The sequence below is a fragment of the Bacteroides mediterraneensis genome, from assembly GCF_900128455.1.
GTDB classification, from domain to species: Bacteria; Bacteroidota; Bacteroidia; order Bacteroidales; family Bacteroidaceae; genus Phocaeicola; species Phocaeicola mediterraneensis.
Map to the genome: position 1 here is coordinate 2,354,021 of NZ_LT635783.1, position 57,671 is coordinate 2,411,691.

At 49.9% G+C, this 57,671-nt stretch carries 49 protein-coding genes (1 of these 49 cut by a window edge); 30 read left to right on the top strand and 19 right to left on the bottom strand.

Annotated elements, in window-relative coordinates; translation table 11 throughout:
* Positions 1 to 963 carry the 3' portion of an AMP-binding protein gene (locus BQ7480_RS09840; RefSeq protein WP_072542698.1) on the top strand. The gene continues 690 nt to the left of window position 1, outside the view, so only the last 963 of its 1,653 coding nucleotides appear in the window; its start codon lies off the left edge, out of view; the stop codon is at positions 961 to 963.
* A gap of 149 nt (positions 964 to 1,112) precedes the next feature.
* Entirely contained in the window at positions 1,113 to 1,259 is a 147-nt protein-coding gene (locus BQ7480_RS17875; RefSeq protein ID WP_154670762.1) for a hypothetical protein, read from the top strand.
* Here BQ7480_RS17875 and BQ7480_RS09845 read toward each other — a convergent pair.
* The gene (locus BQ7480_RS09845; RefSeq protein WP_235816668.1) at positions 1,250 to 2,113 is read right to left on the bottom strand and encodes a helix-turn-helix domain-containing protein; all 864 of its coding nucleotides are present in this window, start codon (positions 2,111 to 2,113) and stop codon (positions 1,250 to 1,252) included. The two genes, BQ7480_RS17875 and BQ7480_RS09845, sit on opposite strands and share 10 nt — an antisense overlap.
* 85 nt (positions 2,114 to 2,198) lie before the next feature.
* On the opposite strand from BQ7480_RS09845, the gene BQ7480_RS09850 reads away from it, so the two are divergent.
* From BQ7480_RS09850 to BQ7480_RS09860, 3 genes are all read left to right on the top strand, one after another.
* The gene (locus BQ7480_RS09850; RefSeq protein WP_022353318.1) at positions 2,199 to 3,152 is read left to right on the top strand and encodes a DMT family transporter; all 954 of its coding nucleotides are present in this window, start codon (positions 2,199 to 2,201) and stop codon (positions 3,150 to 3,152) included.
* A 68-nt stretch (positions 3,153 to 3,220) separates the two neighbouring features.
* Positions 3,221 to 4,054 (top strand): prolipoprotein diacylglyceryl transferase, encoded by an 834-nt coding sequence (gene lgt, locus BQ7480_RS09855; RefSeq protein ID WP_072542700.1) that lies wholly within the window; start codon positions 3,221 to 3,223, stop codon positions 4,052 to 4,054.
* The gene (locus tag BQ7480_RS09860) at positions 4,041 to 4,448 is read left to right on the top strand and encodes a 2-amino-4-hydroxy-6-hydroxymethyldihydropteridine diphosphokinase (protein WP_072542701.1); all 408 of its coding nucleotides are present in this window, start codon (positions 4,041 to 4,043) and stop codon (positions 4,446 to 4,448) included. Before lgt ends, BQ7480_RS09860 begins: the two co-directional genes overlap by 14 nt.
* On the opposite strand, the gene BQ7480_RS09865 is transcribed toward BQ7480_RS09860, so the two are convergent.
* Complete coding sequence (locus BQ7480_RS09865) at positions 4,415 to 5,203, bottom strand: exodeoxyribonuclease X C-terminal domain-containing protein (protein ID WP_072542702.1); 789 nt, start codon at positions 5,201 to 5,203, stop codon at positions 4,415 to 4,417. The two genes, BQ7480_RS09860 and BQ7480_RS09865, sit on opposite strands and share 34 nt — an antisense overlap.
* Positions 5,204 to 5,339: 136 nt before the next feature.
* Positions 5,340 to 6,779 (bottom strand): tagaturonate reductase, encoded by a 1,440-nt coding sequence (locus tag BQ7480_RS09870; protein ID WP_072542703.1) that lies wholly within the window; start codon positions 6,777 to 6,779, stop codon positions 5,340 to 5,342.
* A gap of 268 nt (positions 6,780 to 7,047) precedes the next feature.
* Between BQ7480_RS09870 and uxaC the strand changes: the two genes are divergently transcribed.
* On the top strand, positions 7,048 to 8,451 hold the full coding sequence (uxaC, locus tag BQ7480_RS09880) for a glucuronate isomerase (protein WP_072542705.1): 1,404 nt from the start codon (positions 7,048 to 7,050) through the stop codon (positions 8,449 to 8,451).
* A gap of 123 nt (positions 8,452 to 8,574) precedes the next feature.
* Positions 8,575 to 9,381: an MBL fold metallo-hydrolase gene (locus tag BQ7480_RS09885; RefSeq protein ID WP_072542706.1), complete on the top strand. Its 807-nt coding sequence runs from the start codon at positions 8,575 to 8,577 to the stop codon at positions 9,379 to 9,381.
* 99 nt (positions 9,382 to 9,480) lie between these two features.
* Here the strand turns inward: BQ7480_RS09885 and BQ7480_RS09890 are convergent, their stop codons facing one another.
* From BQ7480_RS09890 to BQ7480_RS09900, 3 genes are all read right to left on the bottom strand, one after another.
* The gene (locus BQ7480_RS09890) at positions 9,481 to 9,936 is read right to left on the bottom strand and encodes a DUF4293 domain-containing protein (protein WP_072542707.1); all 456 of its coding nucleotides are present in this window, start codon (positions 9,934 to 9,936) and stop codon (positions 9,481 to 9,483) included.
* Between the two features lie 127 nt (positions 9,937 to 10,063).
* Positions 10,064 to 10,399 carry a DNA-directed RNA polymerase subunit omega gene (locus BQ7480_RS09895; RefSeq protein ID WP_022353325.1) on the bottom strand — a complete coding sequence of 112 codons (336 nt, stop codon included), beginning with the start codon at positions 10,397 to 10,399 and terminating at the stop codon, positions 10,064 to 10,066.
* Positions 10,400 to 10,428: 29 nt separating this feature from the next.
* A complete protein-coding gene (locus tag BQ7480_RS09900; RefSeq protein WP_072542708.1) occupies positions 10,429 to 11,268 on the bottom strand; it encodes an outer membrane protein assembly factor BamD in 840 nt (279 codons plus the stop codon).
* A gap of 150 nt (positions 11,269 to 11,418) precedes the next feature.
* Between BQ7480_RS09900 and uvrB the strand changes: the two genes are divergently transcribed.
* Together uvrB and BQ7480_RS09910 are read left to right on the top strand one after the other, a co-directional pair.
* The gene (gene uvrB / locus BQ7480_RS09905; RefSeq protein ID WP_072542709.1) at positions 11,419 to 13,458 is read left to right on the top strand and encodes an excinuclease ABC subunit UvrB; all 2,040 of its coding nucleotides are present in this window, start codon (positions 11,419 to 11,421) and stop codon (positions 13,456 to 13,458) included.
* An 82-nt stretch (positions 13,459 to 13,540) separates the two neighbouring features.
* The gene (locus tag BQ7480_RS09910) at positions 13,541 to 14,896 is read left to right on the top strand and encodes an alanine/glycine:cation symporter family protein (RefSeq protein WP_072542710.1); all 1,356 of its coding nucleotides are present in this window, start codon (positions 13,541 to 13,543) and stop codon (positions 14,894 to 14,896) included.
* A 308-nt stretch (positions 14,897 to 15,204) separates the two neighbouring features.
* On the opposite strand, the gene BQ7480_RS09915 is transcribed toward BQ7480_RS09910, so the two are convergent.
* The 11 genes from BQ7480_RS09915 to BQ7480_RS09965 all read right to left on the bottom strand — a co-directional run bounded on the left by BQ7480_RS09915 (position 15,205) and on the right by BQ7480_RS09965 (position 29,423).
* Positions 15,205 to 15,573, bottom strand: coding sequence for a hypothetical protein (locus BQ7480_RS09915; RefSeq protein WP_072542711.1), 369 nt, complete (start codon positions 15,571 to 15,573; stop codon positions 15,205 to 15,207).
* A 429-nt stretch (positions 15,574 to 16,002) separates the two neighbouring features.
* Entirely contained in the window at positions 16,003 to 17,271 is a 1,269-nt protein-coding gene (gene nqrF / locus BQ7480_RS09920; protein WP_072542712.1) for an NADH:ubiquinone reductase (Na(+)-transporting) subunit F, read from the bottom strand.
* Between the two features lie 18 nt (positions 17,272 to 17,289).
* Positions 17,290 to 17,913: an NADH:ubiquinone reductase (Na(+)-transporting) subunit E gene (gene nqrE / locus BQ7480_RS09925; protein ID WP_072542713.1), complete on the bottom strand. Its 624-nt coding sequence runs from the start codon at positions 17,911 to 17,913 to the stop codon at positions 17,290 to 17,292.
* A 36-nt stretch (positions 17,914 to 17,949) separates the two neighbouring features.
* A complete protein-coding gene (locus BQ7480_RS09930) occupies positions 17,950 to 18,588 on the bottom strand; it encodes an NADH:ubiquinone reductase (Na(+)-transporting) subunit D (RefSeq protein ID WP_022354364.1) in 639 nt (212 codons plus the stop codon).
* A 14-nt stretch (positions 18,589 to 18,602) separates the two neighbouring features.
* Positions 18,603 to 19,283 carry a Na(+)-translocating NADH-quinone reductase subunit C gene (locus tag BQ7480_RS09935; RefSeq protein ID WP_072542714.1) on the bottom strand — a complete coding sequence of 227 codons (681 nt, stop codon included), beginning with the start codon at positions 19,281 to 19,283 and terminating at the stop codon, positions 18,603 to 18,605.
* A gap of 14 nt (positions 19,284 to 19,297) precedes the next feature.
* Entirely contained in the window at positions 19,298 to 20,473 is a 1,176-nt protein-coding gene (locus BQ7480_RS09940; RefSeq protein ID WP_072542715.1) for an NADH:ubiquinone reductase (Na(+)-transporting) subunit B, read from the bottom strand.
* A gap of 25 nt (positions 20,474 to 20,498) precedes the next feature.
* On the bottom strand, positions 20,499 to 21,851 hold the full coding sequence (locus BQ7480_RS09945; protein ID WP_072542716.1) for a Na(+)-translocating NADH-quinone reductase subunit A: 1,353 nt from the start codon (positions 21,849 to 21,851) through the stop codon (positions 20,499 to 20,501).
* 174 nt (positions 21,852 to 22,025) lie between these two features.
* Complete coding sequence (locus BQ7480_RS09950; protein ID WP_072542717.1) at positions 22,026 to 23,657, bottom strand: RagB/SusD family nutrient uptake outer membrane protein; 1,632 nt, start codon at positions 23,655 to 23,657, stop codon at positions 22,026 to 22,028.
* 10 nt (positions 23,658 to 23,667) lie between these two features.
* Positions 23,668 to 26,415 carry a SusC/RagA family TonB-linked outer membrane protein gene (locus BQ7480_RS09955; protein WP_139255751.1) on the bottom strand — a complete coding sequence of 916 codons (2,748 nt, stop codon included), beginning with the start codon at positions 26,413 to 26,415 and terminating at the stop codon, positions 23,668 to 23,670.
* 139 nt (positions 26,416 to 26,554) lie between these two features.
* Complete coding sequence (locus BQ7480_RS09960) at positions 26,555 to 27,949, bottom strand: C1 family peptidase (RefSeq protein WP_072542718.1); 1,395 nt, start codon at positions 27,947 to 27,949, stop codon at positions 26,555 to 26,557.
* 28 nt (positions 27,950 to 27,977) lie between these two features.
* Positions 27,978 to 29,423: a Na+/H+ antiporter NhaC family protein gene (locus tag BQ7480_RS09965; RefSeq protein ID WP_072542719.1), complete on the bottom strand. Its 1,446-nt coding sequence runs from the start codon at positions 29,421 to 29,423 to the stop codon at positions 27,978 to 27,980.
* 257 nt (positions 29,424 to 29,680) lie between these two features.
* On the opposite strand from BQ7480_RS09965, the gene BQ7480_RS09970 reads away from it, so the two are divergent.
* The 3 genes from BQ7480_RS09970 to BQ7480_RS09980 are packed head-to-tail and all read left to right on the top strand — an operon-like array spanning position 29,681 to position 36,179.
* A complete protein-coding gene (locus tag BQ7480_RS09970) occupies positions 29,681 to 34,255 on the top strand; it encodes a translocation/assembly module TamB domain-containing protein (RefSeq protein WP_072542720.1) in 4,575 nt (1,524 codons plus the stop codon).
* Between the two features lie 2 nt (positions 34,256 to 34,257).
* Positions 34,258 to 35,295 (top strand): agmatine deiminase family protein, encoded by a 1,038-nt coding sequence (locus tag BQ7480_RS09975; RefSeq protein ID WP_072542721.1) that lies wholly within the window; start codon positions 34,258 to 34,260, stop codon positions 35,293 to 35,295.
* A complete protein-coding gene (locus BQ7480_RS09980) occupies positions 35,292 to 36,179 on the top strand; it encodes a carbon-nitrogen hydrolase (protein ID WP_072542722.1) in 888 nt (295 codons plus the stop codon). Before BQ7480_RS09975 ends, BQ7480_RS09980 begins: the two co-directional genes overlap by 4 nt.
* Positions 36,180 to 36,260: 81 nt before the next feature.
* On the opposite strand, the gene BQ7480_RS09985 is transcribed toward BQ7480_RS09980, so the two are convergent.
* On the bottom strand, positions 36,261 to 37,766 hold the full coding sequence (locus tag BQ7480_RS09985) for a TrkH family potassium uptake protein (RefSeq protein ID WP_072542723.1): 1,506 nt from the start codon (positions 37,764 to 37,766) through the stop codon (positions 36,261 to 36,263).
* Positions 37,767 to 38,061: 295 nt separating this feature from the next.
* Between BQ7480_RS09985 and BQ7480_RS09990 the strand changes: the two genes are divergently transcribed.
* The 5 genes from BQ7480_RS09990 (at position 38,062) to mobV (ending at position 43,075) form a co-directional block, all read left to right on the top strand.
* Positions 38,062 to 39,291: a site-specific integrase gene (locus BQ7480_RS09990; RefSeq protein WP_072542724.1), complete on the top strand. Its 1,230-nt coding sequence runs from the start codon at positions 38,062 to 38,064 to the stop codon at positions 39,289 to 39,291.
* Positions 39,288 to 39,659, top strand: a complete 372-nt coding sequence (locus BQ7480_RS09995; RefSeq protein ID WP_072542725.1) for a virulence RhuM family protein — start codon at positions 39,288 to 39,290, stop codon at positions 39,657 to 39,659. The genes BQ7480_RS09990 and BQ7480_RS09995 overlap by 4 nt, the downstream gene beginning before the upstream one ends.
* Before the next feature lie 270 nt (positions 39,660 to 39,929).
* On the top strand, positions 39,930 to 41,123 hold the full coding sequence (locus BQ7480_RS10000) for a primase-helicase family protein (RefSeq protein ID WP_072542726.1): 1,194 nt from the start codon (positions 39,930 to 39,932) through the stop codon (positions 41,121 to 41,123).
* Between the two features lie 12 nt (positions 41,124 to 41,135).
* Positions 41,136 to 41,519, top strand: a complete 384-nt coding sequence (locus tag BQ7480_RS10005) for a hypothetical protein (RefSeq protein ID WP_072542727.1) — start codon at positions 41,136 to 41,138, stop codon at positions 41,517 to 41,519.
* 185 nt (positions 41,520 to 41,704) lie between these two features.
* Positions 41,705 to 43,075, top strand: coding sequence for a MobV family relaxase (gene mobV, locus BQ7480_RS10010; RefSeq protein WP_072542728.1), 1,371 nt, complete (start codon positions 41,705 to 41,707; stop codon positions 43,073 to 43,075).
* 77 nt (positions 43,076 to 43,152) lie between these two features.
* Here mobV and BQ7480_RS10015 read toward each other — a convergent pair whose 3' ends face one another.
* Positions 43,153 to 43,716 carry a Crp/Fnr family transcriptional regulator gene (locus BQ7480_RS10015; RefSeq protein ID WP_021928157.1) on the bottom strand — a complete coding sequence of 188 codons (564 nt, stop codon included), beginning with the start codon at positions 43,714 to 43,716 and terminating at the stop codon, positions 43,153 to 43,155.
* 156 nt (positions 43,717 to 43,872) lie between these two features.
* Between BQ7480_RS10015 and BQ7480_RS10020 the strand changes: the two genes are divergently transcribed.
* The 13 genes from BQ7480_RS10020 to BQ7480_RS10085 all read left to right on the top strand — a co-directional run bounded on the left by BQ7480_RS10020 (position 43,873) and on the right by BQ7480_RS10085 (position 57,635).
* Entirely contained in the window at positions 43,873 to 44,199 is a 327-nt protein-coding gene (locus tag BQ7480_RS10020) for a DMT family transporter (RefSeq protein ID WP_072542729.1), read from the top strand.
* 15 nt (positions 44,200 to 44,214) lie between these two features.
* On the top strand, positions 44,215 to 45,417 hold the full coding sequence (locus BQ7480_RS10025; protein ID WP_072543981.1) for an MFS transporter: 1,203 nt from the start codon (positions 44,215 to 44,217) through the stop codon (positions 45,415 to 45,417).
* A gap of 672 nt (positions 45,418 to 46,089) precedes the next feature.
* Complete coding sequence (locus BQ7480_RS10035) at positions 46,090 to 47,616, top strand: MATE family efflux transporter (RefSeq protein ID WP_072542731.1); 1,527 nt, start codon at positions 46,090 to 46,092, stop codon at positions 47,614 to 47,616.
* Complete coding sequence (locus tag BQ7480_RS10040) at positions 47,613 to 48,617, top strand: glycosyltransferase family 2 protein (RefSeq protein ID WP_072542732.1); 1,005 nt, start codon at positions 47,613 to 47,615, stop codon at positions 48,615 to 48,617. Before BQ7480_RS10035 ends, BQ7480_RS10040 begins: the two co-directional genes overlap by 4 nt.
* A gap of 63 nt (positions 48,618 to 48,680) precedes the next feature.
* On the top strand, positions 48,681 to 49,775 hold the full coding sequence (locus BQ7480_RS10045; RefSeq protein ID WP_072542733.1) for a glycosyltransferase family 4 protein: 1,095 nt from the start codon (positions 48,681 to 48,683) through the stop codon (positions 49,773 to 49,775).
* Positions 49,772 to 50,905, top strand: a complete 1,134-nt coding sequence (locus BQ7480_RS10050) for a glycosyltransferase family 4 protein (RefSeq protein WP_072542734.1) — start codon at positions 49,772 to 49,774, stop codon at positions 50,903 to 50,905. The genes BQ7480_RS10045 and BQ7480_RS10050 overlap by 4 nt, the downstream gene beginning before the upstream one ends.
* Before the next feature lie 12 nt (positions 50,906 to 50,917).
* On the top strand, positions 50,918 to 51,964 hold the full coding sequence (locus BQ7480_RS10055) for an EpsG family protein (RefSeq protein ID WP_072542735.1): 1,047 nt from the start codon (positions 50,918 to 50,920) through the stop codon (positions 51,962 to 51,964).
* A 19-nt stretch (positions 51,965 to 51,983) separates the two neighbouring features.
* Positions 51,984 to 53,018 carry a glycosyltransferase family 4 protein gene (locus tag BQ7480_RS10060; RefSeq protein WP_072542736.1) on the top strand — a complete coding sequence of 345 codons (1,035 nt, stop codon included), beginning with the start codon at positions 51,984 to 51,986 and terminating at the stop codon, positions 53,016 to 53,018.
* Positions 53,019 to 53,026: 8 nt separating this feature from the next.
* A complete protein-coding gene (locus tag BQ7480_RS10065; protein ID WP_072542737.1) occupies positions 53,027 to 53,833 on the top strand; it encodes a glycosyltransferase family 2 protein in 807 nt (268 codons plus the stop codon).
* Positions 53,834 to 53,872: 39 nt separating this feature from the next.
* On the top strand, positions 53,873 to 54,949 hold the full coding sequence (locus BQ7480_RS10070; protein WP_072542738.1) for a GumC domain-containing protein: 1,077 nt from the start codon (positions 53,873 to 53,875) through the stop codon (positions 54,947 to 54,949).
* A gap of 14 nt (positions 54,950 to 54,963) precedes the next feature.
* Entirely contained in the window at positions 54,964 to 56,451 is a 1,488-nt protein-coding gene (locus BQ7480_RS10075) for a capsule assembly Wzi family protein (RefSeq protein ID WP_072542739.1), read from the top strand.
* A 20-nt stretch (positions 56,452 to 56,471) separates the two neighbouring features.
* Entirely contained in the window at positions 56,472 to 56,912 is a 441-nt protein-coding gene (locus BQ7480_RS10080) for a lipocalin-like domain-containing protein (RefSeq protein WP_083581794.1), read from the top strand.
* Positions 56,913 to 57,119: 207 nt separating this feature from the next.
* The gene (locus tag BQ7480_RS10085; protein WP_083581795.1) at positions 57,120 to 57,635 is read left to right on the top strand and encodes a UpxY family transcription antiterminator; all 516 of its coding nucleotides are present in this window, start codon (positions 57,120 to 57,122) and stop codon (positions 57,633 to 57,635) included.
* Positions 57,636 to 57,671 lie beyond the last annotated feature (36 nt).

Sequence of the window (57,671 nt, forward strand, 5' to 3'; positions counted from 1 at the left end):
GGACTGGTGTTCGATTTTCTTTACGGCATCACCGTGGGCGCACACTTGTGGTTCCTCACCCGCATGCCGAGTCCGAAAATCATTGCCGAATCGTTTGCTGTCATCCGTCCGCGGGTCATTGCCTGCGTGCCGCTCATCGTGGAGAAGATTTTCAAGAAGAACATTCTGCCGAAGGTGGACAACCGGCTGGGCAAGCTGCTGCTGAACCTGCCCATCATCAGCGACAAAATCAAGGAACAAATCCGCCAGCAGGCCATGGAAGTGTTCGGCGGGAATTTCATCGAAATTGTGGTGGGAGGTGCCCCGTTCAACGCCGAAGTGGAGGCCTTCCTGCGGAAAATCAATTTCCCCTACACCATTGCCTACGGCATGACGGAATGCGCCCCGCTCATCTGCCACAGCCGCTGGGATGAGATTCTGTACACTTCATGTGGAAAGACAGTGGCTAACATGGAGACGAAAGTGCTCTCCGACAATCCGGAGCGTGTGCCCGGGGAACTGGTGTGCCGCGGCATGAACGTGATGCTGGGCTACTACAAAAATGAGGCTGCCACTGCACAGACCATCGACAAGGACGGCTGGCTGCACACGGGCGACATGGCCATCAAGGATGCCGATGGGAACATCTTCATCAAGGGACGCTGCAAAAACATGCTGCTCACGGCTTCGGGACAGAACATTTATCCGGAAGAAATCGAGGCACGCCTCAACAATATGCCGTATGTGAACGAATCGCTGGTCATCCTGAAAGACAACAAACTGGTGGCCCTGATTTATCCGGACATGGACGACGCACTTTCTCACGGACTGAGCAAACAGCAGCTGGAAGTAGCCCTCGACCAGAACCGCATCGAACTGAACAAGGTGCTGCCGGCGTATGCGCAGATCACGCACGTGAAACTGTACCCGGAAGAGTTTGAAAAAACAGCCAAGAAGAGCATCAAGCGCTTCCTGTACCAGTAAGAAACATCCTGAAAAAGAGGACCTTGCGAATAGCCCAAAAACGCAAGGACGTTTCAAGTAAAATGTACTTGCGTTTTAAGTCAAACGCAAAGGCGTTTTATTCCAAACGCACTTGCGTTTTTTTATGCCTTTTTTTACGCTTCGAGGTCGTGACACGGGAATATGACGTGGTGGTAGGTACGGAACTGATTGACCCCAAAAATCCGGACAGGGGATATCGATACGAAGAAAAGAACGTGAAGGAAACCACCAAAGAGGCCTACGACACGCTTACTTTCGAGATTACTTACAACTGATGCCCGCCGGCTTCGGGTGCATGCGCTTTCCGGTAGTCCATGGGAGTCATCCCGTGGTGCTGCCGGAAAAGCTTGTTCAGGTAGCAGGAGTCGATGTATCCCATCCGGCTGGCAATCTCCTTCACACTCATGCGGGTACCCGTGAGCAACTCCTCCACCCGCTTCAGGCGGTTCTTGGAAACATAAAGCCGGAAATCCTCACCGAAATTCCGCTTGAAGAAACGTCCAATGTAGGTGGGCGACAACTGAAAGCGGGCGGCCAAGGCTTCCAGCCGGAGTTCATCGGGCTGGTCGATATGCTGTTCGATGTAGAGCAGCAGGTTCCGGGCCTTGTCTCCTTCCGGTCCCACTCCCGTTTCCGTGGCATCCAGTCCCCTGGCAGCCAGCAGGATGAGGCTGTTCACATAGTTCGACAAAAGCATCTCGGACAAGGCACGCTTGCCAGAGGCTTCTTCCACCAACAGTTCCATGAGCCGACGGATGGCTTCACGGTCGGCCGCAGCCGGCTGCATCCGGAACCCCGACTGCACCTCGAGCGCGCGCCCCACGTAGTGGCCGATGCTGTCGAACACATAATTCTCCGTAAAGCGGATAAACACATAACGGCTGTGCGTGCGGATGGTGTACACGTGTATCCGGCTGGGCGGAATCAGGAAGAGGTCGCCCGCCTCGTAGGTATGACACTCCCGCTCGCTGCCCACCGTATGGGCACAAAAAGTGCCGCTCCCCTCCAGAATATAGGCCATCTCAAAAAATGAGTGCTGGTGCTCCCCGATTGGAAATTCATCGTGCTCTCTCAAAAGAATCTCCACCTGCTGATACAGATTTTCCTTCCACATAGTCGTATTCTTCATGATTATAGCACAAAAATACAATATTAATCCCTCACTCCTTCCTAACTTTGCAGCGTTTTTTGAAAATAATTAAGACACAGACTATATGGAAAAATTTAGCTGGAAAGGACATGCTTCCATGCTGGGAGCCAACACAATGTGGGGGCTGATGTCGCCCATGTCCAAATTGCTGATGGCCGGGGGGGCCGTCACACCGCTGGTCGTTACGGACTTGCGTATCGGGGGAGCCATGGTATTGTTCTGGATTGCCTCCCTGTTTCAGAAACCGGAGCACGTGAACCACAAGGACTTGATTACGCTGTTTTTCGCTTCCCTGTTTGCCATCGTGTTCAATCAGGGTTCGTTTATTTTCGGCGTGAGCCTGAGCTCGCCGGGCGATGCGTCCATCATCACTACAAGCATGCCGCTCTGGGCCATGGTACTGGCTGCCTTCATCCTGAAAGAACCGATTACCGGAAAGAAGGTGCTGGGTATTGCCTGCGGTGCGGGAGGTGCCTTGCTGCTTATCCTGGGAAGCAGTCAGAACCAGCCGGCTGCTTCTTCTGCCAGCCACACGGCCATCTGGGGAGATTTGCTGGTGTTATTCGCCCAGTTCTGCTATGCCTTCTATATCGTGCGCTTCAAGGACTTCGTAAACAAATATTCGCTCATCACCATCATGAAGTGGATGTTCACCTATTCCTTCATCTGCACACTCCCCTTCTCGGCCCGCGACCTGATGAATGCCGACTGGGCCGGACTGCAGGCCACTGAAATCGGCAGCCTTATCTTCATCGTGGTAGGGGCCACCTTCATCAGTTACATGCTGATTGTGGTGGGCCAGAAGAACCTCCGTCCGACGGTAGCCGGCATGTACAACTACATCCAGCCGCTGGTAGCCTGCATCGTGGCCGTATGCTGGGGCATGGATTCCTTCAACCTGACGAAAATCATTGCCGTGGTACTGATTTTCGGTGGGGTCTATCTGGTTACTTCCAGCCGCAGCCGGAAGGAAATGGAAGCCTATCAGCAAGCGCAATCTGCAGAAGAAAATTCGTAAACGTCTTTTTCATTCGCATATTCCCTCATTTTTCCTTACCTTTGCTCCGATTCTTAAAAAAAGGAAAAATGAGGGAATTACTTTATATACACTGGAATCCGGACCCGGCCTTGTTTCACCTTGGAGGGTTTACGCTCCGATGGTACAGCGTGTGCTGGGTTATCGCCATTCTGAGCGGCACACAAGTGGTCTACCGTCTGTACAAACAGAAAGGGCTTCCGCTGGATACGTTTCAAACCCTGTTCACTTACAGTTTCATCGGAATCTTTGCCGGAGCACGACTGGGGCACTGTCTCTTTTATGACCCACAGTATTTCCTGAGCCATCCGCTGGAAATCATCCTTCCGGTTCACTTCCTGCCGCAAGGGGGATGGGTGTTCACCGGATATGCCGGACTGGCCAGCCACGGTGGTACGCTGGGGCTGATTCTGGCCTTGGTCCTTTTCTGCCGAAAAACGAAAATTCATTTTCTTGATATCCTCGACATGATGGGTATCGCCGCTCCTTTGGGGGCCGGATTCATCCGTCTGGCCAACCTGATGAACTCTGAAATCATCGGTATGCCCACGAATGTGCCTTGGGCCTTCGTCTTCGAACGTGTGGACATGCAGCCCCGCCATCCGGCCCAGCTCTACGAGGCACTGGCGTATTTCGTCTTCTTCCTGATTATGCTGGCCGTCTACCGGACACGGAAAGACCGTGTGCAGAAAGGATTTTATTTCGGTCTGTGCATCACCCTGATTTTCACCTTCCGTTTCTTCGTGGAATTCCTGAAGGAAAGACAAGTGGACTTTGAGAATGCTCTTCCGATAGACATGGGACAGATTCTGAGCCTCCCTTTCATTGCCGTAGGATTGTATTTTGTATTCCGTAAAGCACATACCCGCCATGCCCGAAACTGATGTATCTCATACCTGCCTGCTCTGCATGGGTTCCAACCTGGACGCCCGGCTTCACCTGAAGAATGCGGAAGAGTCGCTGCAACGGCTTTTCCCGGGAATTGAATGGGGGGAAATCGTGGAGACACAACCGGAAAGGATGAGCAACCCGCAACCGTTTCTGAACCGGGCGGCCCGTTTTCATACCTCACTGGCCATGAAGGAGGTACGGAACTTACTGAAAGAAATCGAACAGACCAACGGCCGAACTCCCCAAAGCAAGGAGGAAGGACGCATCCCCCTCGACATCGACTTGCTGACCTACGACCAGCAGGTGCTTAAACCCTTGGACTTGAAAAAAGAATACGTACGCCGGGCCTTCCTTCACGCCAGCTTCACATATCCCAGCCGGGTATAGCGTACCCCGTGTGATTCATAGTGCGACATCACCTTGGCCGACAGCAAATGCAGGAACTGTTGCGGCTCAATCGCCCGGCTGCGACAACTCAGCACATTGGGACTCAGGCTACGGGCACGGGCCTTGACAAGAAACGTGAAACGGTTGCCGTCGCGGTCGGCCGCCAGCACGTTCTGGTCGACAAAAAAATCAGGTTTATAAGTATCTACCTGCAACCGCACGTGAAGCACCGTTACCTGCAAATCTTTCAACGTATCACCCACCTCCCGCACAAACTGGCTGACGGAAGCGATACGCGGCTTGCGCACGGTCAGTTCAAAGTGTACCACGGCAAAACGTTTGGCCAGTTCCACCGTACGTTCATACCGCGGATTGTGAGGCTCAAACTTGTTGGCCAGCCAAAGTATATACGAAGGGTCAATGTAATATATCTCCGCCAAATGTTTTCCCTTGTATTTGCCGAAAGGCATCAAATCGTCCAAAAGGCCGTAATACGGTTCAAACCGTTCATTGTCGGCTGTTTCCAGCCTCACATTACAGTTCTGCAACATCGAGAAGGCACGGGCCGAAGCCGCATCCAACGTCACGCCCAGCGTACGGACAAAGAGATAGGACGGAGGAGAAAGAAATTCGCGCCACAGCGCATAATACGGGCGATACTCGGTCGCCATGCTGATAAGATAGGCTCCATTGTCACGCGTGCGTCCACGATTGAAAAGCTCCAATTCCTTTTGTACTTGTGCGGTGATTTCCATACCTGCCTCCTACTTTGAAGGCAAGATATAAAAAAAGAATCGAAAATGCAAGTTTATACAAACAAAACGGGAGGAAACGGCCCTTTATCTGCCTTTCCTCCCGTCAAGATGAATATGGAATTCTAACAATTAATTGTCAAAGAATGGCCTTCACCGTTTCCAGCATACCTTTCTCCTGAATGCTGTCAAGGTCTTTCTTCACGGCTTCCTTCAGCCCCGGAATCAGGTTCAGGTCTTCGCCCCAGATAGAAGTGGCCCCCAGCACACCTTCCGCAATCTTGGCCGTATCGCCCGTAGCCCACAGCTGTTTCAGCAAATCCATGATTTCCGGTGCGTCGTTGGGGACAATTTCAGCCCCATCGGCACGTACACCTCCTTTATAGTAAGTGATGATGGCAGCCAGTCCCAGTACCAGTCCTTCGGGCAGTTTGCCCTTACGCTGCAAGTACGTTTTCAGTCCGGGCAGGTCACGGGTCTGGTATTTCGGGAAGGAATTCAGCATGATGGAAGTCACCTGATGGTCTACAAACGGGTTATTAAAGCGTTCCAGCACATCGTGTGCAAATTTCTCCAGCTCCTCTTTCGGCAGATTCAAGGTTTCCATCAGTTCGTCGAACATCACCTTATGGATGAACTTGCCGACCACCGGATGCTGGCAGGCATCGCGCACGATATTGATGCCGGAAAGGTATGCCACCGGAGAGAGTACGGTATGTGGACCGTTCAGCAAGGTCACCTTCCGTTCATGGTACGGTGCTTCCGACGGTACGAACAGCACGTTCAGTCCGGCCTTGTCGGCAGGGAATTCGGCGGCAACTTCCTTCGGCGCCTCGATGACCCACAAGTGGAAGATTTCGGCCTGTACCACCATGTTGTCGTCATATTGCAACTTTTCCTTGATGGCGTCGATGTCCTTGCGCGGGAATCCCGGTACGATACGGTCGACCAGCGTGGCATATACACCGCAAGCCTTTTCAAACCAGTTTTTGAAGCCGTCGCCCAGGTTCCAGAGTTCGATGTACTGGTAGATGGTCTCCTTCAGCTTGTGCCCGTTCAGGAAAATCAGTTCACACGGGAAGATAATCAGCCCTTTCGACATATCGCCCTGGAAGGTCTGATAGCGATGATACAAAAGCTGTGTCAGTTTTCCGGGATAGGATGAAGCCGGCGCATCGTCCAGCTTGCAGGAAGGGTCGAAGGCAATGCCCGCTTCCGTCGTATTGGAAATCACGAAACGCATCTCGGGTTGTTCGGCCAGTCTCAGGAAATCCTGGAACTGGTGGTAAGGATTCAGGGCACGGCTGATGACGTCAATCATCGTCAGGCTGTTCACAGCCTCTCCTTTTTCCAGTCCCTGCAGGTTGACATGATACAGGCAATCCTGAGCGTTCAGCTTGTCAATCATTCCCTTTTCGATGGGCTGTACCACTACCACGCTGCTGTTGAAGTCGGCCTTTTCGTTCATGTTGTAAATAATCCAGTCCACAAATGCACGGAGGAAATTCCCTTCACCAAACTGGATGATTCTTTCCGGACGGACCGTCTTACGGGCGGTCTCTTTGTTCAATGCTTTCATACTATATCTTTAATTCACAAAATTGTTTCTTTTTGGCTCATTCACACCCTATAAACATCTATTTTTCAATTAATTAGATTTCCCTCGGCAACATTAAATTTCATAAATGAGTGTTGCAAAGGTAATAAATATTTTGTTATTCCAAAGAAAATTTCTACTTTCGTGTTCGATAACGGAAAGGTAATCGATATTTTATGTTGCCCAACATAAATAAATTGTAACCTGCCGCTTAAATACAACCCTACAAACATTAAAAAACACATTCGTCATGAAGAAATTTATGGATGAAAACTTCCTGTTGCAGACTGAAACCGCGCAGGAACTATATCACAACCATGCGGCCAAGATGCCCATCATCGACTACCACTGTCACCTGAGTCCGAAAATGGTGGCCGACGATTACCAGTTCAAGTCTATCACCGAAATCTGGCTGGGAGGTGACCACTATAAATGGCGTGCCATGCGAAGCAACGGTGTGGCTGAACGTTATTGCACCGGCGATGCCTCCGACTGGGAAAAGTTCGAAAAATGGGCAGAGACCGTTCCCTACACGCTCCGTAACCCATTGTACCACTGGACGCACCTGGAACTGAAAACAGCTTTTGGCATCGACAAGATTCTGAATCCATCTACCGCCCGCGAAATCTTTGACGAATGTAATGCCAAACTGGCTACTCCGGAATATTCCGCCCGCAACCTGATGCGCCGTTACCATGTGGAAACGGTATGTACTACCGACGACCCGGTGGATTCACTGGAATACCACATCGCTACCCGTGAAAGCGGCTTTGAAATCAAGATGCTGCCCACTTGGCGTCCGGACAAGGCCATGGCTGTGGAAGTACCTGCCGATTTCCGTGCCTACGTGGAAAAACTGAGCGAAGTGAGCGGCGTCAGCATCTCCAGCTTCGACGACATGGTAGAGGCCCTGCGCAAGCGTCATGCCTTCTTCGCCGCACAAGGCTGCAAGCTGTCCGACCACGGTATCGAAGAGTTCTACGCGGAAGACTATACGGATGCCGAAATCCGCGCCATCTTTAACAAGGTATATGGCGGTACCCCGCTGACCCACGAAGAAATCCTGAAGTTCAAGTCGGCCATGCTGGTGGTATTCGGTGAGATGGACTGGGAAACCGGCTGGACACAACAGTACCACTACGGAGCCATCCGCAACAACAACACAAAGATGTTCAAGCTGATTGGTCCCGACACAGGTTTCGACTCCATCGGCGAATTCAGCACTGCCAAGTCCATGTCGAAATTCCTCGACCGCCTGAACACGGAAGGCAAACTTACCAAGACCATCCTCTACAACCTGAACCCTTGTGCCAACGAAGTGATTGCCACCATGCTGGGCAACTTCCAGGACGGCACGATACCGGGCAAGATTCAGTTCGGTTCAGGCTGGTGGTTCCTCGACCAGAAAGACGGCATGGAGAAACAGATGAACGCACTTTCCCTGCTGGGGCTGTTGAGCCGCTTTGTGGGCATGCTCACCGACTCCCGTTCATTCCTCTCCTATCCGCGCCATGAATATTTCCGCCGTACACTCTGCAACCTGCTGGGCAAAGACGTGGAGAACGGAGAAATTCCGGTCAGCGAAATGCCGCGCGTGCAGCAGATGGTGGAAGACATCAGCTACTACAACGCCAAGAACTTCTTCCAGTTCTGACCAATCGCAAGCTGAAAAAACATACTATAATCCATTTCAAGGCCGTTCCTTTCGGGACGGCCTTATTTGATTTCTGTCTTTTTTTCCGTATCTTTGCGTTCCTTTAGCAAAAAAGAAAAAGAGATGAAAGTACAGTTCATGAGTCTGGCAAGCGGAAGCAGCGGCAATTGCTACTACCTGGCTACCGACCACACCGCTATATTGATTGATGCCGGCATTGGCATCCGCACCATCAAAAAAGTGTTCAAAGACCGTATGCTAAACCTGGAAGGCATACAAGGCGTACTCGTCACCCACGACCATGCCGACCACATCAAAGCAGTCGGCCACCTGGGAGAACGGCACGGACTTCCGGTCTACACCACCCACGAAATACATGAGGGCATGCGCCACAGCTATTGCATGACCGAACGACTGAGTCCGGAACGCATGCATTTCATCCGGAAAGAAGAAAGCTTCACACTGGGCGATTTCCACATCACCTGCTTCGAGGTGCCCCACGACGGTACCGACAATGTGGGCTACTGCATCACGGCCGGCGACAAGACCTTCTCTTTCCTGACCGACATCGGACACATCACCCCCACGGCGGCACACTACATCCAGCAGAGCAACTACCTGATTATGGAAGCCAATTACGATGACACCATGCTGAAGATGGGACCTTACCCCCAGCACCTGAAGGAACGCATTGCCGGACCCAACGGACACATGAGCAACCACGAAATGGCCGACTACCTGAGCAAGCATTTCCCCAAAGGACTGAAATACCTGTGGCTCTGCCACCTGAGCAAGGACAACAATCATCCGGAACTGGCCTTCAAGACCGTAGAGCTGGCCTTCCGCCAGGAAAATATCTTGGTAGGCAAAGACGTGGAAGTCATCCCGTTGAGACGTACCAGCCCTTCCGAGATGTATGTCTTTGAATAGCAGTTTTCCAAAGATACCGACAGAAAAAACGAGATGCGCCCTCTTTCCCGAAGCAGGAAGAAGGGCGCATCTCGTTTCAGAGATATCGCCACGCCTGTATCAGCGCAGTCTTTCGTAAGCCTTTACCAGCATCTCGTCCTTGCCGATGGCACGGATGGCAAGCCAGTTCAGAATGATGCTCACCAGCGGCAGGCAGACCGTCCACGAAGGCATGAAACTGTAGTCATCGAAAGCCTTGTCCGGATTCACCACAAAATAAGCCAGCACCAGATAATACCCCACCAATACGATGGTATTGAAAATCGTGAGACGAATTTGCAGCATCCGCTTCCGGTACAAGAAAATCGTCACCAGCGCCACTACGGCCACCACCGTCAGCACGGCGAACAACGCCCACGGCGTATAGTTCACATTGCCGTCCGGAAGCATGTAGGAAAGGTTTGTCATTTCACAAATATTCTTGTCTGTATAGAAACTTCCTACGGAAGCAGACATCATCACCACCATCAGGATGGCTACTATCAGCAAATAAACTGTCTGTATTCTCTGTATCATAATTCAATCGTCAAAAAGAGGTTCTCAAAAATAAATGTCATTCTGAGGGCGACGGTTCCTGCCGGATGCGCTCAGAATGACAAGCCCAAATGCGCGTGCGCATTCAATCAATTCGTTCCAATAAGGATTACTGCAATTTTTCTTTTTCCTTTGCAGGGTTTCTATAGTAAACCTTTCCTTCGATGTACTCCTGCGTGGCAATCAATGTCGGTTTCGGGAGTTTTTCGTAATAGCGAGAGATTTCAATCTGCTCTCTGTTTTCAAACACCTCTTCCAGATTATCGTTGTAAGAAGCAAACTCCTGTAATTTCTTGGAGAGGTCATTCTTCATCTCTGCAGCAATCTGATTGGCACGTTTGCCGATGATAGCTACTGTTTCATAGATATTGCCTGTGTCCTCACAGAGTTCCATCAAATTACGAGTAACGGTAGTTGTAGGAGCGTTTGTCTTTTTGTAATCCATAATTCCTTATTTATAATTATAAACGTTTATTATTCATCTTCATCCGTGGAAACATACTTGCTGACATCGGCATAAATAGTCTCCACCTCCTTCATGTATTTGCTTTCCGGAAATTCATTCTTGAACGCATAATATTCGTCCACGGTCTCGCGCATGCGGTCTTCCCGTTTTTCAAGCACACTCTCTTTGGCCATGTGGTACTTTGCACGGAGAATCAGGATAGAAAGGTCTTCCCGCATCTTTGTGTAAGGATATTCCTTCAACACGTTCTGTGCCGTGACGATGGCAGCCAGATAGTTGTTACCCGTGCTGCTGTACACCGCATTTCCGGAATAAGACCCCAGGTCGTAATAAAGTTTCGCAGAAAGATATTCCTTCTCTACCAGCTTATCCTGCAACTCAAAAATCATGTTCTGAGCCAGTTCCTTCCGGTCGCTCATCGGGAAGTATTCCATGAACATCTGCAACTCCTGAATGGCCTTATAGGTGCTGCTCTGGTCCAGACGCGGCTCCGGAGTGTCGAGATACAGCGCCTTCCCACTGAAGAAACGTGCCAGTTCCGTATAAGTACCGCGCGGATAAGTAGTGTAGTAAGTATTGAAATAATGTGAAGCCGTCACATAGTCCCCCTGATTATAATAAGTCATCGCAAGCATATACAAAGACTCTTCTCCGTTGGACGTACCTTTCAGGATAGGAATCAGTTCTTCCAGAATAGTAGCCGCACGCGAATTCTGTCCCTTGGCAAAATAACTCTTTGCCGCTTCGTATTTGTATTCGTAGTCAGTGCTTTTCAGCACCTTATTATACTCTCCGCAGGAAGATAAGATTCCCGCAGAAAGGAGGGCCATTGCAATATATTTCTTCATATTTATCAAGATAGTTGCGCAAAATTACTCTTTTCCAGCGAATAATCCAACTCTCGGACGTTTTTTAATGTAATTTTTCAGGACGGGCAAAGGGATGTATAAAATAATATGTAATTTTACATCCGTTTTCAATTAGCTATTCCTGTTTTCATGAATTTCGAACTGATATCCGACTACCAGCCCACCGGCGACCAGCCGGAAGCCATCGCCCAGCTGACCGAAGGCGTCAAGCAGCATGTGCCTGCACAGACTCTGCTGGGAGTCACCGGGTCTGGAAAGACCTTCACCATTGCGAATGTCATCAAGAACGTCAACAAGCCGACCCTGATTCTGAGTCACAACAAGACGCTGGCCGCACAGCTCTACGGGGAGTTCAAGAACTTCTTCCCGCACAATGCCGTGGAGTATTACGTGTCTTACTACGATTATTACCAGCCGGAGGCATACATCCCTTCGACCGACACCTATATAGAAAAGGATCTGGCCATCAACGAGGAAATCGACAAGCTGAGGCTGGCGGCCACTTCTGCCCTGCTTTCGGGACGGAAGGATGTCATTGTGGTGTCGTCCGTGTCGTGCATCTACGGTATGGGAAACCCGGCGGACTTCTACAACAACGTCATTGAAATCAAGAAGGGGAAACTGTTGGACCGCAACGTGTTCCTGCGCCGGCTGGTGGACAGTCTGTACGTGCGCAACGACATTGAACTGAACCGTGGCAACTTCCGGGTGAAGGGCGACACGGTAGACATCTCACTGGCCTATACCGACAGCGTGCTCCGGGTGATGTTCTGGGACGACGAGATAGACGGCATCGAGGAGATAGACCCCATTTCGGGCCATCGCCTCGGCACGTTCGACGAATACAAGATTTACCCGGCCAACCTCTTCATGACAACCAAGGAGAGTACGCTCCGGGCCATCCACCAGATTGAGGATGACCTGACGAAGCAGGTGGCTTATTTTGAGGAAATCGGGAAACCATACGAAGCCAAGCGTCTGTATGAACGGGTGACGTACGACATGGAAATGCTGCGCGAACTGGGACACTGCTCGGGCATCGAGAACTATTCGCGCTACTTTGACGGACGCGAACCGGGCACCCGTCCTTACTGCCTGCTCGACTTTTTTCCGGAGGATTTTCTGATTGTCATCGACGAAAGCCACGTCAGCGTGCCACAGATACGGGCCATGTATGGCGGCGACCGGGCCCGCAAGACGAACCTGGTGGAATACGGATTCCGTCTGCCGGCAGCCATGGACAACCGTCCGCTTACGTTCGAGGAATTCCAGCAGATGGCCAAGCAGGTGATTTATGTGAGTGCGACCCCGGCAGAGTACGAACTGCAACAGAGTGAGGGCATCGTGGTGGAACAGGTAATCCGTCCCACCGGACTGCTGGACCCGGTCATCGAGGTACGCCCCAGCCTGAACCAGATAGACGACCTGATGGAGGAGATACAGCAGCGCATCGAAAAGGAGGAACGTGTACTGGTCACCACCCTGACCAAGCGCATGGCGGAGGAACTGACGGAATACCTGCTCAACAACGGCATCCGCTGTGCCTATATCCACAGCGACGTGGACACGCTGGAGCGCATCAAAATCATGGACGACCTGCGGCAGGGTATCTACGACGTGCTGGTAGGTGTGAACCTGCTGCGTGAGGGACTCGACCTGCCGGAAGTGTCGCTGGTGGCCATTCTGGATGCCGACAAGGAAGGTTTCCTGCGGTCGCACCGCTCGCTCACCCAGACGGCCGGACGTGCCGCCCGCAACGTGAACGGAAAAGTCATCATGTATGCCGACCATATCACGGACAGCATGCGGCAGACCATCGACGAGACCAACCGCCGGCGAGAAAAACAGCTGGCCTACAACGAGGCCCACGGCATCACGCCGAAACAGATTACGCGCTCGCGCAACAACGCCCTGCTCGATATCGAACGGTCTTCTTCCGCGGCAGAAAGCAAGCCGAAGGCTCCCAAGGCTTATACCGAAACAGAAGCCCAGCTGCATGCGGCAGCCGACCCCGTGGTACAGTATATGACGAAAGACCAGTTGCAGAAAAGCATCGACCGCACCCGCAAGCTTATGCAGGAAGCGGCCAAGAAACTGGACTTCATCGAAGCGGCACAATACCGCGACGAGCTGCTCCGCATGGAGGAACTTTTGAAAGAAAAATCCTGACCCTGCATTCATTTCTGTCACATTTTTATGTGTTTTGATTTATTATTCATACTTTTGCAAACAAAATCAAGACAAACAGAAAATGGAACAGATTACGAAGATTGTACAGGAAATCAGTTCGTTCTTATGGGGATGGCCCATGATTATCCTGCTTTTGGGTACGCATCTTTACCTGACCATCCGGTTGCGTTTCCCACAGTTGCACATTCTCAAAGCCCTGCGGCTTTCCGTCAGCAAGGATCGGGAAGCCGGCGGCGACGTCAGCCAGTTCGGGGCACTGGCCACTTCACTGGCGGCCACCATCGGTACGGGTAATATCATCGGAGTGGCCACTGCCGTGGCACTGGGCGGACCGGGCGCCGTGTTCTGGTGCTGGCTCACAGGTGTTTTCGGGATGTCTACAAAATATGCCGAAGGATTGCTGGCTGTGAAATACCGGGTCAAAAACAAATCGGGCGAAATGATTGGCGGACCGATGTACGCATTGGAACGCGGACTGGGCATGAAATGGCTGGGCATCCTGTTCTGTATCTTCACCGCACTGGCGGCTTTCGGCATCGGCAACACGGTGCAGGCCAATTCCATTTCCTTGCTACTCCATGAATCCTACGGAGTATCGACTCACCTGACAGGGGTAGTAATGAGTGCCCTGACTGCGCTTGTAGTGATTGGCGGCGTAAAAAGTATCGCCAAAGTCTGCATGGGACTCGTTCCGCTCATGGCCCTCCTCTATGTGGCAGGCTGCATTTATATTCTGATAGTGAACCACGCATATCTGGGTGCTTCCGTCCGGCTCATTCTGGAATCGGCTTTCTCGGCCCGCGCGGCAGGAAGCGGTTTCGTGGGCACCACGGTGATGATGGCGGCCCGTTACGGCATTGCACGGGGACTTTTTTCCAATGAATCAGGACTGGGCTCGGCTCCTATCGTGGCTGCTGCCGCCCAGACACGCAACCCGGTGCGCCAGGCACTGGTTTCTTCCACGGGTACCTTTTGGGATACGGTAGTCATCTGTGCCCTGACCGGACTGGTGCTGGTGAGCAGCATCTTGGCCTATCCGGACATCGACTACACAAGCGACGCGGCCCTGACCAAGATGGCCTTCGCGAAAATCCCCTACATCGGTACCCCCATCTTGTCATTCGGCATCGTGACTTTCGCCTTCAGCACCATTCTGGGCTGGACGTACTACTCGCAAAAGGCGATGGAATACTTGGGAGGGCGGAAAATCATGCTGGCCTACCGGCTGGTGTGGATTGTAATGGTGTATGTAGGTTCCGTAGTCAATCTGTCCCTCGTGTGGAACTTTGCGGATGTAGCCAATGCCCTCATGGCCATTCCGAACCTCATCTCCCTGCTTCTGCTCTCGGGTGTTATCGTCAGCGAGACCCGGAAATATCTCTGGAACGACCGCTTGAATGACTATCACGAGGAATGAGATGGACCTCCCAAACAGAGAAATTGTCCATAAAAGAACGCACTTGCGTTTCCCTGAAAACGTACTTACGTTTTACTTCAAACGCACTTGCGTTTTATCTGAAACGTACTTGTGTTTTGATTCAAACGCACTTGCGTTTTTTCTCAGTCTCTATTCCGCCCGCCACTCCTACACTAACCCACAGAAACACAACAGCTTAGAAAACACATATTAGAAAAGCCATTCTTGGGGAAGGATTCGCAAGGAAATAAAAAACCCCGAAGAACTTCCGCTAGTCTTCGGGGTAGGAAAAGGTCAAAAATATTTCTTTATTTTGCTTCGTTCAAGTCGATACCTTTATTGCGCAGTGTCATGGCCATCAGACGTACGTAGTTTGAATACTGCTTTTCGTCCAGCGTCTGTTTCATCAGCTTCAAGTTACCATAGACTGCCTTACGGACTTTTTCCTTGTTTTCAGTCTTTGAAGCGTTGGCGCGAGTCATTTCCTGTTCAAAGTAGTCGCAGATATCAGCCACTTTCTCGTGCTGAGTAGATGACAGGTTCAAATACTTAGTCAGCTTGGTCTTGTTGATTGAACCGTTCCACTTCTGTGCGTTGTTGTTTTCGTTCACACCTTCTGCAAACATAGAAACTGAAAATGCCAATGCGGCTACCAATGTTAATCCTAATCTTTTCATACCTTTAAAATCTTTTACCTAAAAACTGTGTTACCTAAAATAATCTAGTTTAGCTCGAGCTATTTCTTTTTACCGATACAAAGATAAGAACATGTTGAACAACACAAAAACAAACTGGAGAAAAAATCGCTTATCCCCTATCATTTATTGACGTACATCAAGAACAGAGTATCAAAATGAACAATTTCTTCACACTTTTGTAATATATAGCCTTATTTCTCCTCCTATTCATGACTACTTGTATACTGTTTGACAAATTGGATTTCATAAAAGAAAGACAAGCAAATCTTCTTTACTCCAATACCCACTTCCCACAGCCCATTCTATCCGTATGACTACAAACAACCGACAATGGGTACCTTATGGTCATAAAAAAAGCCCCTGCGCTGTGCAGAGGCTTTCTTTATTTCAAGACTTATAATCTCTTGATTATCCACCGAAGTTATCATACATGATAGAAGAGCTTTCAACGCCCAGGCTATCCAGCATGTTAACCACAGCTTTTGACATCGGACCAGGACCACACATGTAGTATTCGATGTCTTCCGGAGCTTCGTGGTCTTTCAAGTAAGTGTTGTACATTACCTGATGAACGAATCCCGGAGTGTACTTCACGCCCGCTGCATCGGCTGCCGGATCCGGACGGTCGAGTGCCAAGTGGAAGTGGAAGTTCGAGAAGTCTTTTTCCAGCTGCAGGAAGTCTTGCAGATAGAACACTTCGTTCAGCGCACGGGCACCGTAGAAATAGTGCAGTTCGCGATCTCTTGTGTTCAACGTACGAGTCATGTGCATAATCTGTGCACGCAGCGGAGCCATACCGGCACCACCACCGACCCAGATCATTTCCTTCTTAGAATCGAAAATCGGATGGAAGTCTCCGTAAGGACCACTCATCAGCACCTTGTCACCCGGTTTCAGGGTAAAGATGTAAGAAGAAGCGATACCCGGCATCACATCCATGAAACCGCTGCGGTCGGGTTTGAACGGCGGAGTAGCGATACGCACTGTCAGCATGAATACGTCGCCTTCAGCCGGATAGTTGGCCATAGAGTAAGCACGGATGGTTTCTTCTTCGTTTTTACACTTCAGGTTAAACAAACCGAACTTTTCCCATGCAGGCAGGTATTCCTTACCGATAAGGTCTTTATCGATATCCTTGTTGTAGTCCATTTCATATTTAGGAATCTTGATCTGTGCGTATGAACCCGGGATGAAGTCCATGTGGGCACCCTTAGGCAACTGCACCTTGAATTCCTTGATGAAAGTAGCCACGTTCTTGTTGGAGATAACGGTACATTCGTATTCCTTTACACCCATTACAGATTCAGGCACCTTGATAGACAGGTCACCTTTCACCTTCACCTGGCAGCCCAGACGCCAGTGGTCTTTCTGCTGCTTGCGGCTGAAGTGGCTCACTTCAGAAGGCAGGATTTCGCCACCTCCTTCAATCACCTGACACTTGCACTGTCCGCAAGAACCCTTACCACCACAAGCCGACGGCAAGAATACGCCGTTAACGGCCAGTGTGTTCAGCAACGTAGAGCCGGATTCCACTTCCATTTCCTTGTCGCCGTTGATAGTCAGTTTCACGTTGCCGGAAGCCACAAGGAAATTCTTTGCTACCAGCAGGATGACTACCAGCACCAGAATAGTCACCAGGAATACTCCAATGCTCGCTAAAATAAAATTCATATCCATTGTCTTATTCCTTTCCTATTAGATGTTCAAACCAGAGAAACACATAAATGCCATTGCCATCAGACCTACAGTGATGAAAGTGATACCCAGTCCTCTCAGCGGAGCAGGTACGTCAGAGTAAGCCATTTTCTCACGGATGGCAGCCAGACCTACGATAGCCAGCATCCAGCCGAGACCTGAACCCAGGGCGTATGAGATAGAATCCCAGATGTCGCCGATGTATTTCGGGTCAGACGGGCTCAGCGTGATACGCTGCTGCATGAACAGAGAAGCACCCATGATGGCACAGTTTACAGCAATCAGCGGCAGGAAGATACCCAGTGACGCATACAGTGAAGGACTGAAGCGTTCTACCACCATTTCCACCAGCTGAACGATAGCCGCGATTACGGCAATGAAGAGGATGAAGCTCAAGAAGCTCAGGTCAATTCCCAGAATGCCGTCGGCAGCCAACACCTTCGTCTGCAACAGGTAGTTGACCGGCAAGGTAACCACCAGCACGAAAGTTACGGCAATACCCAGACCGAGGGCAGTCTTCACGTTCTTCGAAACAGCCAGGTATGAACACATACCCAGGAAGAACGCAAATATCATATTGTCCACAAAGATTGAGCGGACCAATAAACTCAAAAAATGTTCCATAATTCTGGATTTTTAATTTCCGTTTTTGGTTAATAATTATTCTTTGTCTTGCAGTTCTTTGTGTTTAGCACGCTGGTACCAGATCAGGCACGCTACGATAATCAGAGCCATCGGCGGCATCAACATCAAACCGTTGTTTACATAACCGGCACTCTTGATTGCGTCGTAGTTCAGGATATTGAATCCCAACAGGGTACCTGAACCCAGCAATTCACGGAAGAATGCAACGATTACCAGAATCTTGGCATAACCCAGACCGTTACCGATACCGTCCAGGCAAGATTCCCACGGGCCGTTTGACATGGCGAATGCTTCCAGACGTCCCATCAGGATACAGTTGGTAATAATCAAACCTACGTAAACAGACAGCTGTACGCTCACGTCGTAGGCAAAAGCCTTCAACAGTTCACTTACGATAGTTACCAAGGCAGCCACTACCACCAGCTGTACGATGATACGGATACGGTTAGGAACAGTCTTACGCAACAAGGAGATTACCACGTTAGAGAAAGCGGTAATGATGGTTACGGAAAGACCCATCACGATGGCCGGTTCCAATTTGGAAGTAACGGCCAGAGCAGAACAGATACCCAACACCTGTACGGTTACCGGGTTGTTCATGCTGATCGGAGCAGAAAATACTTCTTTGTTCTTAGCTGAAAATAAACTTCCCATTATCGTTCTCCTCCTTATTCTTTAGATGTTAAAAATTTAGTGTAATGTGCCATACATCCTTTCAACATGGCGTCCACACCAGTTGAAGTGATTGTACCGCCGGAGATACCGTCGACCTGGAATTCCGGATTTTCTACCTTTCCGTTCTTTACGACTCCCAAACCTACGTTGTCGCCGTCCATCACATGTTTGTCCTTGAATTCACTCTGGAAATGTTCTCCTGCAATTTCAGCTCCCAGACCCGGAGTTTCAGATGCATGAGAGAAATATGTGCCATACACGGTATTTTTGTCTTCATTCAGAGCCACATATCCCCAGATAGCGCCCCAAAGACCTGCACCATATACCGGAATCACATATTTAGTCTGTCCGTCCACTTCGCACACGAAGATGTGGGCACGACCGTTTTCCTTGAAATCCTTTTCGTATGAAGTCACGAAAGCGCCGTCGTACGGAGTCAGTGTGCCGTCTTCAGCAACCACCATATCCGATTTCACGACTTTAGCAAATTCAGCTTCTGCATCCTGCACCCCTTTGATGCCCAGAGAAGAAAGAATCTGCTTCTTAGTATCCAGCTCTACGTTCTTTCCCTGCAAGTCGCGCAAAGAAGAGTTGACGAAAGCCAACAAGAATGCTACGATAACAACCATTACCGAAGCATAAATGATAGTATAAGAGTTACTATTGGTATTCATTGTATTTTCGGTTTTTATTTGTTAGACATAGCACGTTTTGCACGGCGGGAAATATTGCCCTGAACTACTACATAGTCGATCAGCGGAGCAAAGATGTTCATCAGCAGGATAGCCAGCATCATACCTTCTGGATAACCCGGATTCAGCACACGGATAATGATAGCCATGGCACCAATCAGGAAACCATACAGGAACTTACCGTTTTCCGTACGTGAAGAAGTCACAGGGTCGGTAGCCATAAATACAGCACCGAAGCAGAAACCACCTACGCACAGGTGTTCGTACCAAGGCATGTGAGCCATTGCCGTGTCCGGACCGATGGTATTGAAAATCCAACCCATGAAGGCACCACCTACAAATACAGACAACATCGTCTTCCAGCTTGCTACACCAGACCACAACAAGATAACCGCACCGATAGCGATAGCGATGACACTGGTTTCACCGATAGAGCCCGGAATCAAACCTGTTACCATATCCCAAGAGAAAGGAGGATAAGCCATGGCATCTGTAGCCGTAGAAGCCTGTCCCAGTGCAGTAGCAGCAGTCAGACCATCCACTGTATGGCCCAGTCCAAAAATGCTGTCGCTGGATACCCAAACGGTGTCACCAGACATCTTGGTCGGATAAGCGAAGAACAGGAAAGCACGGGTAATCAACGCAGGGTTGAAGATGTTCATACCTGTACCACCGAATACTTCCTTGGCAAAGATTACAGAGAAGGCAGTTGCCACGGCCAGCATCCACAACGGACAGTCAACCGGCACAATCATCGGAATCAACATACCGGAAACCAGGAAACCTTCCTGAATTTCTTCCTTCTTCCACTGAGCTACGATAAATTCGATACCCAGACCGACTACGTATGAAACAATAATTTTCGGCAATACAGCCAGAAAACCGTAGCCGAACATTTCAATGAAGCTACCTTCCACATTCGTTGCATGGAAATGCTGGTAACCCACATTATACATACCGAACAGCAAGGCCGGTATCAGGGCAATCACCACAAACGACATGATACGTTTGCTATCAATCGCATCGTGGATGTGCGTACCTGTCTTCGAAGTTGTGTTCGGAACAAACAGGAATGTTTCAAACCCGTCGAACACAGAACGAAAAGCATGAAATTTGCCTCCCTCTTCAAAGTTAGGCTTTATCTTATCGAGATAATTTCTTAACGCGTTCATTTATTAATAATAGTTTTAGTTAGCATTAACACATTTCACGGCGGAGCATGTCGAGTCCGTCACGTACGATACGCTGCAATTCCATTTTTGAAGAGCAGACAAATTCACACAAGGCAAAATCTTCCGGAGCCACCTCATAGATACCCAGTGCTTCCATACGGTCGATATCGCCCGCAATGATAGCCTTAATCAGGTATTCAGGCAGGATATCCATCGGAAGAACATGGTCGTATTCGTTCGACATGATCATGTGGCGTTCACCACCCTTCACACGGGCATCCAATACATATTCTTTCTTCTTGCCCATCATCCAGCTGAAATAAGAATGGCTGGTACTGAAATCGTTCAGACGCGGCATAATCCAGCCCAGCATTTCGTGTACGTCGCTTCCTTCCGGAATCACTGTCACCTGGCTGTGGAAAGCTCCCAGATAACCGTTGGCAGTAATCTGCTTTCCGGTCAATACATTACCGCTGATATAGCGCAAAGCTTTACCTGTAGTTACATTATTTTCAAACACACCTGTCAGCAGTGCACCGACTTTCAGTTTCATGTAAGCAGGCTTCAACACCTCAGAACCGGTTACAGCCACCATACGAGTGAAATCCACACGACCCGTATTGAACAGACGGCCGATAAAAATCACAGCCTGCGGATCGATGGTCCAAACCGTTTCACCTTTGTTTACCGGAGCGATATGGTTGATCTGCACGCCTACGTTACCAGCAGGATGAGGTCCGTCGAACACATTGATTTCTACGTTCTTCGCCTGCGTCAAAGCCGGTGATTTCTGTTTTACGCTGATACTCAAGTAAGTCTTGGCAATCTTAGCCAAGGCATCCAATCCAGTCTGGAAATTTGCCTCCTCCCCTGCGAGGGCGAATTCAAACTCAGGAGCCAGCGGGTTAGTGTCGAAGGCAGAAACAAAGATGGCACGGGGTGCTACCGTCGGATCTGCAATCACATCATACGGACGCTGGCGGATAAATGCGAACAAACCGGCATTCAGCAGCGTTTCCTTCACAGCAGCTCCATCGAGTGCAGCTACGCTCTTCTTGCCGAATTCTTCGAAGTCCTGTTCCGTAGCTGCCTGTACGGTGATGCTCATCACCTTACGTCTTGCCCCACGTTCCACGCTTGTTACTACGCCACTTACCGGCGAAACAAATTTCACTTCAGGATGATTCTTGTCTACAAACAAGGGTCCTCCGGCCATGACATATTCCTGTTCTTTCACAACCACCTTTGGAGTCACGCCTGTAAAATCATCGGGACACAGTGAATAGAATCCCGGCTCTTTCACAGCCACCACCTCTGCAGCAGCCTTGCCTTTCAGGTTTATGTCTAAGCCTTTACGCAATTTAATTAAATTTGCCATGTTAGGTTATAAAAAATGGTTTTCTATATTTGCGTGCAAAATTAAATAAAAAAGAGGTGAAAAAAGAATATTTGCCCCTCGAATTAGAGAAATATTTCTTTATATCGAAAGGCAAATATTAAATAGACATGACAAAATGACGATTCTGCCATATAGAGAAAGCAAAAATTTGCTCTAATAACCTTTATGCTGATGCAGCTGAGAATTCATGTCAATGACTCTTTCCGGGATAGGGAATACCGTAGTATACCCGTTTTCCTCTCCAGGAAGTTGAGGACGACAGCTGTACGAACGGGTAAAAACGCCAAAACGAATCATATCCTGACGTCTCCATCCTTCCCAAGCCAGCTCCATCATACGTTCCTTCAACAAATTTTCAAGTGTGGCAGGTCTTTCTTCCATCCTTGCCCTGCTACGTACCCGGTTCAATTCCATGTCCCCGTTTTCCCCATTGCGCACTTTGGCCTCACTCTGCATGAGCAACACATCCGCATAACGGAAAAGAACGATATCATTATCCAGCAGTTTTCCATCTTTAAGAGCCGTAGGGTCTACTTGATATTTCTTCATCCGTGCTCCAGCGGTCTTTTCCCAAGGCTTTCCTGAAACATCCAGGGCCACTTCCCAAGGCTCATACACCAAAGGAGTCACTCCATCATCCAGTACAATCTGACGCCCTTCCAAGTCTTTTACCGGTCCTGCAAAATAACAATCATCAAAACGAGTATCCATTTGTGACGTGTCATAACCGAAAGTTTCCAAAACCTCTTTCGTGGCCGACGCACCATTTTCACCCCCCAATCCATAAGCCTTGGCATGATTGTAATGCCGGGAACGGAACAAATAAATAAACTGATTCGTATACAGCGTCTTGCTCATGGGAATCACGAATATATTCTCCATAGAAGACTCATTGAATACTGCAAAGTTCGCCGCATAGTCTGTCTCCAATTCATATCCAGCCATTGTAATTTTATCGCAATAGTCACACACGGTTTGCCAAGCATTCCGCTGCCGTCCGTCCACTTCGAAGACAAGTGATTTCCCGTCCGGTCTATGGCCATCGGTCCAGTCATCGTCAGCATATATTTCCGCATTCAAAGCCAGTTTCGCCAACAGGAACCAAACCACAGGACGAGTGATTCTCCCATAATAAACGCCCGGCTGATTGCTTCGTTCCTCGCTCAAAAAAGGCTCCGATTCCATAAGCTCTTTCACTATGAATCTAAACACTTTAGACCGTTTTTCCTGAACTATATCTTCAAGTGCAGGAGTACTCTTTTCAGTAGTAGGAATCTCCCCGAAAAGGTCCATGATATAATAATAAAACAAGGCTCTTAACGCCCTCACCTCCGCCACAAAGGGAGTTACATTTTCCTCCGGATGTAACGTTGCAAAAGCCTGAATTTTTTCCAGCGAACTGTTACACAATATCACCGTACGATAAAGATACTCCCAAGTAGCATAAATAGCCTCGTTGTTTACCCCCCAACGATGCAGGTATAACCCTTGCCAGAATCCTCCGTCATACCAGTCTCCTCCGCGAGTAGGCATCATTGCCTCATCCGTGGTAAAAGTATTCAGGTCGTACACCCCTCGTCCAGTACCTTGCAGCCCCTGACTGTCGGCATAACCTCCCACATAATTATACAGGGAAAGCACCCCGTTACGCTGTACGTCTGATAAGGTGGAATAAGCCGCCTCCTCATCCATCCGGTCCTTGGGTTCTTCTTCCAGATACGCACTGCAGGAAGCTCCTATAAGTAGAGAGATGGGTATAAAAATTAATTTATATATTCCTTTCATAATAAATCGATTAGAAGTTAAGACTTAGACTAACAATATAAGTTCTGGAAAGTGGATATGTACGCTTGTCATCCACTCCGAAAGTACCGTCCACAAGCGTGGAATTGATAAGCGGAGTCAGCCCTGAATACCCGGAAATGGTACCCAGATTATTAACCGTGAGAGCCAACCTTGCACCATGCAGGAAACGCTGCTTACGAAGCGGGATATTCCACCCTACGGTCAGATAATCAAAATTCACATAGTCCCCGCTTTCCAGCCAGTAATCTGTGGCCGTCAGGTCCCGTATGTTCCGTGCCGGAGCCTCCGCCAACACATTGTAATCCGGCAGACTGTTCATGTTCATATACGTCAGAGCCGTTCCGTTATAAATCTTGTGCCCGAATGCCCCGTTAATCTGAAGTGACACATCGAAACGCTTGTAACGGAAGCTGATATTTGAGCCCAGTAAAGTCTTGGGAGTAGCCTGCCCAGCCACATACCTGTCTTCTCCATCCTCCAAGTTCACTCCTCCTCCATTCAGGTCGGCTATCTGGTAAACATACCCCCCGTTCCCATCCGAAACGAGTCCCTCGCAATGTGGCAAATAGAACACTCCCAACGGTTGCCCTACAATCTGGTACACGATATTGTTGTATCCACCGTGCAGACCGGCACCATTCAAACCTGCCAATGCCGTATATTGTGCCGCACTGACATATTCTCCTTCATACATACCGCTCAACGACAGGAGCTTGTTGCGCTGGAATGTCACATTCGCATTAATATTCAATTCCATATCCTTGGTACGCAACGGAGTCAGACCAATGGAAAGCTCCATACCGCTGTTCCGCATAGAACCCAGATTGGCGAGCAGTTTGTTATAAGCGAAAGGTGGCACACTCACATCATACTGATATAGCATATCCCTTGTTTTAGAGAGGTAATAGTTCACCGAAAACAAAAGACGATTCCCGTAAAAGCCCATATCCACTCCCGCATTGAAAGTGGATTTGACCTCCCATTTCAGATTCGGATTGACATTCTTCAAACTCTCATACGTTACCAATGGCGAATTACCGACCGGAGCTACTCCATTCGGACGTACCAGCGCCATGGTTGTGTACGAATCAATTCCTCCCTGATTACCGGCTAGTCCATACCCTACTCTTAGTTTCAGATTGTCAATCCACCGGATATGTTTCATAAACTCTTCCTGCGTCACATTCCAAGCAGCAGAAACCGACGGGAAAACGCCCCATTTATGTTTCCGGCCAAACTTGGAAGAAGCATCCGTACGCAGGTTTACCGTCCACACATAACGGTCATCATAAGTGTAATTCACACGCCCAAGGAAAGACGCCAAGTGTGGTTCCTCATAATAAGAACCAGTCCCCTCCCATGGACGTAGTGCTCCCCCCTGCAAGCTATGATAGCCCAGCTCATTCGACGAGAAATTGGTCGTCGTAGTATAAAATCCCTGAAAACGATCCTTTTCCACCTCTCCCAGTGCCAGTACATCCAGAAAATGGGCCCCCAACCGCTTCTGATAGGTCAGCATCAAATTCCCCAATAAAGATTCCGCCTTCCGGCTGCCGCGATATGCCTGTCCATTTCCCCACACCGTAGTAGGCAGAAACTGTGCATTTTCGGTTGTGCTATAAGTATAAGAGCCGAACAGCACCAGTTTCAGGTCTTTCAACAAATGAAAAGTCAGACGGGCATGCGAGCTGAAATACGAGGTTTCTTCCCGGTTATCCACGTCCATCCATGCCAGAGGATTCGTAATCTGGCTGGCAGTAGTAATCTGATCCCATCCTCCGGTAAGCGGATCAGGAAAATCCGGGAAAGTCGGATTAAACGCGGCCGCCGAATAAAATGTTTTCTGCAAGTCGAACAACGTCCGGTCCCTCCTCATCGAGCCAAACAAGCCCAATTCACAGTCTATCAGCCCGTCAAGCATCTTCTGCGACATATTCATATTAGCCGTAAACAGTTTCATTCCTTCATTCTGAATCACTCCCTCTCGATTTTGAAAGCCTAAGGACACTCTATAATTGGAAGCCTCTCCACCTCCGTAAAACGCAATGTTATGATTCTGTTGTAAGCCCGTCTGTTCGATGGCCTTCTGGAAATCCGTATCATATCCCTTGTCGAGAATGCTCCACCCACGCTCTGCTGCCAAACGGCGATATTCCACCCCCGACAACATATCCAGTCTACGATAAGCATGCGAGACGCCAAAACTGCCATTGTAATTGACACGGGTCTTCCCAGCCCGACCCTTTTTAGTCACGATATTGATTACCCCCGAAGCTCCACGGGAACCATACTGAGCCGTCTCTGAAGCATCCTTCAGGATAGTAAAAGACTCTATATCGGCAGGATAAACCGAAGCAAGCATAGTCAGGTCACCCAATACTCCATCCACAATAATCAGCGGATCGTTTCCGCTGGTCAACGAAGTCGTACCTCTCAAACGTACGGATTCCAAGGCTGCCATTCCATTGTTACTCTTCAGGATGGTAAGTCCCGACACACGTCCCTGAATGGCCTCCAACGGATTGGTAATCAATTCCCTGTTCATCTGCTTTTCCGTAATCTGCTCTACGGAACCCGAAATATTCTTTAAACTTCCACGAGCATATCCGATGGTATAAACAGAATCAGGAGGTAACTCGTTCTCATTCTGGTTTTGTGCGTAAAGAGGTACTCCGCCCAGACACCCCCAAAACAGGAGACCACAAAATACGCGAGAAACCGGTCGTATCTCATCCATAGCAAAATCATTTAAGGTTAAACGCAAAAGGCGTGAAGATATTTCCATATCTCCCCGCCTTATCTCTACACTCTTTTCACAAAGAAAAGATTTTTTCTGCGATAAAACAAGTCCTCCGACCAGTTATTTCAACAATCGTCTATTTTTCTTCTGCAAACATCGGATCCCAAGCCGGAAGCTGTATCGGCTTTTGCTTGAAGATATCAAGCACTTTCTTCGGCACATATTTGGATTCCAGCACCAGACGGAACATGTATTCATTAAACCACTCATCAGTCATAATCAGATGCCCCTGATAGCCGGCAGAGGCTCCCCAACTATTTTCCACCATCCATTTTTTCGGTTTTCCGTTTTTGTCCAAATCAACAGCCATTAACGTCATGGCATGAGCCGACATACTGGCAAAGGTCTGGATACGTTGTTTTTTGTCCATGCCGAAAGTCGTACCCATCAGCGAACCGAAATCATAATTATTCACATCCAGCAATCCACGCTTGCTGTCCAACTGAGTCACGTCGCTGGAAAAATACATCCGGGTACTGTCTTTCAGGGAAGCGATGGCCATCTCCTTGATTTCCTCTACCGGCAGGTTCACGTACGTCCAGTTTTTGCCATCGTAGCAATGACGGTCGTACGCAATCTCATAACACTTGTAATACTCACGCGACGGGTCGTTCATCACCATCACATAATTAGTCAGCAGGTTCTTATCCCCATATTTTTCCAGAAAAGTCATCGGTGTGTGATGCTCCGTTTCCACCACATTGCCTTTGCTGTCCTTACGTACATAGTCAAACGAAGTCGGCGGTACACCCAGTGTCAGCACCAGCATCCGGTAGACCGTACCCAGCATTTCTTCTTTCCGTTGTTCAATGACTGCCGTTTTTTCTCCCTTTGCCGACAAATCTCTCAGTTCCAATCCGAACTCCTTCAATTTCAGTCCAATCAATGATGACATGTAGCTGGTATGGTCACTGCTGTACGTTTCCGGCATAGCCTCCTTGGGTACCAAGCCATATTTCGATACGATGTCGGCTACCCCCGTAAAAGTACCCCCATCGCTCAACGGATGTTTGAACAACCATTCCACCGTCTGGTCACTCATCGGCTTCCCAGCCGTTTCAATGACTCCCTGCAGGAACAGATTCGATTTTTCCAACTGGTCCCAGAAAAAACAATACACCTGTGAGAACTCCAATCCCGGCAAATCATATTTGGCAATAGCCTTGGCACGCATCACGTTCAGTCCCGTAAACAGCCAGCAACGGCCTGATGACTGCTGGTCGGTAATTCCCTTTGATTCCACCTTGATGGAAAAATCCGTATTCACCGCTTGCTGGTTTGCCTGGTTCAACGCCAATTCCTTGATGCTGGTACCTCCCATGGCATTGCGCAAAGCCTTGTCGGCAGCCGTATTCTGATAACTACTCTGAATTTTCTTCAGCATGTCGGGAGAAATCCCCCCTTCCTGTGCCTGCAACGTCAGTCCGAAAGCCAACAGGCAGGCAGCCAATGTTACGTGTTTCTGGTTCATTCTTTTATGGTTTTAATGAAAATGATTCTTAGTCTTTTTTCGCCGGACGCACAATCTTGTAGCCGATGCACGCCACAAAAATACTCATCAGCGGGCTCAGATAGTTGAAGAAGCAATATGGCAGATACACCAGTGTAGGCACACTCAATATCGTAGCCTGCGTCATGCCACACGTGTTCCAGGGAATCAGCGGACTAGTTACTGTCACGGCATCCTCCGTCGTACGGCTCAACAAACGCGACTCATACCCGTTCTTCTTATAAATATCCTTGAACATGTTCCCGGTGAGAATAATCGAAATATACTGGTCGGCAGTAGCCAGGTTCAGAAACAGGCCGGATGCCACCGTAGCCGCCACCGTTCCGGCCAGTTTATGCGTCAGATGCACAAACATGCGCGTGATACTTCCCAACATACCGCAAGCCGTCATGGCTCCGCCCAGGCACATGGCACAGATAATCAGCCACACCGTATCCATCATGCCACCCATTCCGCGAGTAGCAATCAGTTCAGTCAGTTCTGGACTGGAAGCCGGCACAGAGGTACTGCTCGACAAGGTCATCAAGACCCCTTTATACAAAGCCTCAGCACCGCTTACCCCTTCACCAGCCACTTCTTTCAAGACATCCGTCTGAAACACCAGCATGCATATCACCGCCAGTGCAGTCGAGGCAAAAAGCGTAATGATGGACGGCACCTTCCGGGCAATCAGTATGCCCGTAGCCACCGGCACCAGCAGTACCCACCACGTAATGTGGAAACGTTCGGCCAGCCCGGAAGTAAACACCGCCATCTGCGAACTGTCCGTCACTTCATGCGAAAATCCGGCTACGGTGAAAATAACCAATGCAATCACAATCGAAGGTACGGTAGTGAACATCATGTAGCGAATGTGTGTAAACAAGGGCGTATCCGTCACCGAAGAAGCCAGAATGGTCGTGTCTGAAAGCGGAGATACTTTATCTCCGAAATAGGCACCCGACACGATGGCCCCGGCAATCCAACCCTCGTCAAATCCCTGTGCCTTCCCGATTCCCATCAAGGCAATGCCAATGGTGGCGATAGTGGTCCACGAGCTGCCCGTCATGACCGACACCACGGCACAAATCGCACAACAGGACACCAGAAAGAATTTCGGATGAATAATCTGCACACCATAATATATCAAGGTAGGCACCACACCTCCCAACATCCAGGCGGCCGAAAGGGAACCGATAATCAATAATATGATTAATGCGGAACTCACTCCTGCAATGTTGTTTATAATGGCACGTTCAATGTCTTTCCAGCTCACCCCATAAAAGCCCATTCCCAGGGCAGCACACAAAGCCGTAGTCAGTAGCAAACAAATCTGGCTGCCCCCGCCCAATGCATCGGCTCCTAAAAGACGGATTGTAAAGAAAAGCAGGACCACCAAGACCAACACCGGCAGCAATGAGACCAGTGGAGAAGGAATTTTCAGTTTCTGTGTCATTTTTGTCAATCTAAATCAAATTCATTCATATTCTATAAAACGCCACAAATTTCCGAATATTTTTCCAAATAACCACATAAATTCTACTTTTATTTGTTCTATCCAAAAGAAAAATGCATAAAAATAGAAAACTAATACTCCAAATACAGGTGATGGAATTCATCCTCTAAACCTTAAAAACTGCTAATACCCTTGTTACAAAGCCTTTTCTTCGCCAGTTATTTTGTACTTTTGTTTATTCATTGCACAGAGTAAGGATGAGTAGAGCCACACGCATAAAACAAGCCATACGTATCACGGTCATTTCCGCATTGACACTTTATTTCGGTCTGATTGCCTTGATCAGCCTCCCGGCTGTCCAACATCGCATCAGTACGTATGCCTCCCGTGAACTTTCCCGGCTCACTCAAGCCGAGGTCCGCATCGGAAATGTAGATTTGGGCCTCCTCAACCGCATAGTCATTCAGAATGTACAGATAAAAGACCGGCAAGGAAAAGACATGCTCGGCATTTCCCGTTTCTCCGTCAAACTGGACATCCCTTCCCTCTTCCGGAAAAAAATCCGCATCAGCAGTATCCAACTCTTCGGATTGGACGCCCGACTGCACCGGACTAATCCCGAAGCCCCGCTCAATTGTCAGTTCCTGATTGACACTTTTGCCTCAAAAGATACCACAAAAAAAGAAAACAACCTCGACCTGCGTATCAACTCTGTGCTGATACGCCGTGGGCAGGTGCACTACGACGTACTGTCGGAGGCCTATACCCCCCGTCAGTTCAATCCTCAACATATCGGAATCAGTGAACTCTCGGCCACAATTTCGCTCAAAGCCCTGCAAAAGGACTCCCTCAATGCGCAAATTCGCCGCATGAGCTTCAACGAGCAAAGTGGTTTCCGCCTGAAAAGATTCACTCTGAAAGCCACTGCCAACCCAGAAGGTATATACCTGCACGAACTGGAACTGAACTTGCCGGCCACCAGTCTCCGAATTGACACTCTTGCTGCCAAGGGAAATATAGACTCTCCCCAGTTCCTTTCCGACGACGAAACCACCTACATGGGCCGCCTGCACGCTTCGGTGACCCCGGTAGACCTCTCGTCCCTTGTGCCTTCCCTGCAACATTTCCAGGATTCCCTGCACATTGACATTGACTTTCATGGAAAAGGGAAACAACTTCAATGTACCAACTTCTACCTGGCCAGCCCGCAAAAAGAGCTGGTAGTACATGCCGAAGGAATGCTCGACCACAGTGCTCCATCCCGCCCTCCCTATTTCTTCGGGAAAATCACCCAAGCCGACATCAGTGAAAAAGCCATCCCTTGGCTGTTCCACAACCTGAAGGGAAATACGGCAACCCTGCCCGACCTTATCCAACGCTTGGGCTTTCTTAAATTTCAAGGCGATGTCTCAGGCTATCCTTCCCGCCTTACGGCTCATGGCACGCTGCAAAGCCGCCCCGGTCTGCTCAATGCCAACATGACCATGCATACCGACACCCTGACCCTGCAAAGGAGTTACTCTGGAAAAGTGTCTACCACCGATTTCGAATTAGGCAAACTGCTGGCTAAAGATGAACTCGGGAAAACATCGTTCGACCTTGAGCTGAACGGACTGCAATACCGTAACCACCAGCCGGAATCGCACGTAAAGGGAGTGATTTCCTCACTGGAATACAACCATTACCAGTACCAGCACATCATGCTGAACGGCGATTTCAAGCCGGGAGGCTTCAACGGACATTTGGCACTCGACGACGACAATGGACAAATCACCATCGACGGAAATTTTGTTACCCACCAGACTGTCCCCGACTTCAACCTGCGGATGAAAGTACGCAATTTCCGTCCCCACAAACTGCATCTTACTAAAAAATATGAGGATACAGACATAGCTCTAAACCTGACCGCCGATTTTTCCGGCCATTCCATCGATGACATCCAAGGAAAAATCAACCTCGACAGTCTCTCGGTACATACGGCAGATGCAAGTCTGGATTATTTTCTGCCTCGTTTGCAAATTAATGCCACCCGAATGACCTCCAATGCCGAAATAAAAGAAATACGCATCGACTCCCCGTTCCTCACAGGAAGCGTGCAAGGGAAATATGCCTATCACACATTATTAAAAAGCATTGAGAAAGTTATCCAAAAACATATCCCCTCCCTGTTCCCATCCGGGAAGAAGGCCAAAGGGAAAAAATCGCAAGCACTGAACAACCGGTTCCGTTTCCAGTTCCGTATGGAAAACAGTGAGTTCTTGTCGAAAGTACTGCACATTCCTTTCGAACTGCAAATGCCGGCCACCTTGTCCGGCTATCTCAATGACAGCCTTTCACAGATGCGTGTCAATGGTTCTCTGCCTCAGTTCATTTACAACGGGAAATATTATGAATCGGGTACTCTCCTGTGTGAGAACCATCCCGACGCACTGCAATGCCAGCTCCGTGTCGGGACTCTGATGAAGAAAGGTGCCATGTTCAACCTGTCGCTTATCACACGGGCACAACATGACCAACTGCACACCACGCTCTATTGGGGCAACAACACTACTCAAACCTATAGTGGAAAAGTGGATGCCGTCACTTCTTTCCGTCAGGACAGTCTCCGCAGGGAACTTCATACCCGGGTAGATATACAGCCCAGCCAGGTTATCCTGAACGATACCACCTGGCACATCCATCCGGCCACCATAGATATTGCAAAAGACAGCATCGAGATACACAACTTCCTCTTCGAGCACCGCGACCAGCACCTGAAAATCAACGGACGACTGGGAAAAACGGAAACAGACTCTTGCTTGGTCGATTTAAAGAACATCAACCTCCTCTACATCATGGATATGATTCAGTTCCATGCCGTACGCTTCGATGGAGGTATCAGCGGAAAAGCCCGTCTGCTGCATGTGCTTAAAGACCCAGTGATGGAAGCCCGCCTGGATGTGAAAGATTTCTCCCTGAACCAAGCCCTACTGGGCCGTGCCGACATTCTGGCCTCTTGGGATAAGGAACTGGGCGGCGTACGCCTGAACGCCGATATCCGGCGCGACAGCACCTGTACCACGGGAGTAACAGGCTATGTATCCCCCAAACTGAAAGGACTCGACCTGCATATCAAGGCCGGGGGCACTCCTCTTGCCTTCCTGCAACCGTTTGTAGAGAATATTTTCACGAATGTCCGGGGAGAGGCCTATGGCGATGTACACTTGTTCGGACCTTTCGCTGAGCTCGACCTGGAAGGAAAAGTCAAGGCACGGATGCAGACTAAAATCAATATTCTGAATACTTCTTTCATTGCATCGGCCGATTCGGTCAATATATCTTCTGGCTTGTTCAATTTCCAGAACGTCCGCCTGCAAGACCTGGAAGGACACACCGGAGTGGTCAACGGGGAACTCCGGCATACCAAACTGAAAAACCTGAGTTACAATTTCCGTTTCCAGACCGACCGTATGCTAGTGTACGACACCGATCGCGAAACACCTGATTTTCCTTTCTACGGACACATCTATGCAACCGGCGATGTCCGGTTACAAGGTGGTGACGGACAGCTGAACGTAGACGGGCAAGTCCGTGCCGACAACCAGACCGAGTTCGTCTATGTATTGGGCACTGCCGCCGAAGCTACCAATTCCAGCTTTGTAACCTTCGTAGACCGTACGCCCCGCCGGCAGCAGACTGCCATCCAGGCAGATGTCTACCATCCGCTGAACCAGCCAGAACAGACCGAAGAAGACGATAGTCCGACGGCTATCCACCTCAACCTGCAGATAGAGCCGGCCGAACGCGCCAACATGAAAATCATCATGGACCCGGCAGCCGGCGACTACATATCCGCTTACGGAACCGGTAACCTGCGCATCAATTTCTTCAACCAGGGTAATTTCCAGATATTCGGCAATTACAACATCACCGAAGGAATCTACAAGATGAGCATGCAGAACGTCATCCGCAAAGACTTTACCCTGCAACCCGGAGGCATCGTTTCCTTCAACGGCGATCCTAGAGCAGCCAACTTGAACGTACAGGCCGTCTATACGGTCAACTCCGCTTCCCTCAACGACCTGATAGCCGACGCTTCTTCTTCCCGGGGAAACGTGCGGGTAAACTGTCTGCTGAATCTGACCGGCAACCTAACCTCTCCGAATCTCAGTTTCGGACTGGAACTACCCACTGTAAGCGAAGAAGACCGGGAACTGGTACGCAGCCTCACCAGTACCGAAGAACAGATGAACACGCAAATCATCTACCTGCTGGGAGTAGGCAAATTCTACACCTACGACTATGCCAATAACACCGGGCAGACCGATGCCACCAGCTCACTGGCCTTCAGCACCTTGTCCGGACAATTGAACAATATGCTCTCGCAAGTCATCGACAACCAGAACTGGAACGTAGGAACCAACCTCACCACAGGCGAAAAGGGGTGGACCGACGTGGAAGCCGAAGCCATCCTCTCCGGCCGTCTGCTGAACAACCGCCTCATCATCAACGGCAACTTCGGTTACCGGGAAAACACCCTGCGCAACACCAACTTCGTGGGCGACTTCGAAGCCATCTGGCTACTCACCAAGAACGGCGAGTTCCGCCTGCGGGGCTACAACCAGACCAACGACCGCTACTTTACCAAGTCGACGCTGACTACCCAAGGCATCGGTATCATGTACAAGAAAGACTTCATGAACTGGAGAGAACTGGTCGACTGGTTCCTCCGCCGCCGGAAGGCGCGCAACAGCAAGCAGAAAAAGGACGACGACGAAAAATACATCCAGAAAGAAGCCGACCTTCCTGCTGCACAAAAGAAAAGAACATCCAACGAAAAACAATTACAATAAATATGGAAAAGACGTACTATCTTCCTGCCGAATGGCACCCACAGAGCTACATACAGCTCACCTGGCCCCATGCAGAGACCGACTGGGCCTATATGCTCGACGAAGTGGAAACCTGCTTTGTCCGCCTGGCAACCGAAATCGCCAAGCGCCAGCCCCTGCTGCTCGTGGCACCGGAGTTTCCGGCGGCCCTGGCTGATTTTCCCTACCGGGACCGTATCACGTTTGTGGAATGCTCCACCAACGACACATGGGCCCGCGACCACGGATTCATTACCCTGCTGGAAAGGCACACCGACCCTCTCCTGCTCGATTTCTGTTTCAACGGCTGGGGTATGAAATTTGCCGCCTGCAAAGACAACCTCATCAACAGCCGTGTGTTCAAAACCGGTGTATTCAATGGCGACTACATCAACTGCCGTAACTTCGTGCTGGAAGGCGGTTCTATTGAAAGCGACGGAGAAGGCACTCTGCTGACCACCTCTCCCTGCCTGCTGGCTCCCAACCGTAACGACACACTCTCAAGAAAGGACATCGAAACCTACCTGACAGACCGCTTCAACCTGCGACAGGTGCTCTGGCTGGACTACGGCTACCTGGCCGGTGACGACACCGACAGCCACGTGGACACCCTGGCTCGTCTCTGCCCCGACCATACCATCACCTACGTGCAGTGTCTGGACAAGGATGACGAGCACTACGGCGCCCTCCGTTCCATGGAAGACCAGCTCAAGACCTTCCGTACCCTCGACGGAGACCCTTATCGTCTGCTTCCGTTGCCGATGCCCGAGGCCATCTACGACGAAAACGGCGAACGCCTTCCGGCTACTTACGCCAACTTCCTGATTATGAACGAGGCGATACTTTATCCTACTTACGACCAGCCGGAACACGATGCCCGTGCCGCTCAGGTACTGGCCGAAGCCTTCCCCGGACGTGAAATCGTAGGCGTGGACTGCCGTGCCCTCATCAAACAGCACGGGTCTCTCCACTGTGTCACCATGCAATATCCTGAATCTGTAAAAAACAACATAGAATCATGAAACGAACCATCCGTGTCGGCCTCGTACAGCAATCCTGTACCCCCGACCTCAAACTGAATCTTGAGAAACTGCACCGCAACATTGCCTCCGTGGCACAAGCCGGTGCACAACTGGTAGTGCTCCAGGAACTTCATAACACCCCCTATTTCTGCCAGACAGAAGATACCAACTTGTTCGACTTGGCAGAACCTATCCCCGGTCCTTCCACCGGCTTTTACAGTGAGATAGCTGCCGCCTACCATATTGTGCTGGTCACCTCCCTGTTCGAACGTCGTGCCGCCGGACTGTATCACAACACCGCCGTGGTGTTCGACGCAGACGGAAGCATTGCCGGAAAGTACCGCAAAATGCACATTCCCGACGACCCTGCTTATTATGAAAAGTTCTACTTCACCCCTGGCGACCTGGGCTTCGAACCCATCGAGACCTCTCTCGGCAAACTGGGCGTGCAAGTATGCTGGGACCAGTGGTATCCCGAAGGAGCCCGCATTATGGCTCTGAAAGGCGCCGAACTCCTGATTTATCCCACGGCCATAGGTTGGGAAAGCAGTGACACCCAGGAAGAGAAGATGCGCCAGCTCGGTGCATGGGTCACCGTACAGCGCGGCCATGCCGTAGCCAACGGACTGCCCGTCATCGCCGTGAACCGTGTAGGTCTGGAACCTGACCCATCCGGACAGACCAACGGCATCCAGTTCTGGGGCAACAGTTTCGTGGCCGGCCCACAAGGTGAGATTATCGCCCAGGCCAGCAACTTGAAAGAAGAAAACATGGTGGTAGAAATCGATATGGACCGTAGCGAGAACGTACGCCGCTGGTGGCCCTTCCTGCGCGACCGTCGCATCGACGAGTTCGAACAGCTTACCCGCCGCTTTATCGATTGATGATCAATCCCTCATATAAAAGAAAAGAGCCATTGCCGTGGAGGCAGTAGCTCTTTTCTTTTTATCTTGATTTTCTCTTTCTTACCGTCTTTCCCAGAAACTTGGAGTCAGCAACAACAGTACCCCGAACAGCTCCAGACGTCCAATCAACATCATGAACGACAACAGCCATTTTGCCATATCCGGCAGTGCGCTCCAAGAAAAAGCCGGACCGAAAGCTCCCAGTCCCGGCCCTACGTTACCGATACTTGACACCGACAGACCGAAAGATTCCTCCAGCCCGACGCCCATACACATCAGCGCCAGCCAGCAAACAAAAATGCAGAAGAAATAGAACAGCACAAACGTCATCACCGTGGCAATCGTCCGTTGCGAAGCCGCCATCCGGTTCAGCTTTACCGGCAATACCGCACGCGGATGCATCAGCCGGTGAAACTCGTTCTTCACGTTGCGCAGCACCACCAGCAGACGTACAATCTTGATACCGCCGGCCGTAGACCCGGCACATCCACCTGCTATCATGGCGTAAATCAGCAACATCCACGTGAAAGGCGCCCACATATTATAGTCATCCGTAGCAAATCCACACGAGGTGTGAACGGAAGCCACCTGAAACAACGATTTGCGGAAAGCCTCTTCCAGTCCATAATGATTGTGCCAATAGAGTGATCCCGTAATCAACAGTGTCACTCCCACAATGGAAATAAGGAACAACCGGAACTCTTCATCCTTGAACAAATGTTTCACTCGCCCCGTCATACACATGAAATACAGAGAGAAGTTCACTCCCGAAAGTATCATGAAAATAGCGATTACATATTCTATAAAAGGCGAATTCCAATACGCCACACTGTCCTGTTTGGTAGAATATCCTCCGGTAGCCGTCGTGGAGAACGCATGACATACCGCATCAAACAAATCCATGCCGCCCAGCAACAGCAGCACCGTTACCACGACCGTAAGAATCAGGTACACCGTCCACAACCACTTGGCCATGATACTGATTTTCGGATGAATCTTATCGTGCGTCACCCCTGTCGCTTCAGCGGAGAAGAGTACCTGGTTTCCCACCCCGAAGATAGGCAGTACCGCAATCGTGAAGAACACGATTCCCAATCCTCCAATCCATTGCGAGAAACTCCGCCAGAACAACATACCGTGGGAAAGCGACTCGATGTCGTCCAGAATGGTCGCTCCCGTCGTAGTAAAGCCAGACATCGTTTCAAAAAAAGCGTCTGCTATTGAAGGAATACTCCCGCTGATGTAAAAAGGCAACATGCCGAAGCCTGTGAAAAGCAACCAGGTAAAGGCCACGATGCAATATCCATCACGTCGTGTTACCCGGTTTTCGGCTCCTTTACCCAGTAACAGCAAAAGACTCCCTACAGCTACATTGATAATCGTCGTGTAGATAAAATAAAGATAGTCTGCCTCTCCATAACACAAGGATACCCCTGCACAAACCAGAAACATCAACGCTTCCATGAAGAGCAAGACCCCTAAAATGCGGAAAATCATCCTTTTGTTTATCAAACTGTTTTCCCTGTTGGCTGTCACATTGACCGCTGTCGATATAAAATCTTCCATGTATTTCTATGTGTTTACCATGCAAACTTACGGAAAATCTATGGAATATCCGCCGAAATTCGGCAGAAATGCGAATTTGAAATTGGGAATTAAGCAGTTAGGAGAAAATCGTGGAAGTTGGGCAGAGGGCTGAAAAGCGTTTCAAAGCGGATTGCGGCAGAAGAACGGTTTCCTAATCGTTACCCGCCAAAAGTGCAGATTTAACAGTCTCCGATTTATTTGCGCCGTTCTGCGTAGATTTGCTTGTCAAGGTTTAACTCGTTGATTTATAGTTTTGCAACCAAAAAGAACGAGTATGACAAGGAGTACATTTCGCGTGCTGTTCTATGCGAACGGCAGCAAGGAGAAGAACGGAATTGTCCCCATCATGGGACGGGTTACAATCAACGGGACGGTGGCGCAGTTCAGTTGCAAGCGGAGCATCGCAAAGGAGCTTTGGGACGCAAAAGGCAACCGTGTCAAGGGCAAGAGCCGTGAAGCGAGGGAGACGAACCTTGCGCTTGACAACATAAAGGCGCAAATCATCAAGCACTACCAGCGCATATCCGACCGTGAGGCGTATGTTACGGCTGAAATGGTGCGCAACGCCTATCAGGGCATCGGTGGTGAGTATGAGACGCTGCTCAAAGCCTTTGACCGTGAGAACGAGGTGTTCAAAAAGCGTGTCGGCAAGGACAGGAAGCTGGCGACCTATCAGTCACGGGTAGTAGCAAGAAACTATGTGGCGGCATTCATCAAGTCGTTCTACAAACGCAGTGATATGTCCATGCTGGAACTTACGCCCGACTTCATCAAGGAGTTCGCGGTCTATCTTTCCACGGAAGCGGGATTGCGCAACGGCACGATATGGGAAAAGTGCATGTGGCTGAAAGGTGTGGTGATGAGGGCGCACTTCAACGGGCTGATACCGAGAAATCCGTTTGCGCAGTTCCACATCAGCCCGAATGTCAAGGAGCGTAAGTTTCTGACGGAGGACGAGTTGAAGGCGGTGATGACACACGAGTTCGCAGACCCGAAGCTGGCATACATCCGTGACCTGTTCGTGTTTGCGAGCTTCACCGCCCTCTCTTTCGTGGACATCAAGGAACTGACCAACGACCGCATCGTGGAAGTGAACGGCGAGAAGTGGATTATTTCCAAGCGGCACAAGACGGGCGTACCGTTCCAAGTGAAGCTGCTGGACATCCCCTTACAGATAATCGAGCGTTACCGTCCGTTTCAAGAAAACAACTTCGTATTTCCCAACCTGAACTATTGGTCAATCTGCAAGCCGTTGAAGAAAATGATACGGGAATGCGGTGTGAATAAGGACATCAGCTTCCATTGCTCACGTCATGGATTCGCAACCTTGGCCCTCTGCAAGGGTATGCCGATAGAGAGCGTAAGCCGCATTTTGGGTCATACGAACATCGAAACGACCCAAATCTATGCGAAGATAACCGTGGAGAAGCTGGATAACGACCTCACGATGCTGGGCGACAAGCTGAGCAAGTCATTCGGTAACATCAAAGTGGCAGGGATATGAAACGGACAACAATCACAATGGATGTGTGCGGCAGGATTGCCGTGCCGTCCGATACCGCCAATTTGTGGATGAGCGAAATGGAATTGGTAAGGCTGTTCGATGTAATCGCCCCGATACTCCGTGCCGCTATCCGAGCCGTGTACAAGACCGGAGTGTTGCAGCCTTGCGAGGTGGAAAGACGCATCAGGCTGCCCAATGGTTATTATGCGGATGTGTATGCCTTGCCTATGGTCGTGGCACTCGCTTTCCGTATCAATACGCCAAATGCCGCAAGGGTACGCAATACCCTGCTCAAAAGGCTGTGCTTGCGAAAAGAAAGACAAATGCTGTGGTTTTCGTTAGGCAGCAGTACAGCGTGTAAATGTTAGCGGGTGCAGTTGCGTGTCAATACGCCCGTGCATTCACACAACCCAAGTCTGCCCGAAGAAGTATCATTTTCCGCTTCTTCGGGCTTTTTCTTTTCGCCTTTGGATGGCTGATATTGCCCGTTCCGCCGCATTTTCTTATCGGTCAGTTTCTTTTGCGCCGTTTCGCATAGTTTTACTTATCAATGTTTTAGCCGTCCTGCCGTAGCTTTGCAACCATGTTTAATCCGCTTGCCGACAAGGTGTCGGCGGCACTAAAACCAAGTAAAGCCAATGACAGAAAAAGAAGAATTCATCCGAGTAGGCACAACGCTCTACAAGATTGTGAACCAGCCCCGTATTGACGGCGGCTATGTGAGGAAGCGCATCGCATGGAACTCTGAGACCTTGCGGCAGGACTACGGCAAGGACTATATGGCTGGCATCCCGAAGTATGACGGCTTCTGCACCGTACCCGACCATGTGGGATACAAGCCCGTAGTCGGCAAGTTCCTCAACCTCTACGAGCCGATAAGCCATGTTCCCGTGCAGGGCGACTTCCCCTGCATCCGCTCGCTGGCGGAACACATCTTCGGCGAACAGTACGAGTTGGGCATGGACTATTTGCAGTTGCTCTACCTTTACCCCGTACAGAAGCTGCCCATCCTGTTGCTCGTGTCCGAAGAGAGGAACACGGGCAAGAGTACGTTCCTGAATTTCCTGAAAGCCGTGTTCCAAAACAACGTGACGTTCAACACCAACGAGGACTTCCGCAGCCAGTTCAATTCAGATTGGGCTGGCAAGCTGCTCATCATGGTGGACGAGGTGCTGCTCAACCGCCGTGAGGACAGCGAGCGGTTGAAGAACCTCAGCACCACACTATCCTACAAGGTGGAAGCGAAAGGCAAGGACCGTGACGAGATAGGATTTTTCGCCAAGTTCGTGCTTTGCTCCAACAACGAGCACCTGCCCGTCATCATTGACGCAGGAGAGACACGCTATTGGGTGCGGAAGATTGTGCCGTTACGAAGTGACGATACCGACTTCCTGCAAAAACTGAAAGCGGAGATACCCGCTTTTCTCCATTTCCTGCAACACAGGCAGCTATCCACCGAAAAGGAAAGTCGTATGTGGTTCAACCCGAAGCGGCTGGAAACGGATGCACTGCGGAAGATTATCCGAAGCAACCGCAACCGTTTGGAGATAGAGATGGCGGAACTGCTGCTCGACATCATGGCAAGCGTGGGCGTCAGTTCTGTTTCTTTTTGCCTCAATGACATTATCCCGTTGCTCGTCTGCTCGCAAGTAAAGGTGGAGAAGTCGCAGGTTCGGATAGTGGTGCAGGAATGCTGGAAGCTGGCTCCTGCATCCAATTCGCTTTCCTACACCACCTATCAATACGACTACAACCGTGAATGCCGTTACTCGCCCGTCAGGAGGATTGGACGCTACTATACGGTAAGCAAGGAACAGTTAGAAACACTCTGATATTTTGATGAAATGATGAAAGCATATATAAACATAAAGAATAACAGCAACTTACATGCTCATCAAACGCTCAACAAAAGGATTGGGCTGATGAAAAGAGAAAACGGACGCAGCCCCACACATCACTTTTCTTTTGGCGAGCGGTTTGATGAAACGCTGATGAAGGGTTATTGCATTAGCTGTCAGCATATTATACTACCTAATCATCAATTCATCGGAATTTCACCCTTCATCAAGTCTGCCGGGGAAGCAGCAGAGGTGAATATCGCCATCCGCAGACAGGTCGGACGGACTTCCAGTCTGCCGACAGACAAGGGAAAGCCGATGTCGCTGGCGAAAAGAAAAAGGCAGCCAATGTCCGCCGACATCATCGCTGACGCCGCCGCAGGCTTTTAGGAAACAAAAAGCCATAGCTCATTAGGGCGTTTTCTTCACGCACCGCTGACGCTAATGCTAAAAACGCCCCAATGAGCCAGCGGGGTTGCACCCCTCTGGACACCCCCGTTTGCCCCATGCGGTTATGACCGCAGGCAGACGGACACCGACAAACAAGTTTGTACAACCTAAAAAACAAGAAACGAATGGGATATATCAGCATCCAAATCAACAAGGCGAAAGGTTCGGCTGACACGGGCGCATCCGACCATATAGAACGCAAGACCACGCCCAAGAACGCAGACCCCACACGCACCCATCTCAACCGTGAGTTGGTGGAGTTTCCCGACGGCGTGGCAGACCGCACCGAAGCGATAAGCCACCGCATCCGCACAGCTGGCATCAAAAGGAAGATAACGCCCGACCAAGTGCGGGCAATCCGCATCGTGCTTTCGGGCACGCATGAAGATATGGTGAGAGTGCAGGACGAAGGCAGGCTGGGTGAATGGTGCGATGACAACCTGCAATGGCTACATCGCACATTCGGCAGGGAGAACACCGTTTCGGCAGTACTGCACATGGACGAACACACGCCGCACATCCATGCAACGGTCGTGCCGATAGTGACGGGAGAGCGCAGGAAAGCCAAGAAGAAACAAGCGGACAGCAAACGCACCTACCGTAAGAAAGCCAATGCCGTGCGCCTGTGCGCCGATGACCTCATGAGCCGTGAAAGGCTTGTTTCCTATCACGACAGTTATGCCAAGGCGATGGCGAAGTACGGCTTGAAGCGTGGCATACGGGGTTCAGAGGCACGGCACACCACCACCGCCCAATACTACCGAGACCTGAAACGGCAGACGGGAGAGCTTGAAGCCAACGTGCAGCAGTTGCAGACCGAACGCCAACAGGCAAAGCAGGAACTTGACGAAGTCAAAAAAGAAATCAAGTCGGAGAAGCTGGAAGCCGCCAAGACCGAGGCGAAAGCGGCACTCGTGGCAAAGGTCGGTTCTCTTTTGGGCAGTGGCAAGTTGAAAGGGCTGGAAGCCGACAACCGCACCCTGCAAGGCGAGGTTGCCGCCCGTGACGAGAGTATCGAATTATTGCAAAAGCAGATGGAGCGGCAGCAGGAGGAACACAGCCGCCAATTGGTGGAACTGCAAGCCAAGTACCGCAGGGAAATGGCGGACAAGGAAGCGGCACACCAAGAGGAAGTGTCATTCCTAAAATCCATTATCCAAAAAGCCAAGAAATGGTTTCCGCTGTTTCAAGAGCTGGTGTATATGGAGAAGTTCTGCCTTAAAGTCGGCTTCAACGAGAGGCAGACTGCCACGCTCATCAGCGGCAAACCGCTGTTCTACGAGGGCGAACTCTATTCGGAGGAACACAGGCGGAAGTTCAAGACCGAGAGGGCAGGCTTCCAAGTGGTAAAAGACCCGAAAGACAAAGCTAAACTTGCGCTTGCCATCAACGGGCAACTGATTGGCGAATGGTTCAAGGAGCAGTTTGGCAGGCTGTTCTCATCCGTTAAAAGGACGGTTGAACCGCTTAGGAGAGGCAAGGGCATGGGATTATAAACAATACCAACGGAAAAATAGCAAGTTTGTGTTTGGGGCAGACCAAAACCGCTTGCTATCCTCAGTTGGTTGAAACGTCATTTTATTTGTGCCCGAATCCTACTCAAACTTGCCTGTGTGATGCCTAAATAGGTGGCGATACTTCCTAACGGCAACCGCTGTAACAAATCAGGCTCTTTCTCTAACAACTCGTGATACCGTTCCGAGGCGACGGCTGACAACATGGAAATCAGCCGTTCCTCGGCAGCAAGCAGTTCCATTTCCGCATAACGCCGTCCCCAATTGGCTATGTGCAAATCCTTCAAGAATAACTCTTTCAGTTTTTTCCTTTCCAATACATATAAGACAGAATTTTCCATCAGCTCCATTGTTTCATACCCCGGTTCGTCATTCACATATCCTTTCATGGAAACAATAGTCGCCCCTTCCTTGCCGACCCAAAAGGTAATTTCTTTTCCCTCTACCGAAGTATAGGCGCGGACAATGCCTTTCTTGATGAAAAAGATGTCTTTTTCTATCTTGCCATATTCCAACACTTGGAATCCTTTTGGGTATGAGACTTCCGTCAGGCATTGCCGCAACTTGTCCAAAGACGCATCTGGCATGGCATATCTCTGGTTGATGATTTCCTTTATATCCATAAGTCATTTTGTTGTGGTACAAAATTATAAAATAGCGCACAGAAACAGCTGCTAACGGCTGTTTTTTGTCAAATGCAAAATCCGTTTTTACCAAATGTAAAAAACGGTTAGAAATTACTTGCTTACTTTTGCACCCGAATTTAATAAATCATAGGTATGAATTGGATAATTTTATTTTTGGCAGGATTGTTTGAGGTAAGCCTTACATTCTGCTTGGGAAAAACGAGAGAGGCATCAGGTATTGGTTTTTATCTGTGGGGAAGCGGTTTCTTGGCTTCTACGGTATTGAGTATGACATTACTTGCCAAAGCGGTTCAGACTTTGCCTTTGGGTACGGCATACGCCATTTGGACGGGTATCGGAGCGGTCGGCACGGTCTTGATTGGGATATTCGTTTTCAAAGAGCCGGCCACTCCCATACGGCTTTTCTTCCTGTTCACGCTCATTGCCTCCTTGATTGGATTGAAAGTTGTGTCATACTGAAAGGAGGAATAAATGATGAAATATGAATTGAGAGAAAACCGCGGCATTCCGGCACCTCTGCTGGCTCTGCTGGCAGTCGCTACCGGGCTTTCCGTTGCCAACTGCTACTACAACCAGCCTTTGTTGGGCAGCATGGCAAAGGATTTTGGGGTAAGCGACTTTTCTGCCAGCATGGTTGCGACATTGACCCAGATAGGTTATGTAGTCGGACTTGTGTTTGTCATTCCGCTTGGCGATTTGGTTTCACGAAAGCAGCTGATATTGACCAATTATATCATTTCATCGTGCGCATTGCTTGCCATAGCACTTGCCCCTAACATCTATTGGGTGTGGGGCGCATCCTTGCTTGCCGGAGCCTCTTCGGTTATGCCGCAGTTCTTCATCCCGTTGGTGTCTTTCCATTCAGCACCAGCACACAAGGTACGCAACGTGGGGATTATACAGTCCTGTCTGCTCATAGGCATTCTTGGCTCACGGGTGTTAAGTGGTTTCCTGGCTGATATGTGGGGATGGCGTTCCGTCTATTTTGTGGCTTGTGTGTTTATGCTCGGATGCTTTCTTATGATTTACAAGATGCTTCCCGTTCTGCCTGCTCGTTCACGTGAAAATTATGCGGGTCTGATGAAATCCTTGTTGCGTCTGCTTGCCAAATACCCGTACTTGCGTATCGCTTCGTTGAGGGCGGCATTGGCTTATGGCTCGTTCTTTGCGTTGTGGAGTTGCCTTGCTTTCCGGATGAAGCAAGAGCCTTTCTTTGCGAGTGACGATATTATCGGCGCACTCGGTTTGTGCGGATTGGCAGGTGCGTCTACGGTTGTATTCATTAGCGGCTATATCCAGAAGTACGGCGTAAGGTTCTTCTCCATTGTCGGGGGATGTGTTATCTTGGCTGCATGGTTGTTGGCATTTTTTGGAAATGACAGCTACTTGTGGATGATAATCGCCATCCTTTTGATTGATGCAGGAATGCAATGCATCCATTTGTCAAATCAGACCAGCGTGGTCTCCCTTGACGCATCCGCCATCAACCGAGTCAATACCGTTTATATGACCATCTACTTTCTGGGCGGTTCTGCTGGTACGTTCGTTTCAGGTCTGTTTTGGCAACATTACGGATGGGCAGGCGTGGTAGGAGTAGGAGTTGCCTTTACCGTGGCTTCCTTGTTCGTTAATTGCTTCCAACCAAGACTGCATAAGGATGAATGCTCAATATTCTGACTAAAATAATTTTTGGAATGATCCTTTCAGTCTGAATATTTTTCATACCTTTGTACCGTAAGAGTTTCCCGAACAAGCAAAGCGATGCAGACCACGGCAATTAGAACGGTTACCAACTCATTACCCGAAAACGAGGTAATTCTTCTAACTCTCTTGATTTCAAAGAGGTATATTCCTTATACAGATTTACAGAAAATCTCTGGAATAACCTTGTGAAACAGAAAAAAAGTGAACAAAGCCCCCTGTAAATCCGTTCATATCCTGAAGACTTCCGAAGATTTTCGAAGGCTTTGGAGGTGATAATGAAGACTTTTGACGACCACCTCAAAACGCAAGTGCGTTTCAACTCAAACGCAAGTACGTTTTGATCAAAACGCACTTACGTTTCAAGTAAAACGTAAGGACGTTTTTCCGGCCCTGTATTTGCGGCTTTCACGACATGAAAACAGCTTGAAAAAATGCGGAACAGAGGATGCAGTATTTCTCCATACAACGCATTTGTTTACTGAACCCCCTCGAAAAAGCCTTTTTGAGATGGGTTATTTTGGCTTTTCAGCAAAAAGGAATACTTTTGCAAACGAAAAATCTCACGCTTACCTTGCATACCTTATTATCTGGCCGGATGGACAGGTATGGGACAGGTAACGGCGAAGCGTACCTAAACTAGAACGAATGTCCGATTCCTCCAACAAACGAATCGCTATAAATACGGTGTTGCTATATGTACGAATGTTGTTTCTCGTACTGATTAGCCTGTACACTTCACGTATCGTCCTGAAGACACTGGGCGTAGAAGATTTCGGTATCCACAATGTCGTGGCCGGCATCATCTCTTTCCTCGGATTTCTCACCGGCTCGCTTTCCGGAGCCTCATCCCGATTTATCACATTCTCTTTGGGAAAAGGGGATTTACCTCAACTCAAAGCGACTTTTGGGAACATCCTCCTCATTCACCTGCTCTTTGCCTTTCTCATTCTGGTGCTGGGGGAAACCCTCGGCCTGTGGTTCGTCTCTACCCAGCTGAACATTCCTCCAGAAAGAGAAACGGCGGCCTTCTGGGTGTACCAGTTCTCCATCCTCACTGCCATAGGGAGCCTCGTCAGCATGCCCTACAATGCGGTCATCATCGCGCACGAAAAGATGTCGGCCTTTGCCTACCTCACCATAGGCGATGCCGTTTTGAAACTGGCGTCGGTGTTCCTCCTCATGTATCTGCCTTACGACAAACTGATTCTCTATGCGTTGTTCATCCTGTGTATCCAGTTCTTCGACTTTCTGGTCTACATCGCGTATTGCTCCCGAAAATTCGAGGAAACGCAATCGCTCCACCTCAAAATAAACAAATCCCTGTTCAAGGAGATTTTCTATTACACCGGCTGGACCATGAACGGTAACCTGGCCGTGTTCGGCTATACGCAGGGACTGAATATCCTGCTCAACATTTTTTTCAATCCGGCGGTCAATGCGGCGAGAGGCATCGCCGTACAGGTACAGAACATCATCAACAACTTCAGCGTCAATTTTCAGACGGCGGTCAATCCGCAACTCACCAAAAGTTATGCGCAGGAAGATTATGCACGCATGCACCAGCTGCTGGTGATGAGCTCCAAGTTTTCGGTGTTCCTCATGTGCTTCATCTGTCTTCCGCTCTCCCTGGAGATTGACCAGGTGCTGAAATGGTGGCTGGGAAGTTATCCCGAACATACCCGTATGTTCCTGCGGCTGATTCTTTTTACCAGTATTCTGTTTTGTCTGGCTAACCCGCTCATCACCTCCGTGCATGCCACCGGACGCATCAAACGGTTCCAGCTCATCGAGGGCAGTATGCTCCTGATGATTGTACCCCTGTCCTATCTTCTGCTGAGATTTTTCCACGTACCTCCTGAGAGCGTGTTTGTGGTGCATATCGTCGTGGAACTGTGTACCCAGTATGCCCGGGTACGCATCGTGTTGCCGATGATTAACATGGATAGAAAGACCTATATAAGGGAAGTAATCAGGCCGATTGTAAAGGTGGCTTTAACGGCTCCTGTCATTCCGCTACTCTTATACAACTACCTTCCGCAGAACATATTCACCTTTCTGGTGGTAGGAAGCGCATGTGTGTTGTCCGTCACCTCGTGTACGTATTTCTTCGGATGTACGGAAAAGGAACGTAGTATCATTACCCATAAACTGAGAACCCGACTGAAAAGATGAACCCGACCATTCCCTCCCTGTCTGTAATCGTGCCGGTCTACAAGGCCGAGAAATACCTTCCGCGCTGCATCGACAGCCTGCTTGCACAGACATTCAAGGATTTTGAACTGCTGTTGATAGACGACGGAAGTCCGGACCATTCCGGAAATATCTGCGACGCGTACGCCCGGAAGGACCCGCGCGTCCGCGTGTTCCACCAGCCCAACCGGGGGGTCAGCTCCTCCCGCAACCTGGGCATCGAACAGGCACGGGCCGAATGGGTGACATTCGTCGACAGCGATGACTGGGTGGAAACGGATTTTCTGGCACGGTTCCGTTTGGAGGAAGCTGAACCGGACACCTTCATCCTGCAAGGCTTCACCCACAACCATGAGCAGCACCCCGAAAAAGACTTCCGGTTCGGCTATTACAAAGAATGCGTGTTTCCCCTTTCCTCGGGCGAGGATGTAGCCCGGTATGACCTTCTACAGAATGGGTATCCCTTTGCCAAACTCTACCACAAGGAGAAACTGCAACGGCATTCTATCCGGTTCAATACGGCCATTTCCATCCACGAAGACCATGCGTTCGTATGGGATTACCTGTGCCAGGTCACCCGTGTCAGACTGATGGAGAGTGCCTCCTATCATTACGAAAAAAAGGTGGGCGAATCCTTGAGCAACAAGACTTACCCTCCCTCCGTATGGCTGGCGGCTTCGGACAGCCTGCTGGCCAGCCTTTCCATTCTGGAAGTCAAATGTCACCTCACGGGCAGCCGCTACCTGAAGGAAGTGTACACCGCTTACGGACTGGAACAGATTATGCAGGCCTTATATCACATGGATGCCTCGAATTTCCGGAGTGTCATTGCCTCGGCCCAAAAAAGGACGCCCCTTTTCGAACAGTATTTCCTGTCCCGGACTCCGCGACAGAAGCTGGTCTTGTACCTGCTGAAACAGAGATGGGGGAGCCAGCCCTTATGGCTTTTCATCCACCTGTCGCACAAGCTGTTCTCGAAATAAGACAAAGCGGTTACCCAAAAACAAACTATTTTTCATTCAGACTTCACGAACCAAGCTAAAGTAATGAAACTTCTTTTTGATTTATCCAGCAACCAGAGTATATATGATGGCGTGACGGTGTATGCCTTGCGTATCCTGAAAGGATTTCAGGAACATCACTATCCCCATATCATCCTTTTGGGCAATTCAGCCATCTGTGATTACCTCACGACCCATTTCCCGGAATACCCCTGTATCCAGGCCAATATCCACAACGAGAACGGTTCGCTTCTCAAGAACGGATGGAAGTGGCACCGGCAGGTACGGAACATCGACTGCGACGTCATTTTCTCGCCCAACCCTTATCTGACTTATTTCAGTTCCAAGAGAATCATCCAGACCGTCCACGACCTGCAACCCTTGAAGATTTACAAGGGCAGAACGTTATGGGCCTTCCGCATTTTCCTGCCGCTTGTCCTGCTCAGAAGCCACCGCCTCATCACCATTACAGATTTCGTACAAAAGGAAATCAAACGCATCTATCCGTTCATTTCCTCCCGGAAAATGCACACCATATCCAACTGCGTCAGCGTAGACCCCACCCGTTACCCGGAGTCCCCGCTGCCGGAAAAGTACCTGCTGTACGTCAGCACACTGTGGGAGTATAAGAATATCTTCACGCTGTTGCAGGCTCTCCATCTGCTGAAAGACCAGATTCCGCACAAACTGGTCATCATCGGGAAACCCATGGATGGGTACTGGGAGAAAGTATGTGTGCCTTATATCCAGGCCCACCATCTGGAGCCGCACATTCTTCACCTCCGCCAACCCGTCAGCGACCAGCTGCTGGCACAATACTACCAGTTTGCCGACCTCTTCATCCATCCCTCGTTGCTGGAAGGTTTCGGCTATCCGCCCATCGAAGCGGCCATCCACCGGACTCCGGTACTGACCACCAAAGAAACCGCTTTATACGAAAGTACGATGGGGCTGCTCAACTATTACGAACCAGCTACCGACCCGCAGGCGCTGGCTCACAAAATACGGGAACTGCTCGCCAATCCGCCTTCAGCCGAAAAGCTGGCACAGATTTCCGAGAAATTACGCCGTCAATACGATTATGCGGCACAAGCCGAAAAAGTCTATCAGTATCTGACCCAAAACGCTCCCCGCCCATGAACGTCCTTGTAGACATGACCCATATCACGCCCGACAAGCTGTATGCCAGCTTATCTATCTATGTGTTCCGTATGCTGGATGCCATGCCCGCCGCCGAGAGGAAGCATTTCACCCTGCTCATTCCCTCGGAACTGGAAGACTTCACCCGCCGGCGGTATCCAGAGTATGCGTACCTGCTTTTTCCGGCAACCCGGGCCCACGTGTCCCGCCACAAGCTGCTCAGAATCGCCCAACAGATACGGGTGTACAGACGCATCGTGAATTCGTCAGGCTGCGACATTCTTTTCATTGCCAACGACTTGTATCCTTACACCCACATCCGGACCCGCCTGAAGAAAGTGGTGGTGATACACGACTTGAAGGTCATCAAGGATACGCCCCGCTCGTGGGCAGGGAAGATAGCCCGCTACCTCAATTTCCGTTTCTACGCCTCTTTCATGAAGCATGCGGAGGTGGTTGTGGCCATTTCCAACTACACCAAAGAGGATATCCTGACACATTATCCTTCCGTCCGACCCGAGAAGATAAAAGTCATTTACAACAGTGTCCTGCTGGCCCAAGAAGCAGTTTCTCCTTTCAAGAATACCTCTGCTCCAGAAGACTACCTTCTATATGTCAATACGTTGCAACCTCACAAGAACCCGCTGACACTGCTCAAGGCTTTCCAACTGCTGAAAGACAAAATCAGCCATTCGCTGGTCCTCGTCGGGAAAGAAACCTCCTACTGGCAGGAGGAACTCCTGCCTTATCTACAGGCACATCAGCTGGAGTCGCGCATCCTCCACCTGCAGAACCTCCGCGAAGAGGAGCTCAGGTACTTGTACGAACACGCCCGTCTGTTCATCACCCCTTCCTTGCGCGAAGGCTTCGGCTATACCCCCATTGAAGCCGCCCTCTGCCAATGCCCTGTGGTCTGCTCCACCTGTGAAGCCCTGCCCGACACCACCCGCCGGCAACTAGTCTATTACCAGCCCCCACAGGATGCGGAAGCACTGGCCGAGACCCTTCTCCGCACCCTGCAGAATCCGCCTTCTCCCGCCCGACGGGCACAGATAGCGGCCGACTATCAGGATGCCTATTCGTGCACCCGCCAGGTACAGGATTTCCTCACCCTCTTCCATCACTGCTAACATGCCGTTATCATGCTGATATACATTGGAATATATCTTCTTATTCTGCTCTTTCTGGTGGCTGATTTCGCCAAGGAGGGTCAAAAGCACAAGGCTCTCCACGTGCTGGGAGTCCTCCTGGTACTCTTTGTCGGCCTCAGAGGAAGTAGCGGAGCCGACTCTCCCGTCTATATCGACTTTTTCAACTATAATACGGATACCATCTGGAACTGGGAAGGAGTGGAAAAGGGATATGCAGAATATGGATTCTACTATCTGTCGGTGCTCCTGAAAAGTATCTGGAACAACGTGGATTTTTATTTTACAGCTATCTCCGCGCTGACCATTTTCTTTCTGGTAAAATCGCTGAAGGAATTTTCCATCTATCCCCTGCTGGGATTCTGTGTGTATTACTCCAGATTCCTCATCATCCGTGACATGAACCAGATACGGCAGGCCTTGGCCATGGTGGTCATCGTCTATGCCTTCAAGCTGCTGCTCAGCCACCGGAAAAAAGCCTTCGCCTGCGTCATTCTGGCCATGACTTTCATCCATTACAGTTCCATCATCGTCCTGCCGTTTATCTGGCTGTATGACCGACGGCCCAATCTGAAACAGACCACTGGTCTTCTGGTGCTCAGTCTGGTGACCGGATTTCTGGGCAGCGTGGTCTTAAAGAAACTGCTCATCGCCACGGGAAACATCGTATTCCTGCGGTATGTGGGCACGGCCAACCTGGGTCTTCTGAACCCGGTACTGATTTTCCAGCTGGGCATCTGTTTCCTGTTCTGTTATTTCGAACCGTTGCTGAAGGACAGGCAGAAAGGGTACTATCTCATGCGCAATGCCTACCTGTATTCCACTATCCTGCTCCTGCTTACGTGCAACATGGGAGAAATCGGCGGACGACTGGCCACTATCTTCGCCACCTGCGAAATCTTTATCTTGCCGGCACTGGCTACCACCATCCGGCCTCGCCTGGGCGGATACATTCTTTACGTACTGCTGGCCTCCCTGCTTTTCGCCATGAACTACCTCAAACTGCTACAGGCAGCTTCCTCATGGGAATATTTCTCATGAGGCATTTCATCCTTTCTTTATGAAAATAGCTTACCTCATTCCCAAACCCGCCAATACAGGTCCCATCCTCGTGGTGCTGGAACTCGTCAAGGCTATGTCCGAACACAGGCACGACTGTACGGTATATTATTTTGACGAAGGAGACGAGATTCTGTTTCCCTGCAAAACCCAACGAATCTCTTTTTTCCAGAAAATCAATTTCCGTGAATTTGACATCGTACACTCCCATGGCCTGCGGCCCGACTGCTATCTTTTCCTGCACAAACCTCTACGGTGCAAGGCCCGCTGCCTCACGACTCTGCACAACTACATCATTCCCGACTTCTCCTACCAATATAACAAATTCATTGCCTACACCGTCGGCAATTTATGGATGCTGGCCCTCAGAAGACACGATACCATCGTCACGTTAAGCAAGGATGCCCTGCAATATTACCGCCACAGGTTGCCGGCACGGAAGCTCACCTATGCCTACAACACCCGCCAGGTGGCTCTGGAAGCTCCGCTGGATGTACAGACCCGGCAGCAGATTTTGCAATTCAAGCAGGGAGCCGTGACACTGGGAGTCAATGCCGCCCTGACCGACCGCAAAGGCATAGACCAGGTAATCAGGGCCTTGAAAAAATTGCCGGGATACAAACTTATCATCGCTGGAGACGGAAAAAGCAAGGCTTCTCTGGAGAAGCTGTCCATCGACGAGCAAGTGGCAGACAGGGTATTGTTTCTGGGCTACCGGAAAGACGCTTACCGTCTTTTACCCTATTACGACGTGTTCGTGCTGCCGAGCCGGAGCGAAGGATTTGGGCTTACCCTGATGGAATCGGCCTTATACCGGAAAAAGGTGGTCTGTTCCCGAATTCCCATCTTTGAAGAACTCTGCCCGCAAGACGAAGTGGTTTTCTTCGAGCTGGAACAGATTCCTTCCCTCGTCCAAGCTCTTCAGCAGGCTGCCGGAAGCCCGGAGCTGGGGCAGAAACTATACCAACGATACCTTCAGGCGTTTTCGCCGGAAGCCTTCTACGAGAGATACCACCAGATTTACCAACATACATAGAAAAAAGAATCATGCTATCCGTTCTTTTATCGGTTTATTACAAAGAAAACGTACACCATTTGTCACAGGCGCTGGACAGCATCCTGCATCAGTCGGTACCTCCCACGGAGATTATCCTCGTGAAGGACGGGCCTCTGACGGAAGAGCTGGAAACCGTCCTCGCCCGGTACCAGCAACAATATCCCCTGCTCCATACCGTCAGCCTGCCGGTCAACCAAGGGTTGGGAAAGGCGCTCAACGAAGGGCTGAAGCATTGCCGTTACCCTTTGATTGCCCGGATGGACACGGACGACATAGCCAAGCCCGACCGGTTTGAGAAACAGCTCCAGGTGTTCGAACAGCATCCGGAAGTGGATATATGCAGTGCCTGGATTGAAGAGTTTGAAGATACGCCGACACGCATCCTGGCCGTCAAGAAACTGCCGGAAACGCATGCGGAAATCCAAAAATACGCCCGGCACCGCTGCCCCATCAACCATCCGGTAGTGATGTATAAAAAGGAAGCCGTGCTAAAAGCCGGAGGTTACGAAGGATTCCCAGAAGACTACCGTCTATGGGTGAAGATGCTTGGGAAAGGAGCGCGGTTCTACAACCTGCAGGAGAGTCTGCTTTATTTCCGCTTCTCGCCCAGCATGGTGAAGCGCCGGGGCGGATGGCGCTATGCCCTTGCCGACATGAAGTCGCAGATAGATTTCTATCGGATGGGCTTTTTAAATCTTCCGACATTAGTCTGCAACCTGCTCATCCGCCTTACGGTCCGACTGACGCCCAACCGACTACGCAGTGTGATATACCGGAAAATGTTGCGCAAATAACCTCAAGATTTTTTTAGACAACGAATAACTTTCATTACAATGGCAGAAATACAAAAGAAAGAAATAAAGGAAATTGACCTGAGCGTGTTATTCCAGAAATTATATTCTCACCGGAAAAAACTGTATAAAGCGGCAGGCATAGGTATTCTGGCCGGACTCGTCGTCGGCTTCAGCCTCCCCAAAACCTATCAGGTGGATGTGAGTCTGTCGCCGGAATCGGGGGTGAACGGGACCAGCGGCCTGTCGGGTATCGCCTCGATGTTCGGATTGGGCAACGGCTCTAGCGGCTTCGGAGAGGACGCCCTCACCTTCAACATGTTTCCGGAAATCGTAAAGACAAATCCTTTTGCCCTGGAGATGCTCCAGATTCCGATTCGGACCCAGAAAGAGAAGCAAATCCTGCTGTATGATTACCTGGACACGGAGAAAAAACCTTGGTGGAGTTATATCGCCCAGGCTCCCGGAATGGTGCTGTCACTGTTTAAAGACAAAGAAGCCGATACCGTGCGGACCATCGATCCGTTTCATCTCACACCCGCTCAAAGCGGACACATTGAGCGACTGAAAAAGGTCTTAAAGGTGGAAACCGACAAGAATACCAACATGACCAAGGTCAGTGTGTCGTTGCAAGACCCACTGGCCGCTGCGGTAGTGGCCGACAGTGCTGTTCAAAAATTACAGGAGTACATCACCGACTACCGCACGCGGAAGGCCAAACAGGATTATGATTTTCAGCTGAGCCTGTGCGAACAATATAAGAAAGAATATTTTGAGGCACAACAAGCCTATGCCCGGTTTGCCGATGCCAACCGGAACGTCATCCTCCAGACGGTCACCACCGAAAAGGAAAGACTGCAAAAGAACCTGAGCCTGGCAGAGCAAATCTACAGCCAGTCCATGGGGCAACTGCAAGTGCTTCGTGGAAAGGTGCAGGAAGCCAAACCCGTATTTGCGGTAGTCGAACCGGCTACCGTACCCTTGGCACCTTCCTCTCCCAGAAAGATACTGATAATGGTGGGCTTTGCCTTTCTGGCTTTACTACTTGAATCTGTTTGGATTCTCTTCGGAAAAGATACATACCGTCAATTCAAGCGTACCCTGAAAAAAGAAAACTAACCTTCCTACCCCACATGAAACTAAATGTATTTTTATTGTTCAGCATATTGTCTGCCGGTCTGGTAAAAGCACAACCCGACACTTCCTCTCTCACCTATCGTCTGGAACTGGGAGCTACCGGCGGAAACGGGACCTACGCCCCGTTGTGGCTCACGGCCAACCGCTTCGGATTGTCGAGCACCAACCCCAACTCGGGTTACCTGCGGGCCGGGATTGCCTACGACAAGCAGTTTTCGCACGGATGGCGGATTGAAGCAGGTCTGGACATGGCAGGAGGCATCCACCATACACAACCCGTATCCATCCACCAGATATACAGTGACTTCTCCTGGAAAATGCTGACTCTCAGCGTGGGAAGCAAAGAACGTCCCGGATTTCCGCTGGCCAAAAACACGGCACTCAGCAGCGGGATGATGGTAGAAGGACCCAACACCCAGCCTGTCCCTCAAATCAGAGGAGAAATAAAGGAATACCTGAATGTGCCGGGCACCAAAGGGTGGTTCGCCTTCAAAGGGCACATTGCTTATGGCTCTTTTCCGGAAAACGGCTGGCAGAAAGACTTCGTACGGCCCGGACAATATTACGTAAAGAATGTGCTCTACCACAGCAAATCGCTGATGATGCGTTTGGGTAACCTAGAGAAACTGCCGTTGGAACTCGAGTTCGGCATCCTGATGGCTACCCAGTTTGGGGGTGACAAATACCTGAAACTGGCAGACGGAAGCGACCAAAAGGTGCTCGACATGCCTAATAACCTGAAGGCCTACTGGAAAGCATTCTGGCCACAGGCTGGAGGAGATGACACCCCCGAAGGAGAACAGGTGAACGTAGAAGGGAATATGTTGGGCAGTTGGAATTTTGCCTTGAACTACTATCTGGGCGAATGGAGATTCCGGGCATATCTGGAACATTATTTTGAGGACCATTCCCAGATGTTCTGGCAATACGGATGCTGGAAGGACGGACAGCTGGGACTGGAAATCACTTTTCCCAAAAACCGATGGATCAGCAGCGTGGTGTGGGAAGGGCTGAGCACAAAAGACCAGACAGGTCCCTTGCAATATGACAGTTTCTGGGGACAATTCCCTGAGTATCAAATCAGCGCAGACGATGATTATTATAACCACTACCTTTACGGGGCCTGGCAGTATCAAGGCATGGGCATGGGAAACCCTCTCCTTCCGGGACCGGCCTACAACGCCGACCACCGCATTACCTTCCGGAGCAACCGGGTAACAGCCCATCATCTGGGCTTCAACGGACAGCCCTCCCCGGAATGGGGATACCGGGTACTGGTTTCATTCGCCAAACACTGGGGTACCTATAAGGCCCCTCTTGACAAACAGTGCAAACAGTTCAGCTCGCTCTACGAGGTGACCTATACCCCCGCTTGGGCCAAAGGCTGGAAAGCCTCACTGGCACTGGGTCTGGACCGGGGAAATTACTTGGGAAACTCCACGGGAGGCATGCTGACCCTCCAAAAGACAGGCATTCTCTTCTAATAATCAAATCATAGACAATCATGAAAAAAATTCTCTCTATATGGGGTATACTCCTGTTGGCCATCCTATGCAACAGCTGCGAGAAAGAACCGATTAACCGGTATATTGAAGGGCACTGGCAGCTGCTGGAATTTACCACCAAAGCAGACGGTGAGGTCCATCCGTGTACACGCATTTACTACAGTATCCAGTTATGGGTGGTGGAAGTGGCCGAAAAACAAGGTCCGCAAGGACTGACTCCCTTTCGCGGACGGTACCAATATGACGAGTCCAGCCGTTCTATCCGGCTATCGGAGATGAGTACGTATGCTACCCCGGAAAATTCCCGTCCGGCAGAAGTATGGGAACTAAATCCCTATGGGTTGAACAACGTCAATACCACGTTCAAGGTCATTGAATCGGATGGCAAGCAGATGACTCTGGAATCAGACTATGCCCTGCTGAAACTCCGAAAATTCTGACAAAAGAAATTTCCGAATCCGAATAAAAAGCCTTGTCCCCGTTGGAGGTCAAGGCTTTTTGCTTATATTTGTAGCTAAAATATGCCTTACCGTCCGGATTTTGGAAAAGAATAAAAAGGAATTCCGCACGCAGACGCATAGCTGAAAACAATAACAAACAACTGGAAACAGACAACATTCCTGCCTCAACAGCCAGATAAGAAAAGAATGGAAACAAACAAAGAGATGCACTGGTATGCCTTTTATGTAAGGATGCATCATGAAAAGAAAACAGCAGAGAAACTCGAAACGCTGGGAGTCACTCACTTCCTGCCCATACAAGAAGTAGTCCGCCAATGGAGCGACCGGAAAAAGAAAATCAAGCAGATGGTCATTCCCATGCTGATTTTTATTTGTACGGACGAGAAAGGGCGCATCGAATTACTTCAAAACTTTCCGTCATTGACGGGATGCCTGATAGATCCTGCCTCCAGAAGACCGGCCATTATCCGGAATGAAGAAATGGAGCAATTCAAGTTCATGCTGGACTATTCGGAAGAAACCGTCCGGTTCCAAAACGAGCCATTGGCTCCGGGAGAAAAGGTAGAGGTCATCAAAGGGCCGTTGAAAGGACTGCAAGGGGAACTGGTAGAACTGGCTGGACACTCGGAAGTAATGATACGTATCGACCACTTGGGATATGCCACCGTGGAAATCCCTGTGGGGTATGTCAAGAAGTTATAAGCCTTTGACACCGGAGACGGATTTGAGTTATAAAAG

What these genes read in the sequence shown, in the direction of transcription:
- BQ7480_RS09845 (WP_235816668.1), bottom strand. Translation starts at nt 2,113, where the DNA reads ATGAAGAATACGACTATGTGGAAGGAAAATCTGTATCAGCAGGTGGAG.
- BQ7480_RS09850 (WP_022353318.1), top strand. Translation starts at nt 2,199, where the DNA reads ATGGAAAAATTTAGCTGGAAAGGACATGCTTCCATGCTGGGAGCCAAC.
- lgt (WP_072542700.1), top strand. Translation starts at nt 3,221, where the DNA reads ATGAGGGAATTACTTTATATACACTGGAATCCGGACCCGGCCTTGTTT.
- BQ7480_RS09860 (WP_072542701.1), top strand. Translation starts at nt 4,041, where the DNA reads ATGCCCGAAACTGATGTATCTCATACCTGCCTGCTCTGCATGGGTTCC.
- BQ7480_RS09865 (WP_072542702.1), bottom strand. Translation starts at nt 5,203, where the DNA reads ATGGAAATCACCGCACAAGTACAAAAGGAATTGGAGCTTTTCAATCGT.
- BQ7480_RS09870 (WP_072542703.1), bottom strand. Translation starts at nt 6,779, where the DNA reads ATGAAAGCATTGAACAAAGAGACCGCCCGTAAGACGGTCCGTCCGGAA.
- uxaC (WP_072542705.1), top strand. Translation starts at nt 7,048, where the DNA reads ATGAAGAAATTTATGGATGAAAACTTCCTGTTGCAGACTGAAACCGCG.
- BQ7480_RS09885 (WP_072542706.1), top strand. Translation starts at nt 8,575, where the DNA reads ATGAAAGTACAGTTCATGAGTCTGGCAAGCGGAAGCAGCGGCAATTGC.
- BQ7480_RS09890 (WP_072542707.1), bottom strand. Translation starts at nt 9,936, where the DNA reads ATGATACAGAGAATACAGACAGTTTATTTGCTGATAGTAGCCATCCTG.
- BQ7480_RS09895 (WP_022353325.1), bottom strand. Translation starts at nt 10,399, where the DNA reads ATGGATTACAAAAAGACAAACGCTCCTACAACTACCGTTACTCGTAAT.
- BQ7480_RS09900 (WP_072542708.1), bottom strand. Translation starts at nt 11,268, where the DNA reads ATGAAGAAATATATTGCAATGGCCCTCCTTTCTGCGGGAATCTTATCT.
- uvrB (WP_072542709.1), top strand. Translation starts at nt 11,419, where the DNA reads ATGAATTTCGAACTGATATCCGACTACCAGCCCACCGGCGACCAGCCG.
- BQ7480_RS09910 (WP_072542710.1), top strand. Translation starts at nt 13,541, where the DNA reads ATGGAACAGATTACGAAGATTGTACAGGAAATCAGTTCGTTCTTATGG.
- BQ7480_RS09915 (WP_072542711.1), bottom strand. Translation starts at nt 15,573, where the DNA reads ATGAAAAGATTAGGATTAACATTGGTAGCCGCATTGGCATTTTCAGTT.
- nqrF (WP_072542712.1), bottom strand. Translation starts at nt 17,271, where the DNA reads ATGGATATGAATTTTATTTTAGCGAGCATTGGAGTATTCCTGGTGACT.
- nqrE (WP_072542713.1), bottom strand. Translation starts at nt 17,913, where the DNA reads ATGGAACATTTTTTGAGTTTATTGGTCCGCTCAATCTTTGTGGACAAT.
- BQ7480_RS09930 (WP_022354364.1), bottom strand. Translation starts at nt 18,588, where the DNA reads ATGGGAAGTTTATTTTCAGCTAAGAACAAAGAAGTATTTTCTGCTCCG.
- BQ7480_RS09935 (WP_072542714.1), bottom strand. Translation starts at nt 19,283, where the DNA reads ATGAATACCAATAGTAACTCTTATACTATCATTTATGCTTCGGTAATG.
- BQ7480_RS09940 (WP_072542715.1), bottom strand. Translation starts at nt 20,473, where the DNA reads ATGAACGCGTTAAGAAATTATCTCGATAAGATAAAGCCTAACTTTGAA.
- BQ7480_RS09945 (WP_072542716.1), bottom strand. Translation starts at nt 21,851, where the DNA reads ATGGCAAATTTAATTAAATTGCGTAAAGGCTTAGACATAAACCTGAAA.
- BQ7480_RS09950 (WP_072542717.1), bottom strand. Translation starts at nt 23,657, where the DNA reads ATGAAAGGAATATATAAATTAATTTTTATACCCATCTCTCTACTTATA.
- BQ7480_RS09955 (WP_139255751.1), bottom strand. Translation starts at nt 26,415, where the DNA reads ATGGATGAGATACGACCGGTTTCTCGCGTATTTTGTGGTCTCCTGTTT.
- BQ7480_RS09960 (WP_072542718.1), bottom strand. Translation starts at nt 27,949, where the DNA reads ATGAACCAGAAACACGTAACATTGGCTGCCTGCCTGTTGGCTTTCGGA.
- BQ7480_RS09965 (WP_072542719.1), bottom strand. Translation starts at nt 29,423, where the DNA reads ATGACACAGAAACTGAAAATTCCTTCTCCACTGGTCTCATTGCTGCCG.
- BQ7480_RS09970 (WP_072542720.1), top strand. Translation starts at nt 29,681, where the DNA reads ATGAGTAGAGCCACACGCATAAAACAAGCCATACGTATCACGGTCATT.
- BQ7480_RS09975 (WP_072542721.1), top strand. Translation starts at nt 34,258, where the DNA reads ATGGAAAAGACGTACTATCTTCCTGCCGAATGGCACCCACAGAGCTAC.
- BQ7480_RS09980 (WP_072542722.1), top strand. Translation starts at nt 35,292, where the DNA reads ATGAAACGAACCATCCGTGTCGGCCTCGTACAGCAATCCTGTACCCCC.
- BQ7480_RS09985 (WP_072542723.1), bottom strand. Translation starts at nt 37,766, where the DNA reads ATGGAAGATTTTATATCGACAGCGGTCAATGTGACAGCCAACAGGGAA.
- BQ7480_RS09990 (WP_072542724.1), top strand. Translation starts at nt 38,062, where the DNA reads ATGACAAGGAGTACATTTCGCGTGCTGTTCTATGCGAACGGCAGCAAG.
- BQ7480_RS09995 (WP_072542725.1), top strand. Translation starts at nt 39,288, where the DNA reads ATGAAACGGACAACAATCACAATGGATGTGTGCGGCAGGATTGCCGTG.
- BQ7480_RS10000 (WP_072542726.1), top strand. Translation starts at nt 39,930, where the DNA reads ATGACAGAAAAAGAAGAATTCATCCGAGTAGGCACAACGCTCTACAAG.
- BQ7480_RS10005 (WP_072542727.1), top strand. Translation starts at nt 41,136, where the DNA reads ATGATGAAAGCATATATAAACATAAAGAATAACAGCAACTTACATGCT.
- mobV (WP_072542728.1), top strand. Translation starts at nt 41,705, where the DNA reads ATGGGATATATCAGCATCCAAATCAACAAGGCGAAAGGTTCGGCTGAC.
- BQ7480_RS10015 (WP_021928157.1), bottom strand. Translation starts at nt 43,716, where the DNA reads ATGGATATAAAGGAAATCATCAACCAGAGATATGCCATGCCAGATGCG.
- BQ7480_RS10020 (WP_072542729.1), top strand. Translation starts at nt 43,873, where the DNA reads ATGAATTGGATAATTTTATTTTTGGCAGGATTGTTTGAGGTAAGCCTT.
- BQ7480_RS10025 (WP_072543981.1), top strand. Translation starts at nt 44,215, where the DNA reads ATGAAATATGAATTGAGAGAAAACCGCGGCATTCCGGCACCTCTGCTG.
- BQ7480_RS10035 (WP_072542731.1), top strand. Translation starts at nt 46,090, where the DNA reads ATGTCCGATTCCTCCAACAAACGAATCGCTATAAATACGGTGTTGCTA.
- BQ7480_RS10040 (WP_072542732.1), top strand. Translation starts at nt 47,613, where the DNA reads ATGAACCCGACCATTCCCTCCCTGTCTGTAATCGTGCCGGTCTACAAG.
- BQ7480_RS10045 (WP_072542733.1), top strand. Translation starts at nt 48,681, where the DNA reads ATGAAACTTCTTTTTGATTTATCCAGCAACCAGAGTATATATGATGGC.
- BQ7480_RS10050 (WP_072542734.1), top strand. Translation starts at nt 49,772, where the DNA reads ATGAACGTCCTTGTAGACATGACCCATATCACGCCCGACAAGCTGTAT.
- BQ7480_RS10055 (WP_072542735.1), top strand. Translation starts at nt 50,918, where the DNA reads ATGCTGATATACATTGGAATATATCTTCTTATTCTGCTCTTTCTGGTG.
- BQ7480_RS10060 (WP_072542736.1), top strand. Translation starts at nt 51,984, where the DNA reads ATGAAAATAGCTTACCTCATTCCCAAACCCGCCAATACAGGTCCCATC.
- BQ7480_RS10070 (WP_072542738.1), top strand. Translation starts at nt 53,873, where the DNA reads ATGGCAGAAATACAAAAGAAAGAAATAAAGGAAATTGACCTGAGCGTG.
- BQ7480_RS10075 (WP_072542739.1), top strand. Translation starts at nt 54,964, where the DNA reads ATGAAACTAAATGTATTTTTATTGTTCAGCATATTGTCTGCCGGTCTG.
- BQ7480_RS10080 (WP_083581794.1), top strand. Translation starts at nt 56,472, where the DNA reads ATGAAAAAAATTCTCTCTATATGGGGTATACTCCTGTTGGCCATCCTA.
- BQ7480_RS10085 (WP_083581795.1), top strand. Translation starts at nt 57,120, where the DNA reads ATGGAAACAAACAAAGAGATGCACTGGTATGCCTTTTATGTAAGGATG.